Here is a 55,564-nt window from a genome sequence, read left to right as displayed (position 1 = left end):
AGACGCTGGTCAGGCTTTCCGACTATGAACTTTCCAGCACATCGGGGCATTTCCTGACCAAGGCGTCGACCGCGCGCCTGACCGGTGCCGAGCAGGATTTCCGGAAGTGGCTGCTGTCGCGCCTCTCCGGTTCGGCGCCGGCATGACTGGTTACGAGATTGGCCTGATCCGCTTCCAGTAGATCAGCGTGCCGGTCAGCCCGCCATGCGGCTTCAGGGCATAGTCCGGTATCTCGCCGGCCAGCGTGAAGCCCAGCCGCTCATAGAGGCCGGAAGCGCCCTCCTCTGTTGCCGTGTCCAGAACCAGCAGCGTGCGGCCTTTCTCCACCGCAAGGCTCTCGGCGGCCCGCATCAGGCGCGTTCCCACACCCCTGCCCCGGTGGTCGACTGATGTCATCAGTTTGGCGATCTCGGCCCGGTGCGGCTGGTTGGGCGGGCAGTCGAGCAGCAAGGTCACGGTGCCGACCAGGTTTTTGCCATCCCAGGCGCCAAGCACCGATCTTTCGCCCCTTGCCGCCGCGGCCAGCGATTTTTCCCAGAACGTCCTTGCCGCCTGCGGCGCCAACGGATGCATGAAGCTGACCGAACCGCCGGCCGCCACCGTTGCGACCAGCAATTCGGCCAGCATGTCCTGCGTCTCGGCAGCCGGGTTCAGGGTTGCGATCTCGATCGAGTTCATGTGCAGGATATCCTGTGATTGAGATAGAAGCGGGCGCATTGCTGTCAGTCCAGATGGCGCGCGCGGCGTCGCTTTCGCGCCGCCTTGATGGCGCTGATGCGGTCGGCGTCTTCGTGCCCGAGATGCCGCCCGCGCTCGAGGATCTCGAGCGTGTACTCCTCATAGGTCAGGCCAAGCCGCTCGGCTCTGTCCATGCGCAGCAGCATGACCTCGTGGCTCGGCGCCTTCCACGCCTTGGCATGGGCGGCCTGCCAGGCAAGAAAGATGTAGGGATCGCCCTTGCCCCATGGCGGGCTCTTGTACTCATCGAGAGGCGGCCCCCCATTATGGGAGCGCTTTGGTCTTCTTGCCATTGTGTCAGCCCCTGACCAGCGCGACGAGATAGTCGGCGCCGGGCTCGAGGGCATGGAAGGTGCAGTCCGACGGCGCCCCGAGCGCCAGGCAGTCGCCTGATACAAGCTTGTGCACCGCCTCACCTTCGATGAATTCGAGCCGCCCGGAAATCAGCCATATCTGCTGCTTGATGAAAGCGTAGGAGGCCGCCGGAAAGCTGACTTTGGCGCCCGCCGGCAGATGCACCTTGATCAGTTCCAGCGGCATATCGCCAGCCGGCGAAAGATGCCGCCTGACATAGCCGGTGTCGGGATCGCGCCACACCGGCTGGTCGGCCTCGCGCAATATCCCGCCGCCCTGCAATTCCGCGCGTGCGATCAAGGTCGACAGCGTCATGCCGAAGGCCGACGCGATGCGCACCAGAAGCGCCGCCGTCGGGCTGGTCTTGCCCCGCTCGATCGTGCTGAGCATCGCCTTCGAGACGCCGGAACGCTCCGCGAGTTCGGCCAGGGACCAGTCGCGCACGATCCTTTCGGCGTGTATCCTGCGGCCGATCGTCGAGGAAATGTCGTTCGCTATATCATCCATATGTCTATTATAGCGAAAAATAGACGCCGGAGAAGAGCCGCCTTGCGACAATTTCCACGAGCCCCTTAATGCTCTCTACACCATCCGACCTCATCGGGCCTTAACCCCATTCGGGTAGCATCGATGCTCCAGGGGAAATGGGGATTGGCCTGTCCATGTATGTCGAACGCGAAGCCTCCGTTGGAGAACCGACATCGCAGGAGCGCCGCGACGCAGAGCAGAACGACAAGCGCATCCTCGGCAATGTCGTGCAATGCGATGGCGCGCGCGCCACCATCAGCGCCTACGCGAACGACGCCGACGGCGCGGTGACCGGCCTGTGGACGGTCGGCAAGATGATTTCCATCAATCTCGGATCGACGCGAACCGTCGGCCTGGTCTACGCAATCGGCAAGTCGGACCGCGCGTGGAGCAATGAGGGCCAGAACGCCATCGAGGTCAGCATCGAGCTGATCGGCGAAGTCCGTGACGGAGCAGAGCCCGGCGCCAAACCGGTCTTCGACCGCGGCATCACCACCTATCCGCATATCGGCGCCGTTGCGCATCGCATCCGCACCCGCGACCTGCAGGCGGTCTATGACCTCGCGGGGCGTCATTCGATCACGATCGGCACGCTCGCGCAGGACGAGACGATCGCCGCCAACATCGCCATCGACGATACGCTGGCGCGTCACTTCGCCATTGTCGGCACCACCGGCGTCGGCAAATCCACCGCCGTCTCGCTGCTGCTGCGCAAGTCGATCGCGGCACGGCCGGATCTGCGCATCCTGATCCTCGACCCGCACAACGAGTTCGCTGCATCGCTGCCCGAATACTGCGTCAGGGTCGATTCCAAAACCCTGGATCTTCCGTTCTGGATGTTCACGCTGGAGGAATTCGCCGAGGTGCTGTTCCGGGGCCGCGAGACCGAGCCGGAAGAAATCGACGCCTTGCGCGACCTCATTCCGGCCGCCAAGAATCTCTACCGCAACCCGAATTCGGGCTCCTATATCAGGCGCGGCAGCGATGCGCTGACCGCCGATACTCCGGTGCCTTACCGCATCGCCGACCTGCTCAAGCAGATCGATGAGCGCATGGGCATGCTCGAAAGCAAGACCGATCGCCCGACGCTCAAATCGCTGAAGACGCGCATCGAATCGGCTGCGGCCGATCCACGCTACCGCTTCATGTTCAACTCGCGCCTGATCGAGGACACCATCCACGAGACGATCGGCAACATCTTCCGCGTGCCGCATCATGGCCGCCCGGTAACCTGCTTCGAGATGGCCGGCATGCCGTCGGAAGTGGTCAATTCCGTCTGCTCGGTGCTGGCGCGCCTGGCCTTCGATCTCGCTCTGTGGAGCGAGGGCAAGCTGCAGCTTCTGTTTTTGTGCGAAGAGGCGCACCGCTATATGCCGGCCGACCCGCGTCTCGGCTTCGCGCCGACCAGGCACGCGCTGTCGCGCATCGCCAAGGAAGGCCGCAAATATGGCTGCTATCTCGGCGTCGTCACCCAGCGCCCTGGCGAGCTCGACCCGACCATCCTGTCGCAATGCTCGACTTTTTTCGCCATGCGGCTTGCCAATGAGCAGGACCAGGCGATCATCCGCTCGGCGATTGCCGATTCTTCCGCCTCGACGCTTGCCTTCCTGTCCTCCATGGGCCAGCGCGAAGCCATCGCCTTCGGCGAAGGCGTGGCGACGACCATGCGGCTGAAGTTCGAAAAACTGCCGAGCCACCTGCTTCCTGGCACCGCCAAGCGCGAAGAAGCCGCCTCGTCGAAAGCCGGCGACGATGTCGATCTGGTGGCGATCGTGGAACGACTGCGCAACGTGCCGAAATCAACGCAGCAGGCGATGGCCTTCGCCGAGGTCGTCGATTCAGGCCGCCAGGCCGGCGATCCCGACTACCGCAAGCCACCCGCCGCACGCGCGCCATCGGACGACGATTTCGACATGCGCTACGGCCTAAAGCCCGCAACCTTCGGCCTGCGCCCGCAAAACGATTGAGTTTGGGCGTCACGCACATCGGCGGATGGGTCTGAGCACCCAAGTCAGGGCTTCCGATATCCATTGGAAAAGCCTGGGTAAATCCCGTCAGGGAATTCGTCAGGCTGAGTCGGGTGGTGCTGTTTTCGAGAACCGAAGCGGAGCGGACATTTGAGTCCGTGAGCATCGGAAGCGCAGAAAACGGCGCCAGACGGTCAGCCTCACGAATTCAGTGATGGGATTTAGGCGCAGACGCGGTTGCGGCCTTGCCTCTTCGCTTCGTAAAGCTGGCGGTCGGCGCGGCGATAGAACTCTTCCGCTGTTTCCTTGCGGTCCCAGACGGCGAGCCCGACGCTGGTGGTGATCTTGAGGCGGACATTGCCCGACAGCACCGACATGTTGGCGATCGCCTTGCGGATGCGCTCGGCAAACTTGCCCAGAAGCTCGGCGTCCATGTTGGGCGTGACCACGGCGAACTCCTCGCCGCCCAATCGCGCCACCACATCGTGGTAGCGCGTCATGTCCTTGAGACAGTTCGCGACGGCCTTGAGCACTTCGTCGCCGATGTCATGGCCGTGGGTGTCGTTGACCTGCTTGAAATGGTCGAGATCGAGGATCATCAGCCCGACGGGCTTTTCGATGCGCCGGAACTCCTCAAGATACTCCTTCAGCGCATCATCGAAATAGCGCCGGTTCTGCATGCCGGTCAGGCCGTCGGTCAACGCCGCATGCTCGAGTGTTTCCGAGCGCGCGCTGAGCGAGACCGTCATGGCGCGCAGCTTGCCTTCCTCCGTCGCCTGTTTGCGGATCAGCGGATAGATGAAGAAAATGCCGAAGAACAGCGCGGTGGCCAGGAGCACGCCGGTCGCGAACAAGAGCTTGTTGAGATAGATGACCTTGTCCAGACCCGAAGCCGTATGCAACTCGTCGGCGAAGGACTGCAGAAGTCCGTAAGCATGCAGCGTCACCAGGCCGGCGGCCAGGATCACGAATATAAAGACGAAAAATGCTGATTCCGCCTTGTGGAAACGCATCTGCTCCCCGTTGGAAAAGTGCCCACTGATCTTATGGCATGGGCGGGCTTACGGAGGGTTAATTCAGACAACCACAACGGGAACCTTTCCTTGCAGGTAAACTTTTCAGGTTGCATCGGAAGCAAGCGCTGAGATCGTGGTTTCCAGATCATCACCGGGGCGCAACCTCAGCCATTCCGGCCCCAATTGATGCCTGAACCAGGTGGTTTGCCGCTTGGAATATTGCCTGGTCGCGATCTTGGCGCGTTCGATTGCCTCGGGAAAGCCAATCTCTCCGGCCATCGCTGCCTGCAGTTCGCGAACGCCGATCGCTTTCATCGCCGGCAATTCGGGATCGAGGCCAAGTGCCGCAAGCCGCTTGACCTCGTCCAGCGCGCCCTTGTCCAGCATCTGGTCGAAGCGTTTGTCGATGCGAGCGACCAACGCCGCCCGATCCGGATCGATCACCAGGAAACGCGCGCTTTCCCGGTCGATGAGCGGCTGGCCGCGTTCCGCCTGCCATTCCAGGATCGAACGGCCAGACGCATCGAGAACCTCCAATGCCCGCACGACGCGCTGGCTGTCGGTTGGCTTGAACATCATGGCGGCCGCCGAATCCTCGCGCAGCAGCAGGCTGTGCAGCTTGACGGCGCCCTGCTCCTTCAACTCATAGCGCCAACGGTCGCGGACCCGCTGCGGAATGTCGGGCATTTCCGAAATGCCCTCGGCCAGCGCGCGGAAGTAGAGCCCGGTGCCGCCGACGAAAATCACTGGCCGTTCGAAGAATGTGCCGTCGTCGATCAGCTTCATCACGTCGCGCAGCCAGGCGCCGGTGGAATAGGCGGTGGCCGGTTGGACATGGCCATAAAGATAATGCGGTGCGCGGGCGAGGTCGGCCGCCTCCGGCCGGGCGGTCAGCACGTCGAGCACCGAATAGCCCTGCATGGAATCGGTGTTGACGATCACGCCACCCCTGTGCTCCGCCAGATCGAGCGCAAGCGCCGACTTGCCGCTGGCGGTCGGCCCGGCTATCAGGATCGCGTTCTTCACGCGGCCCTTGCCCGCCTGCCCGCCGGAATGTTCCATGCCGCTCGTCGCCACGCTTGTTTCCCGTCCCACTGAGCGCGCTTTGTCGCTGTCGCTTGCGAATATGGCCTCACGGTCGGTCGGCGCAAGCGCTGTTGTCTGGCTGGCTGAAGCTATTGCCTGCGATCTCGTCCTGCCTGAGGCAGCCGACGCCGCCGTTACGAGTGCCGTCTTGCGCAAGGCACTCGCCGGCGAGGCGGTCGACGTGATCGTCCAAGAGGCAGAAACCCGCCGCAAGAAAATCCTGATCGCCGACATGGATTCGACCATGATCGACCAGGAATGCATCGACGAGCTGGCCGACGAGATCGGCGTCAAGGATCATGTCGCGGCCATCACCGCGCGATCCATGAATGGTGAGATCGCCTTCGAACCGGCTTTGCGCGAGCGGGTGGCGTTGCTCAAGGGCCTCGACGCCGCCGTGGTCGATCGCATCGTCGCCAATCGCCTGACGCTGGCCGCGGGCGGCCGTGTTCTGGTCCGGACCATGCGCGCCAACGGCGCCTGGACGGCACTCGTGTCTGGCGGGTTCGAGGTCTTCACGACGCGCATCGCCGCCATGCTCGGCTTCCAGGAGAACCGTGCCAATCGCCTGCTCGAGCAGGATGGCCGCTTCACCGGCCTTGTCGGCGAGCCGATCCTCGGCCGCGCCGCCAAGGCGGACGCGCTGATCGAAATTTCAGCGCGCCTCGGCCTGACGCCCGCCGACGCCATCGCCGTCGGCGACGGCGCCAATGATCTCGACATGATCCGCCTGGCCGGTACCGGTGTCGCGCTCCACGCCAAGCCGACGGTGGCGGCACAGGCCAAGGTCCGCATCAATCATGGCGACCTGACCGCGCTGCTTTATGTGCAAGGCTACAGGCAGGAGGAGTTTGTGCAATGAAACCAATGCGTACCGAGCGCCTGATCCTGCGCAACTGGGAAGATCGCGACCGCGACCTGTTCCACCGCATCAACTCCGACGAACAGGTGATGGAGTTCTTTCCGTTCCGCCGCGACCGCGCCCAGGCGGATGCCAAGATGGACGAGTTGCGAGGCGTGACCGACCGCGACGGCTATGGCTTTGCCGCCGCCGAGATCATCGCCACCGGTGAATGCATCGGCTTTGTCGGCATCACCGGAACCGAGCATATGCCGTTCCTGCCGGCCGGCACCGTCGAGATCGGCTGGCGGCTGGCGCCTGAATTCTGGGGCAAAGGCTATGTCACTGAAGCCTCGGAAGCCTGGCTGGCCCACGACTTCGAAACCCTCGGCCTTGGCGAGATCGTGTCTTTCGCGGTCTATGACAACCACCGCTCTACGCCGTCATGCAACGCCTCGCCATGACCGCCGATCCGTCCGCCGACTTCGACCACCCCGGCATTCCCGACAGCCATCCCGCGCTCAAGCGACATGTGTTCTACCGGCTGACTGCCAAGAATTGGCGAAAGAAATGTCGCTGATCAATGTCGATCAGGCGGAAGCTCATCGCCAGGTTGCGGAGGTCCGGCAGCAACCCGCTCAAGCAGCTTTCCAAAATCGTCAGCGGACGCATCGCCTGTCCGACGACGCAGGAACTCGGCCGCTGTTTCCATTGCCCCAACTTTCTGCGCCACGGCCGAAGCGATCCACTGATTGAGCGACACGCCATCGGCCTTTGCCAAGCGCATGGCCGCCTCCTTGACCGAAAGCGGGAGTTTCAACGGATAAGTCGCTTTGCTCATGTTCGAAATCCTTCCAGGAACTCAGCCGGGCTTACGACTTGGACATCGAAACGGCCTGCCCCAGCCACAAAATCCCGGCGATTGTGAGTCACCAACGCATCCGCCCGACCGTTGATCGCCGCTTCCAGCACCATCTCATCCTTCGGATCGCTCAATTGCGGACGCCAGAGAAAGTGCAGTTCGACCGGCTCGGCCAAGGCCGCAAAGCCGGCCAACAGTCCATCTAAATCCGTAGTGGACAACCCGTGAATCGCCATTTGCTCGGGTCGGGACAGAACGGTTTCGTATTCAAGAAACAGCGCTGTCGTCACCAATGGGCAAACCCGCCGGTCCGCAACCAGTTGCAAGATAGCGAACGATGCACCATTCCTGCTTCGCAAACCTGCCGTCAGAACGTTTGTGTCCAGTACGATCCGCTTCACAAGGCAAAATAGTACATCCCATAGGATGTTACAATATGCCTGCGGGCTGCTGACTTCAGTCCATCCGGATCGTCACGAACCTGAGCTCACCGGTCTTCGAGGCCAGCATCAAGAGTGCATTCTTGCGCCCCTGTTCCTTCAAGGCGCCGATGCGATCCATGACGTCCTTGGGGGTGGCGACCGATTCCTGTGCGATCTCGGTGATCACCTCGCCGGGCTGGATGCCGCGTTCGGCGGCTGCCGAGTCCTTGGTGACGTCGGTGATGACGACGCCCGAAACATCGGCCGCAATGCTGAACCTCTTGCGTGTCTCGTCGTTCAGTTCGCCGACCGTCATGCCGAGCACCGAAGCAGTGGAAACGGCTGGAGCCTTGTCACCCTTGTCCTGGTCGGTGTTGCTGCCCTCCTCGCCGCTGGCGAGTTTTTCGCCATCCTCGAGCCGGCCGAGCGTTACTTTCACGGTCTGCTCGACACCCTTGCGCACGATGAGCACATCGACCGCCTTGCCAACCGGGCTTTCGGCGACGACGCGCGGCAGATCGCGCATCTCATGGATGTCCTTGCCGTCGAACTTGATGACGACATCGCCCGCCTGGATGGTGCCATTGTCGACCGGGCCGCCCTTGATCACGCCGGCGACCAGCGCGCCCTTGGCGGTCGCCATGCCGAGGCTTTCGGCGATGTCGTCGGTCACCGGCTGGATGCGCACGCCCAGCCAGCCGCGCCGCGTCTCGCCGAACTGGCGCAACTGGTCGACGACGCCGGACGCGAGCTGCGAGGGGATGGAGAAGCCGATGCCGATCGAACCGCCGGAAGGCGAAATGATCGCCGTGTTGATGCCGATGACTTCGCCGGCGCTGTTGAACAGCGGTCCGCCGGAATTGCCACGGTTGATCGCGGCATCGGTCTGGATGAAGTCGTCATAGGGGCCGGAATTGATGTCGCGGTTGCGGGCAGAGACGATGCCGACCGTCACCGTGCCGCCGAGGCCGAACGGATTGCCGATCGCCATTACCCAGTCGCCGACGCGCATCTTGGTGGAATCGCCGAACTTCACCGCCGTCAGCTTGTGGCCTTTCGGATCGACCTTGAGCACGGCGACATCGGTCTTGGTGTCGGTGCCGACCAGCGTCGCCTTCAAGGTGACACCATCGGAGAAATTGACCTCGATGTCATCGGCATCGGCAATGACATGGTTGTTGGTGACGACGATGCCTTGCTCGGCATCGATGACGAAGCCGGAGCCCAGCGACTGCACCTTCTGCGAGCCGTTGTCCTTGTCGCCGCCGCGGTTCTTGAAGAAATCGTCGAAGAAATCCTGGAAGGGCGACCCCTCGGGCAATTGCGGCATCGGCACGGCGCCCGGGCCTTCGGTGCCCTTGACCGTCTGCGAGGTCGATATGTTGACCACCGCGCCGAGCAGGCCTTGCGCCAGATCGGCGACCGAAGCGGGTCCATCGGCGGCAAATGTCGGCGTCACGAAGGACGGGACAGCGACGGCGCTGACAAGAAGTGCCGCCGCGCCGGCGATGAATGTCCGCCGAGCCGCGCACAGAATTGTATTGGATGTCATCGAGAAGCCTCCCGGTATCCTTGAAAAGAAAAGCGCTTCGACGAAAACGCCGCGTCACGCCATGTTGGCAAAAAATACGGCACGTTTGCGGCTATGACTATCGGCAGAGGATAAATCATCGCCGCCGTCATGCGCCCCGCACCAGCCAGACGATGCCGACGCCGATCACGATCGCCGCCAGCCCGGCGATCCGCAGCGCGTTCTCGGGCAGCGACAGCACTTCGGTGGCAAGTTTCCTGGCCAGGCCGGGAAAACCGCCATAGACCAGACCCTCTATGACAAGGACCAGGCCCATGGCGGCAAGAAAATCCTGCACCGGCCGCTACTGGCCGGTGCTGGGCTGTGCCGCCGGCGCGGCGGGTGCCGTCGCCGGAGCGTTTGGCGCAGGCGAAGCCGGCTTTGCCGGCCCCTCGCTGCCGTCGGGATTGCGGAAGAAACGGAAGAACTCCGAGTTCGGCGACAGCACCATCGTCGTTCCGGTGTTGTCCAGCGCCGTGCCATAGGCATTCATCGACCGGTAGAAGTCGAAGAAGGCCGGATCGCGCTGATAGGCTCCCGCGAAGGTGGCGCTGCGCTGGGCTTCGCCCTCGCCGCGCAGGATTTCCGACTCTTTTTGCGCTTCGGCGACAATCTCGACCACTTCGCGATCGGCGCGGGCCGTGATGCGCTGCGCCGCTTCGTTGCCGCGTGCCCTCAGCCGCGCAGCTTCCGCCAGGCGTTCCGCCTTCATGCGGTCGAAGGTCTGCTGCGAGACTTCGGCCGTGAGATCGGTGCGGCGGATACGGACATCCTCGATCTGCAGGCCGAGCGAGGTGGCGTCGGGCCTGAGCTGGTCGCGGACTTCGCGCATCATCACGCCGCGCTCTTCGGAGAGTGCTGCCTCGAAATCACGCAGACCATAGACACGGCGCAAGGCAGCGTCGAGACGCGTCCTGAGCCGGGCCTCGGCCAATTCGATCTGACCGGACACGGCGGAGCGGAAGACCCGCGGATCCGAGATGCGGTAGGCGATGAAGGCATCGACCTCATAGAACTTGCCGCCCGAGACCTGGACGCGGATGTTGTCGAGGTCGAAGCGCAGCACCCGGTTCTCGATCAGCTGCACCGTATCGGCGTCGAAGAACGAGAACGGCGCCTTGAAGTAGATGCCGGGTTCGCTCTTGACGTCGACGATCTCGCCGAACCTGAGCACCAGCGCCTGCTGACGCGCATTGACCACGAAGACCGACGAATAGAGCAGGAACAGGATAACCGCTGCTGCGACGACGATGATGGGAAGACGGTTGGCCATCACTGGTTACCTCCCGTAACGCCACTGGGCGCAGCGGGTGCCGGCGCTTTCGGCTGCAATGCCGGCAGCGGCAGATAGGGAACGACCCCTTGCCCGTTGCCCTGCTCGACGATGACCTTGCTCGAATCCTTCAGAACCTTCTCCATGGTTTCCAGGTAGAGGCGCTTGCGCGTTACATCGGGCGCCTTGGCATATTCGTCATAGACCGAGATGAAGCGCTGCGCCTCACCCTCGGCTTCCTGCACGACCCGGTTCTTGTAGGCGGCCGCGTCTTCGCGGATCTGTGCGGCCTCGCCGCGCGCCTGCCCGAGCTTCTGGTTGGAGTACTGGTTGGCCTGCTCGACGAACTTGTCCTCGTCCTGCTCGGCGCGCTGCACTTCGTCGAACGCATCGGCCACTTCACGTGGCGGTGCCGCATCCTCGATCGAGACGGCGTTGACGTTGAGACCGGCCTTGTAGCCGTCCAGCGTCGTCTGGATGATTTCACGCACCGAGGCGGCAATGCCCTGGCGGTCGTCGCGGAAGATGTCCTGCGCCGGCCGGCGGCCGACGGCTTCACGCATGGCGCTTTCGGCAACCTGCCGCAGCATGCCGTCGGGATCGGACACATCGAAGAGATACGCGCTCGGGTCGGAGACCTGATAGGCGACCGAGAACTGGACGTTGACGATGTTCTGGTCGCCGGTAAGCATCAGCCCGGACGTGTTGCCACTCGTCGCGCCGCCGCCGCCGATATCGACGAGCTGCTCGGAAATCTTGGCCGTCTCGACGGTTTCGAGCGGCCACCAATGGAAATGCAGGCCAGGCTGCGACAGTTCGGTCTTCGGCTTGCCGAAGCGCAATTCGACCGCGACCTCGTCGGGCTGCACGGTATAAACCGCCTTGAACGCCCACAGCACCACAAGTGCAGCCGCGATCAGGGCGAAGATAGCCGGGCTTGCGCCGCCGCCACCCGGCAGAGCGCGCCGCAGCCGGTCCTGGCCGCGGCGGATGATGTCTTCGAGATCGGGAGGCGAGCCCTGTGGGCCGCTGGGTCCCTTTGGACCCTGCCCCCAGGGTCCCTGATTGTTGCCGCCGCCACCCCATGGGCCGCCGCCACCGCCGCTTTTGTCGTTCCAGGGCATGAATGTCCTTTCGCTTGGAATTCCCTCAAGCGCCGGTATTACGGCGCAAAATCCAGTATTGTTCTTCTATAGGGACGCCACGAGGCGCTTTCAACGCGATGCGCTGCCGACTTCGTCCGATTTGTCCGGTCGCGACCCTTTGTCTTCCTTCAATGCCCCCTTCAATGCCCCTTTTTTCAGTCAATGTCTCTCTCGACGCCGCTCGTAAACCGAATAGCGCGTCGGGTGGCTGTCCTTTTCCCCGGCCGGGACGTCGTGCGAGCTGACAATACGCCAGGAATCAGGATCGATCGGCGGGAAATGTGCGTCGCCGTCGACCGCTGCCAGCACATGGGTGACATACAGCCGATCGGCCAGAAGCATGGCCTGGGCATAGATTTCGCCGCCACCGATGACGCACACCTCGTCCACATCGGCCATGCGGCGCCCGCGCACCGTCGCCAGTTGGACCGCGGCTTCGAGCGAATGTGCCACCTCTACGCCCTCGGCGCGCCAGGTCTTGTCGCGGGTGACGACGATGTTCAACCTGCCCGGTAGCGGCCGGCCGATGCCCTCATAGGTCTTGCGGCCCATGATGATGGGCTTGCCCATCGTATCGGCCTTAAAGCGCTTGAGATCGGTGGAGAGCCGCCACGGGAGCCCGCCGTCCCGCCCGATCACGCCGTTCTCGGCGATGGCAACGTAAATTGCGACATGCATCAATTGTCGTCCGTTGGCTCGAGGATCAGGATGTCGATGTCGCGCTCGGGGTAGAAATTATCCGCCGTCATCTCGAATGTCGTCGGTCCGGTCTTTTTGACATTGTCGCCGCAGAACGAGACCAGGGCTTTCGGATTGCCCTTGTCGATCGTCAGCTTGAACTTTCCGATTGTGCCGGTGGCCCAGTTGCCGCCGGTGGTCAGGATATAGGCGATGCGGTTCTCGACATATTTGGGGTAGCCGTCAGGGTCGTTCTTCGCCGCCTTGCGCACCGCACTCTCGAATGTGTCGTCCATGCAATAGCGGGCCTTGTAGGCCGCATACTGACCCTGGAATTTGCCGTCGTAGAAGAAGCTGACTGAAGACGTGCCGCCGACGCTCGGCTTGTAATGGTGGGAAACATGGACGTCCTTGTTGGCCGGAAAGGTCGAGCGCCACCAGTAGGTCGAACGCAATTGCCAGAACGGCGTGTAGACCTTGGTCGTCTCGGTGCCGTCGCTGCCGGTGTCCTCGATGATGATGCCGCGGTCGACCCAGTCATCGACAACCGCTTGCGGCAACTTGGCCAAGGCCGCCTTCGCCGCATCGCCGAATGGATAGAACGGCACGTTTTGCGCCTTCAGCTCTGCGCTGATGTCGATGCCTAGCGCCAACACCTTCTGCTCGAGCTGCGGCTTGACGGCGGCACCGTCGATCGTCACCTCGAAGCCGAGGAAATTGTCGCTCTGGTTTTCGGGAATCGCCGGGATTTCTTCGGGATTGCCCGATATTTCGGGCATCGGGAAGGCGACGATGGCCTCGACATCGCGATCGGTGTTGTTGTGGAAGACATAGTCGACCGTGACCTTTTCAGGCGAGATGAAAAGGTCCTCGCTTTGCATCGCCACGGCATCGCTGCGCGACAGGATCAGGCCGCCAGTGCCAAGTTCGGCAACCGAATCATTGGCAAATACGGGCGCAGCCGACAGGGCCAGCACGGCGGTCAGAACATATCGCAACATGGAAGCCCCCTCGGCTAGAATGCTTGCAGGACCCTAGCCGTTTCAATGTGGCGTTTCAAAGCCCTTCCGCATCCGCTAGCGCACCAAAAAGGGTCTGGAGCAAGCAGTCTGGACACCCAGCGCGATCTGGACACGCGCCAGCGCGGTCTGGACACGCGCCAGCGCGGTCTGGACACGCGCCAGCGCGGTCTGGACACGCGCCAGCGCGGTCTGGACACGCGCCAGCGCGGTCTGGACTAACGGGTTCCGATCGGGCAGGAGTTCGCCCATGCGCAAGCTTCTCGTCATCGGCATCGGCGCCGGCAATCCCGACCACATGACCGTTCAGGCCATATCAGGCCTGAACCAGGCGGATGTGCTGTTCATTCCCGACAAGGGCGCGAAAAAAAATGAACTGGCCGAACTGCGCCGCCGGATATGCGACCGCTTCGTCACCAACCCGAAATCACGCCGTGTCGAATTCGACGTGCCGTTGCGCGACCTGCCAATGGAAGATGGGCCAGTAGAAGATGGGCCGGCCCCCTCCTACCGCTCGACCGTCGATGACTGGCATGAAGCCATCGCCGCCATTTACGAAGGCCTGATCCGCGACGAGATTGCAGGCGACGGCTGCGGCGCCTTCCTGATCTGGGGCGATCCTTCGCTCTATGACAGCGCGTTACGCATCCTCGAGCGCGTGCGCCTGCGAGGCAATGTGGCGTTCGAGCTTGAGGTGATCCCCGGCATCACCGCCGTCCAGGCACTTGCCGCCAGCCACAAGATGGCGCTGAACCGCATCGGCGATTCCGTCCTCATCACCACAGGCCGCCGCCTGACCGAGGAAGGCATGCCGGACAATGCCGGCAGCGCGGTCGTGCTGCTGGACGGCAAATGCGCTTTCAACACGCTTGTAGACAAGGATGTCGTCATCCATTGGGGCGCCTATCTCGGAACGGAAGACGAGATCACTCTCTCCGGCAGGATCGGTGACATCGGCGCAGAGATCGAAAAGGTTCGAGAGGAAGCTCGTCGGCAGAAGGGCTGGATCATGGACAGCTATTTGCTGCGCAAGCCCGGTGAAGAGCAATAAGTCCTACTCCCCTACTCCCCTACTCCCCTACTCCCCTACTCCCCTACTCCCCTACTCCCTTCCCCCTCACCCAGCATCAATCTCCGCCTGCAATGCCTCCATATGCGTCGCTGCCGCCGAAGCCGCCGCCCGCTCGATGGCGCGAAAACGGCTGACCACCGCCAGGCCGACCGCCGTCAACTGTGCGCCGCCGCCCTTGCGGCCGCCGGTCTGTGCCGCCACCAGCGGCTTGCCGAATACCCGGTTCATGTCCTCGACCAGGTCCCAGGCGTGCTTGTAGGACATCTCCATGCCGCGCGCGGCGGCCGAAATGGAGCCGAAGGCGGCGATCTGTTCCAGGAGTTCGATCTTGCCCGGCCCGATGCGCCCGTCGGGGTCGAGATTTATCCGCAAGCTCAGCGACGGCATCATTACTCTCCGCGGTCCAACCTCATACTAGAAGCTCCCTGGCGAAACCGCTATTCCAAAAAGACATAGCGGGATCACCCATCCACCTCGGCGGGCAGGCCGGCGCCGGTGTTCGCCCGATCGAAGCTCACCGTCTTGATCACCGCGAAAACCTTGCCGCCAAGATGGAGCTTCAGCGCCTGCCGCGACTGTTCGGTGATGCGGGCAAGCACGGTTGCACCATTGCAGTCGATACCGACCTCGACCGCAGGCCCTTCGCCGGGGCTCATCGCGGTAATGGTTCCCGGCAGGATGTTGAGCGCGCTGAGACCCCTCGGCTTTTCGGTGGCGATCATCACATCGCGGGCGCGGATACGGATGCGCACCGGCGTACCTGTTTTCATCGCCAGCCGTGGCACCCGGAGCTCGCCCGCGGCCGAGCCGAGCACGGTCATGCCGAAAGGCTCGTCGTGATGCAGCACCTTGGTGTCCAGCACGGCGCCCCCCTCGCCGCGCTCCTCCGCCGGCAACAGGTCGAGCCTTTGCATCACCGCCCCGGTCGGCCCGCTGGCAATGACATTGCCCTGCGCCAGCATCACCACGTCGCTGGCCAGCCTCGCCACTTCGGCGACCGAATGACTGACATAGACGATCGGGATTTTCGTTTCGTCGCGCAGCCTTTCGACATAGGGCAGGATTTCGGCCTTGCGCGCTTCGTCGAGCGAGGCCAGCGGTTCGTCCATGAGCAGCAGTCTGGGGCTGGCAAGCAATGCCCGGCCGATCGCCACGCGCTGTTTCTCGCCGCCCGAGAGCTTTGCCGGCCGCCTGTTCATGAGCGGCCCGATGCCGAGCAGGTCGACGACGGCATCGATATCGGCGTAGCGCTCCGCCGGCGGCGTGAACCAGCGGCCGTAGCGCAGATTGCCGGCAACGCTCATATGCGGAAACAGCCGTGCGTCCTGGAACACCATGCCGATGCGGCGCTTGTGCTTCGGCACGAAAATGCCGGCACCGGTATCGACCAGCACACGGCCGTCGACTTCGATGCGTCCCTTGTCGGGCCGGATCAGCCCGGCAATCATGTCGATCAGCGTCGTCTTGCCCGACCCAGACGCGCCGAACAGCGCCGTCAGCCGCCCGGCGCTTTCGAAGCGGGCGTCGATGGCGAAACCACCCAGCCGATGACTGATGTCGACGAGAACGCTCATTCGATGTCCAGTCGCTGGCCGACACGCCGCGCCAGCACCTCCGAAGCCACCAGCGCGGCCATGGAGATGACGATGGAAATCAGCGTCAGGCGGAGCGCCCCTTCATCGCCACCCGGCACCTGCGTGAAGGTGTAGATCGCCGACGGCAATGTCTGCGTCTCATTGGGAATGTTGGAGACGAAGGTGATGGTGGCGCCGAACTCGCCCATCGCCTTGGCGAAGGCCAGGATGGCGCCGGCGATCAGCCCGGGCAGGATCAACGGCAGCGTGATGGTGGCAAACACCCACAGCGGATTGGCGCCGAGCGTTCCCGCCGCCGCTTCCATCTTGCGGTCCACCGCCTCGATCGACAACCGGATCGCCCGCACCATCAGTGGAAAGCCCATGACGCCGCAGGCCAGCGCCGCACCCGTCCAGCGGAAGGAGAAGACAATGCCGAAATGCTCTGCCAGGAAAGCGCCGGCCGGGCCCCGCCGGCCGAAGGTGAGCAGCAGCAGATAGCCGGTCACCACGGGCGGCAGGATCAGCGGCAGGTGCACCAACCCGTTGAGAACGGTCTTGCCCCAGAATTGTCCCCGGGCAAGCAGCAGCGCGATCAATATGCCCGGCGGCAGGCTGGCGAGCATCGCCACCGTTGCCACCTTGATGGACAGCCGGACCGCATTCCATTCGTCGGGAGTGAGGTCCAGCAGCCAGTTCATAGTGCCCCTTGGAACTCAGTTGCTCGGCGCGAGCACGGTAAATCCCTGATCCTTGAACAGCGCGGCCGCCTTGGCCGACTGCAGGCATTTCAGGAAAGCCGGCGTGTCCTTGTCCTTCGAATCGGCGGTCTGGGCAACCGGATAGATGATCGGCGGATGCGAATCCTCCGGGAAGGTGCCGACCACCTTGACGCCCCTTTCAGCATGCGCGTCGGTGGCATAGACAATGCCAAGGGCGGCTTCGCCCGTCGAAACCAGCTTCAGCGCCGCGCGCACGTTCTCGGCCTGCGCCACCTTGCCTTCGACCGAAGACCAGACGCCGAGCGATTCAAGTGCGGCCTTGCCGTATTTGCCGGCCGGCACCGCCTTGAAATCGCCCATGGCGAGCTTGCCGTCGCCGATCAGCTTGGCGAGGTCAAAGCCCTTCTCGATCCTGGTGTCGACCGCCGAGTCCTTCGGCGCCACCAGCACGATCTCATTGCCGAGCAGCTTCACTTCGGTGTCCGGCTTGGTCAGCTTCTTGTCGGAGAGATATCTCATCCAGTCGAGATCGGCCGAGATAAAGACGTCGGCAGGCGCCCCGCCCTCGATCTGTTTGGCCAGCGCCGAACTCGCGGCATAGGAGACAGTCGCCGCCTCGCCGACATCGGCCTCGCAGGCTTTGTTCACGGCGTCGAGCGCGTCCTTGAGGCTGGCCGCGGCAAACACCACCACCTTGTCTTCCGCATGTGCTGCCGGCACGACTGCCATCAGCGCCGCAGCGAAGCCACCAATGGCGATCGCCCTCGATCCAAAACCTTTGCGCAGCATGGGAACTCTCCTCGGTTTGAAAGCTAGTCAGCCCTAAGTCTCCGACCGATATATCCGCATGAATATAACAAGGGAAGGCCCGGCGCCCCATGAAAGCGTCCGTACGACACCAATTGTCCTGGAAAGACCGGCAAAGAAACCCTGGAAAGATCAGTGCCCGCAACATCCCCTCCGGGGAACGATCGCCGAGATCGTCAAGGAGCCACCACCTCGCATGTCATGATCGGCGTTGGCGGCGGCCATCGTCACCGCCTCGCTCACCAACGAGGCCGTCGCCGATCTCAAGCTCGAAAAGGGCAAGCAGGCCTATGCCGTGGTCAAGGCCTCGGACGTGATGGTAGGCATCGACTAGGGCCTGTCCTAATTTATTGGGCTTAGGCCGCAAGCCTATGGATCAAGGCATCTTCGACATAGATGCCATTGATGGTGTTGTGAGAAAATCGCACCTCACCTAGACCATCAACCCGCATGGCGATACCCAAGCCGGCGATGAGCCGGTCGTCCGCTGATGTGATCTTCACCTTGCTAAGATCTAAAATAGGCTCTTGTGGACGTGCCTTGCGCCAGTCAGCAGCAATGGTTGCCGCATCGAGATATTTTTTTTCGAGATCCTTTCGTGGGCCGCGATAGGCGATAATCATGCGCCAATTGTCGACGTCACTGTTGTACAACCATAGTGCAGCTGCAACTCCGAATCCCTTTTCATCAAGAGCACGAATTAGGTTGATGCCGGCGTCGATGTCGATCCTTACCAACGATCCTGAAGCCATCTGAATATTCCTTGCTCTTCGTCGACCATCGCGTTTCGCATGGCCGTCGCCTCGAACACATCTATCATATCGTAACGCGAAGCTTCATTCCAATCTGAGACCGCCGACCAATGGCTATCGAATACCGGCGACGCCGTCCGGCTTTCGGTAAGATCCACAGACAAGCCAGCCAACGCCACAAGCCGGTTGAGGTCATGGCTGTAAATGTCTTGGACGAATTTCTTATCAGGAATGGTATCTGGCTGAAAAAGCCGCGAAATTCGTGACTTGATGGCAATTTCCGCAGCGTACCCGAAAAGATAGTAAGCATTCGAATAGCGTTCGTTCTGAAACAAAAGTCTGCGTCTTGCAGCTTCGCATTGGCTATGGCTTGAAGCGCGGTCCGCTCTAGCGTCATACCGCTATCGGCGCCTTGATCGATGCATCGGCGACGTATTTTTCCAGCCGGAAATCCTCGAAGCGGAAGGCGAACAGGTCCTTCACCTCGGGGTTGATCCACATCGTCGGCAGCGCCCTCGGCGTGCGCCGCAGCTGTTCGCGCGCCTGCTCGAAATGGTTCGAGTAGAGATGCGCATCGCCAAGTGTGTGGACGAAATCGCCGGGTTTCAGCCCGGTGACCTGCGCCACCATCAGGGTCAGCAGGGCATAGGACGCGATGTTGAACGGCACGCCGAGAAAGATATCGGCCGACCGCTGGTAAAGCTGACAGGAAAGCCGCCCTTCCGAAACGTAGAACTGGAAAAGGCAGTGGCAGGGCGGCAGCGCCATCGCTTCCACCTCGGCTGGATTCCATGCCGAAACGATCAGCCGCCGCGATTGAGGATTTTTTCGTATCTCCTTGAGAAGATTCGCGATCTGGTCGATCGAGCCGCCATGGCCGTCCGGCCAGGAACGCCACTGCTTGCCGTAGACCGGGCCGAGATCGCCATTCTCGTCGGCCCATTCGTCCCAGATCGAAACGCCATGGTCGGTGAGGTATTTGATGTTGGTGTCGCCGGCCAGGAACCACAGCAGTTCATGGATGATCGACTTGAGATGCAGCTTCTTGGTGGTGGTGACGGGAAAGCCGCGCGCCAGGTCGAAACGCATCTGGTAGCCGAAGACGGAGCGGGTTCCGGTGCCGGTGCGGTCGCCGCGATCGGCGCCGTTGTCCAGCACGTGCTGCAGGAGGTCGAGATACTGGCGCATTGGTTCCGGCTCGATTCGGTTGTCCAGCCATCATAGCTTACGGACAGGCAATCGAACACCACAAAGCAGCGCAAGCCCTGCCCGAAGCCAGCCAGTCCCCAACAACATCAGGGCTGGCGCATGGACCGCGCCAGCCCTGCGAATTGAAGCGCGGTCGTCAGAGGGAGCCGAGCTTGCCCAGGTCCTTCGCGACGAGGTAGTAGAAAGTCACCCGGCTCTTGGTGTTGTCGGCAGCCATTGCCTTGCAAGTCTTCTCGATGGATGCATCGGCCTTCGCTGCATCGCTGATGCCGAGCTTCTTGGCGACCCAGTTGTCCCTGACACGCCCGAGTTCCTTCGGGTCGGTGCAGGATACCAGCGAGGAATCGCGGTTCCTGAGCGCGATACCCAGGTGCTTGACGATCTTTTCAACCGCATCAGCGCTGGCGCCGGCATCGTATTTCTTCACGTCTGCAAGATAGTCGGCCATCAAAATTCCCCTCGTCGGCGCCACGGATCCGATCGATGAGGGCTGTGGCGCGCTGCTGCAACATGTGCGCTAGGTCGGTAACTCCTCACCGGGGCAAAGCTTCGGTTGAGACCGCGCCCAAGTCAACCCTTTGGACTTGCGGTTTTGTCAGGGGGACAAAGTGCCATTCCGGCCTTCCATTTCTTGCGATGGCCCCCTATATTCAGTTTGTCGGCTTGACCGACTATGGCGATAAATGGGCGATGAAATAAGCCGTTCGGACCCGGGGGCGGTACCCGGCGCCTCCACCAAAAGCCGCTGCTGATGACAGAGCGGTTTCTGCTGGGGGCGAAATAGGATCGACGAAGGTGTAAAGATCGTACTTTTGCCCGGCATGGTACCACCGTCATCGGGCTAAACCTGTAGTTGCAAATGACAACTATGCGGAAGCACGTCTCGCCGCGTAAGCGGTGCGATAGCTTCAAATCAAGCCCTAGAGGTTCGCACTTCTAGGCGGGGTTCGGAGGTACCTGGCAACAGAAACCTCCACTTCTCCCCTCCTCAACATGGCTACGCACAACGGTAACACCCGCTGGCCGGTCCGTCCAACGGCTATGGGCCGCGAAGGCGCACCGCCGCGTGCCCGTCTCTATGGACAAACAAAACGATTCCGATCGATTCTTCGTGCTGACCGGTGGTCCCGGATCCGGCAAGACCACCCTGATCGAAGCCCTGCGCCACGCAGGCTTTGCCACCTCGGTGGAAGCCGGGCGCGGCATTATCCGCGACCAGTCCGCCATTGGCGGATCCGCTTTGCCCTGGCGTGATCGCGCCCTGTTCGCCGAGTTGATGCTGGCATGGGAGATGCGCTCGTATCAAATTGCGCGACAACAGACCGGGCGTCCTGTTTTTTTCGATCGCGGCGTTCCGGACACGATTGGGTACCTCAGGCTGAGCGGCCTGCCGCTACCCGAACACGCCAACGCCGCCGCCGGGCGCTTCCGCTATCATCAGCGCGTCTTCGTCGCCCCGCTTTGGCCGGAGATCTTCGCGCAGGATGAGGAGAGAAAGCAGACGCTTGAGGAGGCCGAGCGTACGCACCATGCGCTGGTCGGCGTCTACACGGAGTTGGGCTATGAACTCGTCCCGCTGCCTTTGGCGACGGTCGAGGAGCGGCTGCGCTTCATGCTGATCGAGGCAGGATTGGCATGAAAAGGCCGGGATGAACCCGGCCTTTTTCATTTGTTTTGGTTGCTTATTCCGCCGGTGCCTCGGCAACCTCGCGCGAGCGGCCGAGCGTGATCTTGGCCAGCGTGAAGGAAATCACCGCACACAGCGTGATCCCGGCCACCATCGGCAGCGGCGTACCGTCGAAGAACACGCCGGCGACACCCATGGCGAGTGCGCCGATGGCGAAATGCAGCGTGCCCATCAGCGCTGAAGCGGTGCCGGCAATCTCGCCATGTTCTTCCATGGCCAGCACCGAGGTGGTCGGAATGACTAGGCCGAGAAAGCCGTAGCCGACGAACAGCAGCGCCGCCATCATATCGAGCCGGTCGATGCCCGTCGCCATCACCGCGAACAGCACCACCATCGTCGTCGCATAGCCGGTCACCGCGACGCGCACCACGCGCCTCAGGCCGAAGCGCTCGGCCAGCAGCCCCGTCATCTGCGACATGCCGATGAAGGCCACCGCGTTGATCGAGAAGAACACGCTGTAGACCGAAGGCGACAGCCCGTAATGGTCGATCAGGATGAACGACGAACTCGACAGATAGACGAAGAAGCTGGCAATGCCGAAGCCGGCGATCGCCGTCAGACCGAGGAAGTTGCGATCACCCATCAGGAAGCGGTAGGCCGACAGCGCGGTGCCGAACGAGGACCCGGCGCGATCTTCCACCGGTCGCGTCTCCTTGAGCGAAGTCGCCAGAAGGATGGTGGCCAGCAGAGCCGCGCCCGTCACCGTCCAGAACACGGCGCGCCAGCCGAAATTCTCGATGATCACGCTGCCGGTCAGCGGCGCCAGGATCGGCGACACCGAAAACACCAGCATCAGCAAGGACATCAGCTTGGCGGCCTCATTACCGGTGTGCAGGTCGCGCACGATGGCGCGCGGAACGGCCATGCCGGCGCTGGCGCCAAGCCCTTGCAGGAAACGGAAAGCGATCAGCCATTCGATGGTCGGCGCCATTGCCGAACCGATGCCGCCAACCATGAACAGCGCAAGACCGCCATAAAGCGGCAGCTTGCGGCCGACCATGTCGGAAATCGGCCCGACGACGATCTGGCCAAACCCCATCGACAGGAAGAAGATCAACAGGCTCATTTGCACGGCAGCGGTGCTGGCATGCAGATCCGCGCCGATCGACGGCAGCGCGGGCAGATACATGTCGATGGCGAACGGGCCGATGGCGGACAACAAGCCGAGCACGACCGCGATGCGGAGGAATTTGGGACTCATGATAAAGGCTTCTTTCAAATCTGGTTGCCGCCGCTAGGCGACGTCTAACCTAGGACGTTCCATCCCGTGAGATTCCGACACCTCAAGAGCGAATTCTATTCGTCTCTCTCACGCGAAATCTCTTTATCTTGTGTCCACAAATTTAGACACTCTTGTCTAAATCGTCAATCACCTCTATATAGTTTTTTATGAAGCTGCACGTTTCTCCTGACATTTTCCCGCCACGCGGCCATGAGGCCAAGCGCCTCTCGATCGTCGATTCCGCGGCTGCCGTGTTTTGCCGCGAAGGTTTCGCCGGCGCCAACATCGATCTGATCGCGGCCGAAGCCGGCGTTTCGCGCCAGACGATCTACAACCATCATGGCGACAAGCAGAAACTGTTCGTCGCCGTGGTCCGCGACCTCACCGAACGCTGCAATGCCGGCATCTTCGCCACCATTGCCACCTTCCCCGACCAGCCCAAGGATCTCGAAGCCGATCTGATCGGCTTTGCCGTGCGCTTGAACCAGAATTGCATCTGCAACCGCGACGGAAAATTCCTGCGCAAGCTGATCCAGACCGAAGGCGAGCGCTATCCCGAACTGTTTGCCGAATGGCGCGAACAGGGACCGGGCAGAACATGGCCGGCAATCGCCGCCCGCTTGGCCCGCCTCGCCTATGGCGGCTATCTCACGATCGAGGACCCGGATGTGGCGGCACGCCAGTTCCTTGGCCTCGTCAATGCCGAACTGCAGACCACCTTCATGCTTGGCGGCTCGCCGCGCGAGGACGAGGTGCTGCAATCCGCGACCAATGGCGTGCGCACATTCCTGCGCGCCTTCGGCAAGCGCCGGTCCGCGGCATCGTCCGAAAAGCAAAGCGCGCTCGCCAGCGCCTGAGCGATCAAATCGCTGGCAATAGTCTTCGCTTCCGCGCGAGGGTGATCTATATGCGGTTTACGCCGCCCTCAAGCTTGATTACAGCTATGCGGACGATTCAACGGAACCCGACCGCCACATGGCCGACGACCACATCCGCTACGACATTCTGGCCCAGGAGGCGTTGCGCGGCGTCATGCGCAAGGTCCTGGCCGAGGTCGCGCGCACCGGCCTCCCCGGCAACCACCACTTCTTCATCACCTTCCTGACCGGCGCGCCGGGCGTACGCGTGTCTTCGCGGCTGCGCGAGCGCTATCCCGAGCAGATGACCATCGTCATCCAGTTCCAGTATTGGGACCTGAAGGTGACCGATACCGGCTTCGAGGTTGGCCTGTCCTTCTCCGATGTGCCGGAAAAGCTCGAAATCCCGTTTTCGGCCGTACGCGGCTTCTATGATCCGTCGGTCAATTTCGAACTCGAATTCGACGTCAAGACGGATGGCGCGGCAGCCGAGGAACCAGCCGCTCCAGCCTCGCCTGAGCCGTTGACCATCGTCTCCGAGAAAAAGCCGAAGGCGGAGAAGAAGGCAGCTGCCGCCGAGGCGGAGAAGAAGCCCGCAGCGGCGGACGCCAGCACCAAGGGCGCCGAAGTGGTCTCGCTCGACGCCTTCCGCAAGAAATAGGCCTGCGGTTCACGCCATGGCTGACATCGTCAATCTCCGCCAGGCTCGCAAGCAGAAGGCGCGGGACGAGAAAGTGCGCGTCGCCGAACAGAACCGGGCACTGTACGGTCGCTCCAAGGCAGAGAAGCAACGCGACCGCATAGTCGCCGACAAGACCGAAAACTTCGTCGCTGGGCACCGCCGCGAGCCATCCGGCGCCGAAGACGACCAGTGAGCTGTCACCAGTGAGCGCGGTCGAAAAGCGCTCGGTGACCATTCGTGGTCACCGCACCAGCTACTCGCTTGAAAAGCCCTTCTATGAGGACCTCGTCGCGATCGCGGCGACCAGAAAGCTGACCCTCGCTGCTCTTGTCGCCGAAGTCGACGAGACGCGGCCCCGCGACACCAACCTGTCCTCGGCGTTGAGACTCTATGTGCTGGAATGGGCGAAGCGAGGAGAGAGAATCTAAAGGCTTTCGACCGCGTCGTCCTTTTTCCTGTGTCTGGTGCCGAAGCCAAGCAAGGTCGAACGCTCGCGCTCCTCGGCCTGTTTCCTGGACCGCACGCGCATCAAATCCTTCCAGCCGACATAGCCCACCAGTTGCAAGCCCTCACGGGTGACGACGGGCAGATGAGAGACGTTGGCCATCAGCAGTTTGTCGGAGAGGCCTTCGAGATATTCATCCGGATAGGCCAGCGTCACCTTGCTGCCGGCCAGCAACGCGCCAAGCGTGGTGGTGCGGTGCGTGCCGGCGCGTCTCCAGCGCAATATAGCCGGCGGATCGATGAGGCCCAGCACATGCCCGTTCTCATCCACCACCGGAAAACTCGGATGCCGTGTTTCCGGCGCGGTCAGGAACGCTGCCGCGCCATGCAGCGTCATCGTCGCCGGCACGCTTTCGACCTGTGACGTCATCACCTCGCGCACTCTGGTCAGGGCGAAAGGGTCGACGCGGTATTCGCGAACCAGATGATGTCCCCTTCTGGCGATCTTTTCGGTCAGGATCGACCGCTTCATCAGAAGCACGGTGACGGCGTGCGCGGCGGCGCAGGCAGCAATCAGCGGCACCAGCATATGTGTGTTGCCGGTCAGTTCGACGGCGAAGAACGTGGCGGTCAGCGGCGCACGCATTGTGCCGCCCATCGTGGCGGCCATCGCCAGCAGCGCCCAGAAACCCAGATCCGCGGCAGGCAGAACGCCGGCGAGCACAGCGCCCATGGCCCCGCCCATGATCAACAGCGGCGCCAACACACCTCCCGACGTTCCCGAGCCGAGCGCTACCGACCAGATGATCGCCTTGACCACCAGCAGCAGAAGGGCCGCCGTCGCGACGGTGCGGCCGTCCAGCATGTCGGTGATGTTGTCATAGCCGACACCGAGCGCGTGCGGCTCGATCAGCCCGCCTATGCCGACCACAAGGCCGCCAAGCATCGGCCACCACATCCAGTGAATCGGCAGCTTCTGAAAACCGTCCTCGCAGGCATAGACCATCTGCGTCAGCAGCCCCGACAGAAGTCCTGCACAAACGCCGATCGCCACCCAGCCGGCAAGGCCGACAAAGGACACCTCCATGCCGCCCTGAAACGGAAAGATCGGTCCGGGCAGATGCAGCATGGTGCGCTCCACCTCGGCGATAACAGCCGCGACCGCCACCGGGATGAAGCTGCGCGGGGTCCATTCGAAAAGCAACAGTTCGACCGCCAGCATGATGGCGGCGATCGGGGTTCCGAACACCGTGGTCATGCCCGCCGCAGCACCGGCTACCAGCAGCGTCTTGCGTTCGTTGTCGCTGACCGGCAGCATCTGCGCGATCAGCGAACCGATCGCGCCGCCGGTCATGATGATCGGGCCCTCGGCGCCGAACGGTCCGCCGGAGCCGATCGAGATCGCCGACGACAGCGGCTTCAGGATCGCCACCTTGGCGTCGAGTCTGGAACGCCCGAGCAGGATGGCCTCTATGGCTTCGGGAATGCCGTGACCGCGGATCTTCTCGCTGCCGAAGCGCGCCATCAGGCCGATGATCAGCGCACCGATCACAGGGACGATGACGGAGGCATAGCCCAGCGGCGTGTCCTCGAGCTTCAGATCGGCGAGCGTGAACTGGCCAAAATAGGCGATGTTGGTGGCCAGCCGGATCAGCTTCAAAAGCGCGATGCCGGCAACCAGTCCAGCTGTCGCCACCACCACGGCAATGGCGGCGACGAACAGCACCCTGGCATCCGTGGTGAAATCGCGCAGATGCTCCGGGTTCGAGTGAGGGGTCTTCATGGCAGTTTGCTTCCTGGCGGCGCGCCGTATGTCTGAGATGCGGCACGGTCGAAGCGGCCAGCCGGGCTTGTTGGTGGATATGTATCGTAACACGATATAAATATTCAAGCCGGTTTCGCCCGAAATCCGTTTGAGCTTTCGCCGGAAAACGAACACATGTCTGATATGTCGCAGCCACAAAAATCACGCCCCGCCATCAGCCAAGCCGATTACCAGCGGCTATCGGAGTTTCGCTACCTGATCCGCCGCTTCCTCGAATTCAGCCAGGTCCAGGCGGAAGACGCCGGCCTGACCCCGCGCCAGCATCAGGCGCTGCTTGCGATCAAGGGATTCCCCGGCGGCGGCCCGGTGACGGTTGGCGATCTCGCGGAACGCCTGCGTATCCGCCACCACAGCGCCGTCGAACTGGTCAACCGCCTCGGCGAGGCGGGGCTGGTCACAAGGGATCAGGACAAGGACGACCACCGTCGCGTGCTGCTGCAACTGACCGAGCGCGCCGACGATTGTCTGGCCGAGCTGTCGGCGGCGCATCTCGACGAGCTGTCACGCATCGAACCGATGCTGCGGCGGCTGCTCGATCGGGACCATGCGTGACGTTCCGGGGGTTGCACGGGATCGGGTCGAACTATTTTGCCGGCAGCCCGAATCCTTTTGGTTCGCCGCAACGTCTCGGAAATGAGCGGCCCGCAGGGCGCAAGGCAACAAAGAGGAATGACCACGATGAAACGCCATTTGATACGATACAAGACGAAACCGGAACGGGCCGACGAGAACGAACGGCTGGTCAAGGCCGTGTTCCAGGAGTTGCGGGAAAAATCGCCGGACGGCGTTCGCTACATGACGTGGCGGTCCGACGACGGGACCTTTGTGCATCTGGTCGAGACGGAAACCGAAGCCCATGCCGACATCATCACCGGGCTGACGGCATTCGAGGCCTTTCAGAATGGCATCAGGGATCGCTTGATCGAGCGTCCGCAACGCGAGGAAATGACTGTGGTGGGCAGCTACCGTATGCTCGACCAGTAATGGCGATCAGAGGCGCATGAACATTCCCGGCCAGATCCGCGAGCCTTTTGATCGCCTGTTTGGTGAGATGCGCCCCAAGCTGCACGGCTACTGCGCCCGCATGACGGGCTCGGTCATCGACGGTGAGGACGTGCTGCAGGAAGCCCTGACCAAGGCGTTCGAGGCGCTGCCCAACGCCGGCCCGATCGCCAATCCGGAGGGCTGGCTGTTTCGCATTGCCCACAATGCTGCGCTCGACTTTCTGCGCCGGCGAGCCCGTGAAAGGGACTTTTCCGATGCGGACCCGGACATGATCGTCGACCCTGCAAACCCCACCGTCGATCGCCAGACAGCGGCGGCCGGCCTGCATACCTTCATGCGCCTTCCCGTCGCGCAGCGAAGTAGCGTCATCATGATGGACGTTCTGGGCTATTCGTTGCAGGAAATCAGCGCCACGCTCGACACCAGCATTCCCGCGGTCAAGGCGGCGCTCCATCGTGGTCGCCACCGGCTGCGCGATCTTGCGGACGAACCGGACGACCGTCCTGTTCCGAGACTGAGTGCGGCGGAGCGTCTGCTGCTCAATGCTTACATCGATCGCTTCAATGCCCGCGACTTCGACGCGGTGCGCGACATGCTGGCGGATGAAGTCCGGCTGGAGCTGGTGGCCAGGACACGGCTCAATGGCCGCAAGGAAGTGGGTACCTATTTCGGCAACTATTCCCGGGTGCAGGATTGGCGTTTCGTGCCGGGCTTCGTCGAAGACAGGCCAGCAGTGCTCGTCCGTGACAGCGATGATCCGGCGGCGCGGCCTTCCTATTTCATCCTGCTGGCCTGGCAGGACAGCAAACTATTGACCATCCGGGATTTTCGCCACGCCCGCTATGCGGCAGAGAGCGCGCAACTGCTCGTCCTCTGAATCTGCGGATCGCCGGTCAGGAAGGCGTTTGGCCTACTGCAGCGACTTCAGCAGATTGTCGATCGTGAACGGATTGGACTTCGGCTTGGTCGGCGGCGGATTGTCGTTGGCCTGCGGCAGCGGCGCACGCTCCACCTTCGGTTCCTGTTGCGCGGCCTTGCGTTCGGCCTCCAGCCTTGCCTTTTCCTGCGCCGCGATGCGCACCGCCTCTTCCGCCTTCTGCCGATCCTGCTCGGCCTGTGCCTTGGCCGCCTCGTCGGCGGCCTGCTTTTCGGCAGCCGCCTTTGCGTCCGCTTCGGCCTTTGCGTCCGCCTCAGCCTTGGCCTGCGCGTCCGCTTCCGCCTTTGCCTTGGCGTCCGCCTCAGCTTTCAGCCGCGCCGCTTCCTGCTGCTTGCGCAGTTCTTCGGCCGCCTTGTCGCGAGCATCCTGCAGCGCCGCGTAGTAGCGCACCTCGCGCCGCAGCCGTTGCTTCTCGAGCAGTGCCGCCTGCATCGCCTCGACGCGCTGCTGCTCCTTCTCCAGCGCGCGCTGGGTCAGGAACTGTGCCAGCGGCTCGCTGTCGAATTCTCGTTTCACCGCGCCGAACGGCCCCTCGGCGGTGAAGTTCACGACCGGCTCGGAGCCCACCAGCGCCTCGTCGCCCGGCCGATAGGTGATTGCCCCCTTGGCGGAAACCATGGCTGTGTTGAGGTCCGCCATGATATCGGCCGACAAGGTCGCCGCCGGATTCTCCAGGCTGATCGGCGGCGCCCGCAGCGTCCCGCCGGCAACCGTGAAGGCGACGTCGGTATCCTTGGCGGCAAGGCTGCCATCGGCGGCGATATCAGGTGCAAAACCAGCAGTCTTGGCGACATCGATGTCGCGCCCGATCGCATCCGCCTTGGCGAGGAACGCACCGAACGCATCTGGATTGACACCAGCAACTTTGACGCCCTTCAACGCCGCCGTACCGGAGCCCGACAAGGCGGCCACCATCCCTTCGACCGATTTGCCGCTGCTTGACAGTGCCGTCGAGAAATCGCCGATGCCGCTGATGCCGGCATCCGGCAGCACGGTCGCCAGATCGGCGCCCGCCAGTTTCATCTGGCCAGAGAACAGGCCGGTGCCGTCATTGTTCTTCAGTTCGAACAGGCCGGTGAGCGCCCCGCCCAGCAATTTCGCCTTCAAATCCGAAACGCGGATGCCTTCCTGGTCCAGCTTGAGCGAAAAGGCGGCATCATACGCGGTGGCGAACCGACCGGCGGCGAGCGCTGCCGTCGTCAGGTCTAGGTCGGCGGTGAACGGCAGGTTGGATTTCTGGCTGAACGGTGTCGCCGGCCACACGCCACCCTTACCTGCCCCTTCCTTGTCGGCCCCTTCCTTGTCGGCAAGAAAGGCGGAATCGCCGAACAGCGCCACCGCCATCGGATCGAGGTCGAGTTCGTCGAGCGCCAGCGCCCCGGCCAGATGCGGCACGCCGTCCTTTACATCGATATTGACGTCGCCGGACACCGCCGCTTCGTTGATGGCGCCGCTGAGTTCGTCCAGCACCAGCAGACCGTTGCCATAGTCGCCCTGCGCGGCGAGCGACGTCGACATGCCCGCCCCCATGCCGGGCAGACCGATGCCTGACGTCATCAGCCATGGCTCGATGTCGGCGGCATCGAGGCTGAGCTTGCCCTTGGCGGCGAAGCCCTGCGGCGTATCGGCGATCGTGCCTTCGAAACCAGCCTTGAAGTCGTTGCCGGCAAGGCTGAAATTCGTCGCCAGGCCGCCACCCAGCGTTCCCTTGGCCTGAATGTCGGTGCTTGCCTCGCCCAGCATGCCGAGCGGCAGCGCCGGCAGGCCGTAGAGCGCCAGCAGCGCGGTGGCGTCAGGGTTCTTGGCGTTGAAGGTCAGCGCCACCGGCGCTTCCAGAAGCTTGCCCACCGCCCCCTTCCCCGACAGCGACGCGGAAAAGGCCGAGCCGCCCGCCTTGCCTTGCCCGCTCACCGCCAGCCCCGTGGTGCCGTCGCCATTGTCGGCCGCACTCGCCACCAGGTCGATGCGCGCATCCTGGAACAGCTCGGGGTAGGCGGCGGCACGGCTCGCCAGTCCCTTGAGCACGGCACTGTCGGGATAGTGCTGGGCGGCGACGTCGACCAGCGGCTTCAGGTCGACGGCAACCACCGACGCATCGAGCTTGCCGGTCGGGCTCGCCGGGAAATCCTTGATCCTGCCGGTGGCGCTGATCGAGGCGCCGGCCAGCCCGCCCACCGACAGCCGGTCGATTTCGAGCAGCCCGTCGCGCAGCCTGAGCGCCGTGTCGACGGTATCCGCGGTCAACCCGCCAGCGTTGACCGGCCCTGCCTTGATCTGGAAATCGAGGTCGCGGTCGGCAAAGCGATTGGCGCCCTTGTCGCTGACGAAGATCGAGGCGAAGGCCGCCAGCCCGTCGACATCGAGGTCGCCCCCTTCGAGACGCATCAGCACTGAGGGCTTGGCATCGTCGGGCTGGCTGGAATCGATGCGGCCGGAAAACCTCGCCTTACCCAGGATCAATTCGAGATCGCTGAAGGCCTGGCGCTTCTGCGAGAGGTCGACCTTGGCCTTGAAGCCGGCGGCAGGCAGACGGCGGATCGCCTCGTCGACATCCTTCGACAGCCAGGCGGCAAAGCCGGAGGGTTGCGCCACGGCCAGCAGCAGCGAGCCGTTGAAGCCGAAATGACCCTCCAAATTGAGCACGAGCATGCCATCGGCTTCCAGCGTGGTGCGGCCGGGCAAGGTCGCGGCAAGCGATTTCACCGACCAGCCGCCATCGACCGGCTCGGCGGAAAGATGCACGTCGCGCACCGTGGTGTCGCCGGCCACCACCGCCGGCAGCTTGACCTCGACGGTGCCGGGGATAGTCGGCTTCGGCATATCGAGCAGCGCCTGCTCAAACGCCGCGATGCGCTGGTCCAGCGTCAGGCCGGCGCCGGCCTCGGCGCCCACCGCCTCGTCGAACTGCACCTGCGCGCCATTGGCCTCGATGGCGAAACTCGGTTTCAGCCCGAGATCGACAGAAGCCTTGCCATCGGCGGTGTAGGGGTTGTCGAGCGGCCCGGTCTCGAAGCGGAATTCGTCGACGCCCAACTTCTGGTGGTCGAGCGAAAACTTGCCGTTCAGCCGAAAGCCCGGATCGGGCTTGCCGGCGGAAACCTTCACCGTCTCACCGTCGGTGCTGCGCAGCTCGGCGCTGTTCTTGTCCGCACCGGAGATTTTGAATTGGCCGGAATAGACGGCAGCGCCATTGACAATGCCAGCATTGCCGTCGGCTTCGATGACCAGCGGATAGGCGTCCGGATCGGCCTTCAGCCGCAGCCGCATCTGCCCGTTGCCTTCAGCCTTGCCGGTGGACGCGGTGACCGCGGTGCGCAACCCGTCCAGCCGCAGCGTGCCGTCCATGCGCCATGGCCCGGCCAGCGATTTGGCCGAGATAGTTGAATTGATCTCGGAAAACAGATGGCTGCGCCCGCCGGCGGCATGGCGCAGTTCGATCTGCCCTTCCGTCACCGTCAGCTTCTCGATCGAGATCTGGTTGAGGTCGAAGGGCGAGGACGGCCGCATCGCCCAGTCGACCGTGCCATTGTTGGCGATGTCGATGGTCGCTTTCGGCCGCACCAGCCGCATGTCGAAGATCAGCACTTCGCCACGTAGGAAGGGCGTCAGTTCCGCATCCATCGAAAACGTCTCGACGGTCATGGCCGGCTGGCCATTGGGGCCGCCGGCGACAGCGACATTCGAGAAGGTCACCGAGGGGAACGGCAACAACCTTGCCGTGGCGTCGCCCTGCACAGTCACCTTGCGGCCGAGAATGGCGCTCGCCTCGCGCTCGAATTGGGCGCGGTAGCCTGTCCAGTCGACAAAATACGGCACCACCAGCGCCGCACATAGCACCAGCACGAACAGGCCACCAAAGATCACGAACAGGCGTGCGAGCATCAGCTCCGAATGGGTTGATTGAAATTCTGCCGCACTCTACCCGCATCCGCGTGTCGATAAAGAGGCAATTCATCCAGTGTTGCGCGATGTCTCATCCGCAGTTGCGTGATCTCGGGCGATCTGAAACAAATCCCGGCGAAGCGGAGAATTCGGATGTCTGGGAAGAACTGGGATCGCGTGCCGATCGACGCGCAAAGCGTCGACGCTCCGCTGTCGCTTTCGGCGGTCTTTCTTGTCGTCACCGTCGCCGGCGAGCAGACCGCGCTCGCCAAGGTGGCCTCCGTACTTGGCGGGCTCGACGATCTCGTCAAAACCGTCGGGTTCCGCGATCTTTCCGGGCGGCTTTCGTGCATTGCCGGCATCGGCCGCGATCTCTGGGATCGTCTTTCTCCAGATCGGCGGCCGCTGGAACTGAAACCGTTTGCGCCGATCAAGGGATCCGTTCATTCGGCGCCCTCGACCGCTGGCGATCTTCTCTTCCACATCCGCTCCGAACGCCCCGACATGTGCTTCGAGTTCGAGCGCATTCTGCTCGACAATCTCGGCGACGGCGTGAGCGTCGTCGACGAGGTTTCCGGCTTTCGCTATTTCGATGCGCGCGACCTGCTCGGCTTCATCGACGGCACCGCCAACCCGACCGGCCTCGATTTGCCCGCCTCTGCGCTCGTCGGCGATGAAGACGCCGACTCGCTGGCGGCAGCTATGTCGTCGTCCAGAAATATCTGCACGACATGCAGGCCTGGGCGCGCATTCCGACGCCCGAGCAGGAAGCGATCATCGGCCGCACCAAGATCGACAACATCGAAATCGACGATGACGACGCGCCGCGCAAATCACACAAGTCGCTGGCCACCATCGAGGATGCCGATGGCAACGAGTACGACATATTGCGCGACAACATGCCGTTCGGCAGGCCCGGACAAAACGAGTTCGGGACCTACTTCATCGGCTATTCCAGATATCTTTGGGTCATCGAAAAAATGCTGCAGCGCATGTATATCGGCGACCCGCCGGGCGCCTACGACCGCCTGCTCGATTTCTCGACGCCGCAGACCGGCACAACGTTCTTCGCGCCAACCCGCCCCATGCTGCAGGCGCTTGTCGAGGGCGCGCAGGAGAAGCTTCCCGCCGCCCGGTAAAGAACGGCTGACGGCCTCTATCGGCGAAGATCAGCGTGCGTCGCGCTTCGCTTGTGCCACCTTGCCCGCCTTGCGCTGCCGGCCGAGTTCCGCCGGCCGGACCAGCTTCGGCGCCCGCTTGCTAGCCACGGCGCGCATGCCCTTGTGAGCCGTCCGCGAATTGAGCGCGGGACCGTCCGCCGACGCATTTTGCTTCATGGCCAGCGCCTTGCGCGCATTCCCAACCAGCGAAACGCGAGCCGCCAGTTGGCGCCGCCGTTCGGCCTCGCCATTCAGCCGCCGCATGGCCATGGCCAGCACCGCAAGCTTCAGCTGCGAGCCGCCATCTGTCTTTGAGGCGGCAGCCCCTTTCGGCGCGCCCTTCCCGCGTATTTCGCGGCGACGGCGATGCGCTTCGGTCTGTGCCTTATCGCGCCGCTCCCGCAACAGCTTGACCAGACCGGCAAGATCGGCGTCGGAAAGCTCCTGGACCGCCGGATGGTGCGATTTCTCCACCAGTTCCTGTTCGTCCGCTCAGCGCACGCGCCTCTTCCTTGCGTGAAATCGCCATGACGCTTCTCCTCCGCTGGCACGCCTGTCTGTTTCAGGCCTCGCTGCTCGGCGAAGTCTCGGCCCGAATGGTGGCATGGTCAAGAGGAGCCGCCTGCGGCCTTGCGCTGGAGGACTCGCCTAGTCCCCCGGCAAAATCTTGCCCGGGTTCATGATATCGAGCGGATCGAGCGCCTGCTTGATCGTGCGCATGATGTCGACGCCGTGGCCGAGTTCATGGCGCAGGAAGCCGATCTTGCCCTGGCCTATGCCGTGCTCGCCGGTGCAGGTGCCGTCCATGGCGATCGCCCGCATGTTGAGCCGCGAGACGAACTTTTCCGACAGCGCGATCTCCTTGGGATCGTTGACATCCATCAGCACCAGCACGTGAAAATTGCCGTCGCCGGCGTGGCCGACGATCGGCGCGATCAGACCCATCTCGGCAATGTCGGCTTCGGTTTGCATGACGCATTCGGCAAAGCGCGAGATCGGCACGCAGACATCGGTCGACAGCCCCTTGGCACCTGGCCGTAGCGTCAGCGACGACCAGTAGGCGTCATGCCTGGCCTTCCACAGTTTGGTGCGCTCCTCGGCGACGCTGGTCCACAGGAACGGCCCGCCGCCATTCTCTTCCGCGATCATGCCAAAGGTCTCGGCCTGTTCGGCAACGCCGGCATCGCTGCCGTGAAACTCCACGAACAGGCACGGGCTTTCGGGATAGTCGAGCTTCGAATAGTTCTTCATCGCCCGCATCTGCAGCGCGTTGACCAGTTCGATGCGCGCCACCGGGATGCCCATCTGGATCGTCGCGATGACCGCGTTGCAGGCCGCCTCGACGCTCGGAAACGGGCAGACGCCGCCAGAGATCGCCTGCGGGATGCCTTGCAGCTTCAAGGTCAGCGAGGTGATGATGCCGAGCGTGCCTTCCGAGCCGACCAGCAGCCGCGTCAGATCATAGCCGGCCGAGCTCTTTTTCGCGCGCTTGCCGGTCGTCACCGTCTCGCCGTCGGCCATCACGGCGGTCAGCGACAGCACGTTCTCGCGCATCGTGCCGTAGCGCACGGCATTGGTGCCGGACGCCCGCGTCGCCGCCATGCCGCCGAGCGAGGCATTGGCGCCCGGATCGATCGGAAAGAACAGGCCGGTGTCGCGCAGATGCCGATTAAGGTCCTCGCGGGTGACGCCGGGTTCGACCGTACAGTCGAGGTCCTGCGGATTGACCGCCAGGATGCGGTTCATGCGCGACGTGTCGACCGATACGCCGCCGCCCGGTGCGTTGGTGTGACCCTCCAGCGAGGAGCCGACGCCGAAGGCGATCACCGGCACGCGGTGCGCGGCACAGGCCCGCACGATCTCCTGCACCTCGGCGGCCGTCTCGGGAAACGCGACGCCGTCCGGCGCCTGCGTCGGAATATAGGTGGTGGTGTGGGCATGCTGCGAGCGGGTCGCCTGGCCGGTCTGGAATCGCTCGCCAAGCTGCTGCTTGAGGATGCCTAGCACGGCGGCGATGCCCTCCTCGTTGCGTTCGACCGGGTTGAGGTCGCTCAGAGCCATGAATTCCTCCGCGAATGGACCAGCGTCCACGCTTGTTATGCGTCTATGGATGCGTAGTCTCCGGAGCCACGCTCTGTCCAGCACCAGAACAAGGAAGTTTCGATGCCCATCCCCACTCCCTTCGTCTCAAAACCCATGGACATCGAGAAGGACTGGATCGACTACAACGGCCATCTCAACATGGCCTATTACAACGTGCTGTTCGACAGCTGCTCGGACGACGCCTTCGAGGCAATGGGCATGGGACCGAACTATGCCAGGGATCGTCGCCTCACCATCTACACGGCCGAAGTCCATGTCTGCTACGTGCAGGAGCTGCATCTCGAGCATAAGGTCACGGTCTCTTTCCAACTCATCGACCACGACGACAAGCGGCTGCGGGCCTATCAGGAAATCCGCCATGTCGACGGCTGGCTGGCCGCGACTTCCGAATCGCTTTCGCTGCATGTCGACATGTCCGGGCCGAAGGTGGCGCCCTTCCCCACCGATGTGCTGGCCAGGGTCGAAGCCATGCGCGCCGCCCATTCGGCACTGCCGATGCCGGAACGGGCCGGCCGCTCGATCGGCATCAAACGCAAATAGGGGGAAGCCGACACGTCTCGTCCCGGCTTCAAAGCCACACCGGCAATCTAAAATCGCGGAACTCTCCCATCCACCGACGCCGGCGCTTGAAGCAGCTCCGCGCCCGCGTTAACCTTACCAAGGTTTTAACGGGAACAAGCCATTTGAGCCGTTGCGCGACTCAGCGGGTCGGTCGAAAACGATCCGCATCGAGGTAGCGACACGGGCGGCGCGGCGCCGGTTCGAGGAAAGTGCATGAAAACCGACATCAAGGTCGAGGTGGACAGGCTGGCTGCCGATCCGCGCATCACCGACTATGATTTCTGGCGCTCGCTCAAGAACGTCAACAACGAGATCTTCCACATCGCCAACAACAACGAGCCGATCCCGTTCGACATGATCCGCTGGCGCGCCATCCTGAAGCAGGCGCGCATGAAGCGCGGCCACGCATAGGTCCTCTCCCTGTACGTCAAGCCTGGCGCCTCAATGCCGCCAGGGCCGAGCGCGCCACCACCGGCGACGACTGGATGATCGCCGTATTGGTCATCGCGTAGGGAATGATGCGGTCGATCACCCGCTCGAGGTCGGCCACCGAGCCGACATGCGCCAGCGCGACGAAACAATCCTCTCCGGTCACGCGATCGCATTGCACGATCTCCGGCAGTTCGCGGATGATCTCGGCCACGACGGCCAGTTGCCCCGGCACCGGCCGGATGCGCAGCCATGCCGACAGCGGCAGGCCGAGTGCCGCCGGGTTGATCCTGACCGAATAGGCCTCGATGACGCCACTTTCCTGCAGCCGCTTGATGCGCTCTGCCACGCTCGGCGCCGACAGGCCAACCGAGCGTGCCAGCTCCGCCGTGCTGGTGCGCGCGTCCTTCTCCAGCAGACGCAGGATCTTCATATCCGCGACATCGAGGTCGGCACTTTCAGTTCGAAGGCGCTTCATAGGAAATTCCTTGCTTCCGAGAGAACTCTCGCCAGACGAGCCCATCATCACTCATATAAACCGGCAAATATGCCTGCGATACTGATCCGATGGATGATCAAACGCAAGCTCTTACAGCAGACCCTGCCCCCGGCAATCCCACCCTCGGCAGGCTGACGGAAAAACTGCCGCCGCATGTCTGGTTCGGCGTCAGCGCCGTCTTCCACTATCTCGGGCCGGCGTTCGCCGTCCTGCTTTTCCCGCATGTCGGCGTGCTCGGCATGGCGTGGCTGCGCATCGCCACGGCAGCACTCATCTTCGTACCCCTGACCCGTCCATGGCGAAGCTTCGCCCGCGCCGATCGCTCGACAAGGCTGCTGTTGCTGGCCTTCGGCGCCTGTCTGGCGGTGATGAACTGTTCGTTCTACCTGGCGCTCGACCGCCTGCCGATCTCGCTGGTGGCGGCGATCGAATTCGTCGGCACCATCGGGGTCGCGGTGGTCGGCCTCAGGAGCTCGCGCAATCTTGCCGCCCTTGCCGTCGCGGTGACCGGCACCTTGCTGCTCATCGACGTCAGATGGTCCGATGATCCCATCGGGCTGTTCTGGGCCTTCCTCAACGGCGCGCTGTTTGTCGGCTACATCGTGCTCGGCCACCGCGTCGCCGCTTCGGGCGCAGGCAGCGGCATTGCCGGCCTGGGTGCCGCCATGGCGATCGCTTTCGTGGTCGTGCTGCCGATCGGCTTCACCGATGCGCTGCCGGCCTTTTTCTCGCCGCCGCTGCTGCTCGCCGCCATCGGCGTCGGCATCTGCTCGTCGGTTATCCCCTACATCTGCGACCAGCTCGCCATGTCGCGGCTGCCACGCGCGAGCTTCGCGCTGATGCTGTCGCTGCTGCCCGTCACCGCGACGCTGATCGGCGTCGTCGTGCTGCGCCAGATTCCAAGTTTTGCCGATTGCCTCGGCATTGCGCTGGTGGTCGCCGGCGTCGCCTTCCACAAGCCGGCGAACACGGATTAGACGGGTGCCCCTATGCCAGTTTCTGCTTGAGGAAGGCGATCGTTCTGCCCCAGGCCAGGTCGGCCGCCTTCTTGTCGTAGCGCGCTGCCGACGTGTCGTTGTTGAAGGCATGGTTGGCGCCTTCATAGACATAGACCGTGTATTCGACATGCGCCGCGTCGAGTTCCTTCTTGAAGGCGTCGATGCCGGCATTGATGCGCTCGTCCAGTCCGCCATAGTGCAGCAGCAAGGCCGCCTTGATCTTGGACATATCGGCGGCCTTCGGCTGCATGCCGTAATAGGCAACGCCGGCACTGAGATCGGGGGCGTTGATGGCCAGCATGTTGACCGTGCCGCCACCCCAGCAGAAGCCGATGGCGCCGACCTTGCCGTTGCCGTCCTTGTCGCTCTTGAGGAAAGCGACGGTCGCAACACCGTCGGCGATGGTCTGCGCCGGATCGAGCTTGGCGAACATGTCGCGCGCCTTGTCTTCATCGGTTGGCGTTCCGCCGAGCGGCGACAGAAAATCCGGCGCCAGCGCCACGAACCCCTCCAGCGCCACGCGTCGCGTCACATCGCGGATATGCGGGTTGAGCCCCCTGTTCTCGTGCACGACGATCACCGTGCCGAGCTTGCCCGCCTTGTCCACCGGCTTGACCAGATAGCCCTTCATTTCGCCGCTGCCGCCGGGATAGCTGATGTCCTCGCCCTTCACCCGCGGATCGTTGTCGGCGACAACAGCCGCTTGCGCCGAATTTGCCGCCAGAAGCGGGGCGATCGCGGCGGCCGCCGCACCCGATCCGGCAAGCCGGGTCAACTGCTCCATGAACCGGCGGCGATCGAGCGTCAGATGCGTATATTCGTCATAGGCGTCGATCATCGCCTGGGTGATGGCCGGCTTGGCGTCGGGTTTCGTCATGGATCGGGTCCTCTGCTTCGGGCTTTAATTGCCAGCTACATAGGGACCAAGCCGGCATGGTCCAGTCGAGCACTCATCGCGGCCGCCGATTGCCTCAGGGCGTAGGCCGCTGGCCGCGTCCCGGCAGTAAAGCCGGTGCCATGCACGGCCGTGTCATCACTTTTTGGTCATTGGCGACAAATCCTGCTGGCGCTGCCACAATCGTGAGGGAAGGTGGCTATCGACGGTATCTTGACCGCGTGCCTACACGTCAAACCCAGAAGGAAGCGATGACCATGACCATGCCTTCCCCGATCCTCGCCAGCGCGCTCGTCCTTGCGGCGGCCGTCGCTTTGGCCCTGTGCTCGATGGTTCTGAACGCAGGCAGACGATCGTTGATCAGGGTCCGCGCTGAGCGGAACCGCAACACGAAAAACCAGGGTTGAGGTGACGCTATGAACGTCCAGGACATCGTCAACACCGTTTCGCAGAAGGCCGGCCTCGACCAGGCGACGACGGAGAAAGTCGTCGGCACCATTTTCTCGGTGCTCGAACACGAGGCGGAAGGCACAAGCGCCTCGGCGTTCTTCGCCAAGATCCCCGGCGCCGACGACCTCGCCCATCAATATGACGTCATGGCCGCCGCTCCGGCCGGCGGTGGCGGTTTTCTGTCGTCGTTGCAGGGCGGGCTTGGCGGCGTTCTCGGCGAGAAGGCCGGCGCGCTGATCAACGGCATCGCCGCGCTCAAAGCATCCGGGCTCGATATGGCGCAAATCCAGAAGGCCGGCGCGACGCTGATCCAGCAGGCCGAAGCCGCCGCCGGCCCCGACCTGACCAACAAGGTGCTCGGCTCGGTGCCCAGCCTGAAGGGTCATCTGGGGATCGGCTGATCGAGAACGGGCCGATCGGAAGATTTGCCGCCCCTCATCGCCCAGTCGGGCACTTTTCCCCGTCACTATACGGGGAATAGATACCGGCACAGACGAGGGGCGGCGCGACCTCTGAAAGATCGCGTTACCCCTTCGGCAGCGCGTAGGCCATCACATAGTCCCCAGGCTTGGTGCCGACCGAACCGTGGCCGCCGGCAACGATGACCACGAACTGGCGGCCGTCGGCCACCGTATAGGTCATCGGCGTCGATTGCCCGCCAGCCGGCAGCCGCGCCTGCCACAGCTGCTTGCCCGATGTCAGGTCGTAGGCGCGCAGATAGTCGTCGACCGCGGCCCCGAGGAAGGCGACGCCGCCAGCCGTGATCATCGGCCCGCCGATGCCCGGCACCCCGACTTTCAGCGGCAGCGGCAGCGGCGTCATGTCGTAGACGGTGCCGTTGCGGTGCTTGTAGGCGATCTTGCCGGTCCTGAGATCGGCGCCGGCGACATAGCCCCAGGGCGGCGCCTGGCAAGGAATGCCGAGCGGCGACAGGAACGGTCCCATCACCACCGCATAGGGCGCGCCCTCGTTGCGGTTCAGCCCCTGCTCGCTGCCGCGCCCTTCGTCCGGCGGCGGCACCTGATCGCGCGGGATCAACTGCGATTTGAACGCCAAGTAGGTCGGCATGCCGAACAGCACCTGCCGGACCGGATCGACGGCGACGCCGCCCCAGTTGAAGGTGCCGAAGTTGCCGGGGTAGATCAGCGAGCCCTGGACGGAAGGCGGCGTATAGCGACCCTCATAGCGCAGGCCCTGGAATTCGATCCGGCAGGCCAACTGGTCGAACATGGTTAGGCCCCACATGTCGGCGCCGGTCAGCGGCTTCGGCATGAAGGTGAGATCGGAGACCGGCTGCGTCGGTGATGTGTGGTCGCCTTCGATCGCGCCGCCGGGCGCCGGCACTTCGTTGACCGCAATGACCGGCTCGCCGGTGCGGCGGTCGAGCACATAGAGATCGCCCTGCTTGGTCGGTCCGACCAGCGCCGGCACCACCGTGCCGTCGGGTTTGCTGATGTCGATCAGGCTCGGCTGCGCCGGTACGTCCATGTCCCAGAGATCGTGGTGCACGGTCTGCCGCACCCATCGCACCTGACCGGTGTTGAGGTCGAGCGCGGTGATCGACGACGAGAACTTCTCGACATTGGCACTGCGCCCGGCGCCGAGCTGGTCCGGCGTCTGGTTGCCGAGCGGCACGTAGAGCAGGCCGAGCTTCTCGTCGGCGCTCGGCGTCGACCACATGTTGGGCGAGTTGGCGGTATAGGTCTGGCCGGCCGGCAGCGGCGTCGTCTGGTCCGGATTGCCGGAATCCCAGTTCCACACCAGCGCGCCGGTGGCAGCGTCGTAGGCGCGGATGACACCGGACGGCTCCTGCGTCGAATAATTGTCGTTGACCGCGCCGCCGACAATGATCTTGCCGCCTGATATCAGCGGCGCCGAGGTCGAGTAATAATAGCCCGACTTCGGATAGGGCATGTTGGTCAGAAGGTTCAGCGTGCCGCCCTCGGCGAAAGCCGGGCAGACCTGCCCGTTGGCGGCGTCGAGCGCGATCAGCCGCGCGTCCGAGGTCGGCAGGTAGACGCGGGTCGCACAGGGCTGCCCGGCGGCGCCGGCGGCATCGGCGTAATAGGCCACGCCGCGGCAGGTCTGGTGCTGGCGGTCCTTGTCGAGCTTGACCTTGGGATCGAAGCGCCATTTCTCCTTGCCGCTCGCGGCATCGATGGCGATGGCGAAATTGTGCGGCGTGCAGATGTAGAGCGTGTCGCCGATCTTCAGCGGCGTCACCTGATAGGTGGTCTCGCCGACATCGTCTGGACCCTTCACGTCGCCGGTCTGGTAGGTCCACGCCGGCTGCAGCTTGGCGACATTGTCAGGCGTGATCTGGTCGAGCGGCGAATAGCGCTGGCCGAACTGCGTGCGGCCGTAATAGTGCCACTCGCCGGCCGGCACATCATTGCCGAGATTGGCGTTGGCGACCACCTTGTCGGTGCCGAGTTCACCGGCAATGTCCTTCGGGTCCGATGTCATCGAATAACCGGCGACGGCCAGCGAGGCCAGCACGGCAAGGATCAGCGGTGCGCGCCCGTCAGGGCCGGCAAGACCCCGCCTCGCCCACGGCGTCAGCAGCCACAAAGCGAGAAGCACGATGATGCCGCCGCGCGGCCCGAGTTCCCACCAATCGAAGCCGGTTTCCCAGACCGCCCAGGCCAGCGTGCCGAGCACGATCACCGCGTAGAGCCACAGTGCGGTGGACCTGCGCCGGTAGAGCAGCCAGGCGGCGATCAGGAAGGCAAGGCCGGCAATGACATAGTACCAGCTGCCGCCCAGCATCGCCAGGCGGATGCCGCCGCCGCCGAGTGCCAGGCCGATGAGGAAAAGGATGAGGGAGGTGATGGTGACAGCCAAGATGATACTCCTTCGACTGTTGCGCTTCGCGGCGCTGCCATGGCAACCCGGCATTGCGTCGCTGCCCGAAGCACAACTTTCTCCTGACGGTCCCGCCTGTCAAGCACGGGCCTCAAGCGCAAGCGGTAATGGTCCATCGCAATTGGGATAACATCGACCGCAGTGGGAGCGCGGGGCAGCAATCGGGCACTTTAGCGGAACAAAACGTAGACAGTTCTGGTCTTTCCCCACCGAATCACTACATTCGGGGCAATGTCCGGCTTTTCCGAAGACATGCCCTTTTTCGACGAACCCAATGCGCGGCCCACGGCCCCGTCGGGCATCGCCGCGCGCGCCATGGCTGCCCGCAGCGGCCACAACAACGCGCCCGACTATCTCAAGGGGCTGAACCCCGAGCAACGGCTGGCGGTGGAAACCACCGAAGGCCCGGTTCTGGTGCTGGCCGGAGCCGGCACCGGCAAGACCCGCGTGCTCACCACGCGCATCGCTCACATCCTCGCCACCGGCAAGGCGTTCCCGTCGCAGATCCTCGCGGTGACCTTTACCAACAAGGCCGCGCGCGAGATGAAGATCCGCATCGGCGTGCTGATCGGCGAAGGCAATGTCGAGGGCATGCCATGGCTCGGCACCTTCCACTCGATTGGCGTCAAGCTGCTTCGCCGCCATGCCGAACTCGCCGGTTTGCGCTCCGACTTCACCATCCTCGACACCGACGACGTCGTGCGGCTGATCAAGCAGCTGATCCAGGCCGAAGGGCTCGACGACAAGCGCTGGCCGGCCAAGCAGTTCGCCCAGATGATCGACGGCTGGAAGAACAAGGGGCAAGGCCCCGCCGACATCGCCGAGGGCGATGCGCGCGCCTTCGCCAACGGCAAGGGCCGCGAACTCTACAAGGCCTATCAGGAACGGCTGAAGACGCTGAACGCCTGCGATTTCGGCGACCTGCTCTGCCACCCGATCCGCATTTTCCGCGCCAATCCGGACGTGCTCAAGGAATACCATAAGCGCTTCAAATACATCCTCGTCGACGAGTACCAGGACACCAACACCGCCCAGTACATGTGGCTGCGGCTCCTGGCGCAAAGGCCGGATGCCGGGCGCAAGCCTTCGGCGACTAATCTCCAATCGGCCGAAGGCCGCAAGGACGACCGTCCGTCCGAGCCGTTGCGAGGCCCCCGCGGAGGGCCCGCGCCGGCAGGCGCGGAACAGCCCGTGAGCGTGAATATATGCTGCGTCGGCGACGACGACCAATCCATCTATGGCTGGCGCGGCGCCGAGATCGACAACATCCTGCGCTTCGACAAGGATTTTCCCGGCGCCACCATCATCCGGCTGGAGCGCAACTACCGCTCGACCGCGCACATCCTTGGCGCGGCCTCCCACCTCATCGCCCACAATGAGGGCCGCTTCGGCAAGACGCTGTTCACCGACCGCAACGAGCCGGAGGACGGCAAGGTGCATGTCCACGCCGCTTGGGATTCCGAGGAGGAAGCCCGCGCCGTCGGCGAGACGATCGAGACCTACCAGCGGCAAAAGCACAATCTCAACGACATGGCGATCCTGGTCCGCGCCTCCTTCCAGATGCGCGAGTTCGAGGACCGCTTCGTCACGCTCGGCCTCAACTACCGCGTCATCGGCGGCCCCCGCTTCTACGAGCGCATGGAAATCCGCGATGCGCTCGCCTTCTTCCGCGTCGTCGCCCAAGGCGCCGACGACCTAGCCTTCGAGCGCATCGTCAATGTGCCCAAGCGCGGCCTTGGTGAAGCCACCATCCGCCAGATCCACGACACGGCGCGCGCGCTGCGCATCCCGATGCTGGAAGCCGCCGCCAAGCTCGCCGAAAGCGACGAGTTGAAACCGAAGCCGCGCGCGGCACTGCGCGAGGTCGCGGCCAATTTCGAGCGCTGGCAGAAGGCGCTGGAAACCACGCCGCATACCGAACTCGCCGAGACCATTCTCGAAGAGAGCGGCTACACCGACATGTGGAAGAACGACCGCTCGGTCGAAGCGCCCGGCCGGCTGGAGAACCTGAAAGAGCTGATCCGCTCGATGGAGGAGTACGAATCGCTGCGCTCCTTCCTCGAGCATGTCGCACTCGTCATGGACGCCGAGCAGAACGCCGGGCTCGACGCCGTCTCGATCATGACGCTGCATTCGGCCAAGGGCCTCGAATTCGAGACCGTCTTCCTGCCCGGCTGGGAGGAAGGCCTGTTCCCGCATCAGCGCGCGCTCGATGAAGGCGGCCGCTCCGGGCTGGAGGAAGAGCGCCGCCTTGCCTATGTCGGCCTGACCCGCGCCAAGAAGAACCTGCATCTGTGGTTCGTCTCCAACCGCCGCATCCATGGCCTGTGGCAGTCGACCATCCCGTCGCGTTTCCTCGAAGAATTGCCGAATGCCCATGTCGAGGTCGCCGAAAGCGGCAACTCCTACGGCGGCTACGGCAATTCCTACGGTGGCGGTTCCTTTGCCTCCGGCCGCGGCGGCCAGGGCACAGGACGGCAGAACCCCTATGGCGCCTCGCGCTTCGACAATGTCGGCGCCGACAGCGAAAAATCCGGCGCCTTCTCCAACACCTATGCGACGCCGGGCTGGCAGCGCGCCCAGGCCAACCGCACCGAGGCGACCGACCGCAACTGGGGCTCGCGCTCCGGCCACCAGGTCGAGCGCATCGGCTATGGCGAAACCGACTCCGGCTACGGCGCCGGCCGCACCTCGGTCAAAGGCCGCACCATCGACGGCGAACTGGTCGCCAAATCCGTCTCCGACACGCCATCCGCCTTCAACGTCGGCGACCGCGTCTTCCACCAGAAATTCGGCAACGGCAACATTTCCGCGATCGAAGGCAACAAGCTGACCATCGACTTCGACAAGGCCGGCCAGAAGCGCGTGCTGGACGGGTTCGTCGCGGCGGTGTGAAGATGGCGCTTTCCCGGCGGAAGCCCCACCTTCGTCATCCACGGGCGAAGCAAGGAGCGTAGCGACGCGGCGCAGACCCGAGGATCCATGCCGGGACTCAAACGCGTCACCACGGTGCAGAATTCTGCTCCGCTGCATTCCTGGGCGAAGGTCGCGGCATGGATCCTCGGGTCTTCGCGACGGAGCTGCGCTCCTGCTTCGCCCGTGGATGACGAAGTGATTGATGTCTCCGCAATCGTCAAGGCATGCGGTCCGCCAACGAAACAGCCCTCACCGATACCTTGCCTGGTTCCACTTATGCCCGAGCAGCGACAGGATGATGATCAGGCCGTTGAAGAACTGGACGTAGAAACCGCTGAGGCCCGCCGCGACGACGCCGGTCTGGATGAACGACACGGTGACGGCGCCGATGGCGCCGCCGACCACGGTGCCGATGCCGCCCCAGGTCGGCGTGCCGCCGACGAACACCGAGGCCAGAACCGGCAGGAGATAGCCGTCGCCGGCGGTCGGCCACCAGGTGAAGTTGATCATCACCGAGAAGGTGCCGGCGAGCGCCGCACCGATGCCGACGAAGACGAACACTTTCACCCGCACGCGCTTGACGTCGATGCCCATCTGCTGGGCGCTGTCGGGATTGTCGCCCACCACCCTCACCTGCGCGCCGAAGCGATGGCGGTTGTAGAGCATCGCCGACAGTACGACGAAGCCGATGGCCCAGAAGATCTGCACCGGAATGCCCAGGAGCTGGCTTGAGAAGATCGTGTAGGCCCAGCTGTCGCTGAGGCTGGTCAGCGCCATCGACTTGCCTTCGTTGATGATCTGGATCAGGCCGCGCAGCAGGAAATTCATGCCGAGCGTGGCGATCAGCGACGACAGCCCGCCATAGACCACCAGCGAGCCTACCAGGAAGCCTAGCAGCATGCCGGTGACGAGTGCCGCGGCGATGCCGAGAAACGGATCGTAGCCGGCCTGCACGACCAGCGCGAAGACCCATGAGGCAAAACCCATCGTCGCCGGAAACGACAGGTCGATCTCGCCGCAGGTGACGACGAACACCAGCGGCACCACCACGAACAGCGCCACCGGCAGCGTCGTCAGCACCGAGCGGTAGAGATACCAGGTGGTGAAGACGGTCGGGTTCGCGATCATGAACACCGCCATCATGACGATGAACACGGCGAGCGTGCCGAGCGCGGCACGGTTGTCGAGGATGAAGCCGCGCATCCAGTGATCGGATGGGTGTTTCCACTCTTTCTGGGCACTGGGGCGGGGAATGCCGGCGGACGGCTCGTGCAGATCGGGCTCCATGGTCTTGCTCATCGTGCTCTCTGCTCCGCGTCGCCGGCATCGTGCAGCCCGGCCAATCCGCCGGGATGCGCGACCTCTTCCATGAAGTTGATGAGATCTTCGGCCGACTTGACCTCGCTGCGGTCGGTCGTCAGTGCGACCTTGCCGCGGTCGAGCACGACGAAGCGGTCGGCGATGTCGAAGACATGATGGATGTTGTGGCCGATGAACAGGATCGAGCGGCCGCTCGCCCGCACCTGGCGCACGAAATGGAACACCTTGGCGGTTTCGGTCAGCGACAACGCCGTCGTCGGCTCGTCGAGGACGATCAACTCCGCCTGCTTGTAGATGGCGCGGGCGATCGCCACGCCCTGGCGTTCGCCGCCCGAAAGCTGGCCGACGATCGACTGCGGCGTGAACACTTTCGAGGTGAAGCCGATCTCGCGCATCAGCCGGCTCGCTTCCTCGATCTCCTTGTTGACCCTGAGAAAGCCCATGAAGCCGGTCAGTTCGCGGCCCATGAAGATGTTGCGAACGATGGTCTGCTGCACGGCCAGCGCCCGGTCCTGGAACACCGTCTCGATGCCGGCCTCGCGGGAACGCGCGGCGCTCCACCCGGTCACCGGCTTGCCGCGCACGAGGATTTCGCCGCTGGTCGGCTTGACCACGCCCGAGAGGATCTTGATCAGCGTCGACTTGCCGGCGCCATTGTCGCCGAGCAGGCCGACGACCTCGCCGCGGTCGACGCTGAGGTTGACCCCGCCCAGTGCATAGACCTGGCCATAGGATTTGCTGATGTCGCGCAGTTCGATGAGGCGCTCTGCCATCGGATCCTCGCTTTGATTGTCTCTTGCCGGCTTCGTCGCCAGCGGTCCCGCCGGCCGGGCCTGCCAGCCCGGCGGGCGGCTTGGGAGGTCAGCGCAGCGCCTGCTTGGCGAGCTCGGCGACGATCTCGTAATTTTCGGGCGTGACGAAGCCGGCGCCGGTGTCGACATTCACCGGCGCCAGCCCCAGCACCACCTGCTGGCAGAGGCTGAGGATCGGCAAATAGCCCTGCAGGAACGGCTGCTGGTCGGCGGTCAATTGCACCCAGCCGCCCTTAAAACCCTCGACGATCTGCGGGCTGGTGTCGAAGCCGAAGTTGAAGATCTCGCCCGCCTTGCGTCCGGCCGCCTGCATGTAGGTCGAGACATTGCCGAGCATCTGCCCGCCGGGATAGCCGACCGCCTTGACGTCGGGATTGTTGAGCAGTGCCGCGGTGATCACCGGAATGGCCAGATTGGGATCGGACGCCCATTCGCCGCTCGGCGGTGAGGACAACTGGATGACCTCGACGCCGGCCTCCTTGAGCGCCGCCACCGTGCCGCGCTCGCGCGCGCCGCGACTTTCGTTTTCGAACGGGCCGATCATGATCGCCTTGTCGCCGGCCTTCAGCTTGCCGAGCTTGAACGCCTCGGCGCCGAGCGCGCGGCCCTGCTGTTCCTGCTGGGCGCCGACATAGCCGCCGCCAAATGCCGCCATCACCTTCGGCACCGGCACGTTCTGATACATCATCTTGATGCCGTCCTTGTGCGCCTGTTCGGCGAGCGGCATGATCGACGCGTCGCCCGGATGGCCCATCATGGCGATGCCGTTGGGCTTGACCGCGACGGCCTCGCGCAGTTGCTGCACCATCTTTTCGATGTCCCACTGGGAGAAGATGTAGTCGACCTTCGGCCCGAGATCGGCCTCTGCCTGCTTGGCGCCATTGTAGACGATGGTGCCGAAAGCGTCGCCCTCGGCGCCGCCGACGAAGAAGCGGATGTGGACATCCTTGCACCATTTGGCGTCGAGCGCCTGCGCGGGCAAGGTGGAGACCGCAGCGGCAAGCACCGTGGCGGCGGCCACGACGGTCGAGCGCAGAACTGTCCTTCTCATCGTCATGCTCATGCACTTATCCTCCCTTTTTGTCCTCGCAAGCGAGGGGTTTCGACATTCGCTTCGGCAATGCGCGCTGCAGACATCCCGGCCGGCTCCTCCCGCCGGCCGATCACATCGGGTTCGGCAGGTAGCTGGCGCCTCCCCGGCATTGCTTCAGATATTCCAGCGCCCGCACCTGCCCGGTGATCTCGAGATCGTCGCGATAGACCGGGTCGTGCCAGCCTTCGATATCGATGGCACCCTTGTACCCGGCCAGCCGCAATTCGCTGATCACCCGCGTCCAGTCGCTGTCGCCGAAGCCTGGCGTGCGCATCTGCACGAACGGCAAACGGCCGAACACGCCATGCTCGCGGATGACATCCCAGCGCACCGTCGCGTCCTTGCCGTGCACATGGAAGATGCGCGGCGCCCATTTGCGGATCTGCGGCATCGGATCGATCAGATAGACGAGCTGGTGGCAGGGCTCCCATTCGAGGCCCAGATTGTCGTCGGGCACTTCGTTGAACATCAGCTCCCAGGCGTCCGGATTGTGGGCAATGTTCCAGTCGCCGGCGGCCCAGTTGCCGTCCATGGCGCAGTTCTCGAACGCGATGCGCACGCCCTTGTCGGCGGCACGCTTGGCCAACGGTCCCCAGACCTCCTTGAAGCGCGGCAGGCTGTCCGTCAGCTTCTTGCCGCGCAGGCGGCCGGTGAAGCCGCTGACCATCGAAGTGCCGAACAGATGCGCGTTGTCGATCACCGTCTCCCAGGCCTTGAGCACGCCGCGATCGACCTCGCCGTCTTCCAGCGGATTGCCGAACACGCCGAGCGAGGACACGATGACGTCGGCATCGCCGATCGCCTCGCAGATCTGGCCGGCGAGAAGCGGCAGGTCCTTGCCGCCAAGCGTTTGCCAGAAGAAGGGCTGGATGCTCTCGAAGCCGTGCGGCAGGATCTGTTTGACGTAAGCCGCCGGGTCGTCGAGATTGGCCCGCACCATGGTGCCGATCCGGATGTCGAGAAGCGGGTTCGGCGTCATTGTGCGTCCTCTGCGATTGTCACGCGGCGGCCGGTCTCGGCGCTTTCGATGGCGCCGAAAACCATGGCCAGGCTCTTGATGTTGTCGGCGCCGCGCGTTTCCGGCTCGGTGCCGGTCTCGATGGCGTGCACGAAATCCTGGAGAATGCCGAGATGGCCGCCGACGCGATCGGACGCATCGAGCGGCGGCACCGCGATCGGCTGGGTTTTGTCGAACATTCCGTCGCGGCCCGGCATCACTGCTTCTGCCCTCAGCTCGTCATTGCCGTCCCAGAGGAGGCTGCCGCGCTCGGCGACGATGCGCCATGTACTTTCCCAACTGGTGCGGAAGCCGGCGGCGCACCAGCTGCCGGCATAGGTGAAGATCTTGCCGCGGCCGAGATCGAAGACGGCGCTGGCCGACGATCCCTGCCGGTACCAGGAATTGGCCGGCTCCCATTCCTGGCAATAGACATTGGCCGGCTCGCCGGCGACCATGTAGCGGGCGGCGTCGAAGGTGTGGATCGCCATGTCGAGCAGCAGCACATGCGCCATCTCCTCGCGAAAGCCGCCGAAATGCGGCGCGACGAAGAAGTCGGCGTGGATGCTGGTCGGCGTACCAATGGCGCCGGAATCCAGGAATCTGCGGATGCGCCTGACATTGGCGACATAGCGGCGGTTCTGCACGACGGCGTGAATGCACCCGGCGCGGCGCGCGGCCTCGACGATGGCGCGCGCATTTTCCGGACTGTCGGCGAGCGGCTTTTCCGTCAGCAGATGGCAATTGTGGGCAAAAGCGGAAAAAGCGACTTCGCGCCGGGCGGCTGGAACCACCACGTCGAACACCGCTTGCGGTTTGGTCTGGTCGAGCACGGCGTCGAGATTGCTGCCGATGAAGGCATTGGTGAGATCGTATTCGCGCGCCCTCGCCCGTGCCCTCTCGGCTTCGATATCCACGAGGCCGACAAGGGTGAGCCCGCGGATCTGCCTGATGGCATCGAGCCAGGCCTTGCTCATCGCTCCGCAGCCGACCAGGACGACATCGATCATCCAGCGCTCCTCCTCCGCTCGGTCCCTCCAGACCGATCGTCACGGCATCCACGGCAGGACCGTAAACGTTTTTCCGTAAACGTTTACGAGAACACACCCGAAGGCGTAGAATGTCAATTGGCCGTTGGCGAAAATCGTCCTGTCGCCTTGGCCTGAGCGGCTACCGGTGCTAGCCAAGCAAGGGGAGTACAGTCACTTGGCATCCAGCATTCACGACCTTGCCCGTCACTTGAACATATCGATCGGCACGGTGTCGCGAGCGCTGAACGGTCGCGCCGATGTAAATGCCGACACGCGCCAGCGCGTGCTCGAGGCGGCCAGGACGCTCAACTATTCGCCGAACCAGTCCGGCCGCAGCCTGAGGCAAGGCGCCACCCATTCGATCGCCTTCATGCTGCAGCCGCATCCCGGTGACCAGCAATATGGTGAGCCGTTCTTCATTCCATTCCTGATCGGGCTGCAGGCCAGGCTTGCCGAAAGCGGGCTCGACCTGACCGTGGTCATGGGGGCGCCAGGCGACTACCAGCAGGAGCGCCTGCGCCGTGTCGTCGAAACGCGCCGCGCCGACGCGGTGCTGCTGGCCTGGACGCGGCGCGAGGACGAGCGCATCGACTATCTCACGCAAGCCGGCTTTCCCTTCGCCACGCTCGGCCGCAGTCGCTCCGGGGCCAAGTCCTATCCTTCCCTCGACCTCGATTTCGAGAAGGCCGGCGCCGACGCCGTCGACCGCCTGGTGGCGCGCGGCCACCGCCGCATCGCCGCCGTCCGTCCGTCGCTCGACCTCAACTTCGGCTATTTGTTCCTGGCCGGCTACCGCAAGGCCCTAAAGCGGCACGGCATCGAGATCGACCCCGAGCTGATCGCCTCCGGCTTCATCAACGAGGCCGGCGGCTACGAGGTGACGCCTCAGGTGATGCGCTCCAAGGCCCCGCCAACCGCCATCATCTTCAACAATGATGCAATGGCGCTGGGCGGCTGCAAGGCGCTGGCCGAGATGGGCATCAGGCCGGGCCACGACATGGCGGTGACCGTCATCGTCGACACGCCGCTCTGCCGCTATTTTTCCCCGGCTCTGACCGCCTTCCGCCCGGCGCTGGAGCCAATGGGACAACGCCTCGCCGAAATGCTGCTGGCGTCGCTTCCCGCCTTCGCCGGCCCGGAAGGTCCACGGATCATGCGCGAGGTCTGGCCGCTGGACCTGGTGGCGCGCGACAGTGATTGATGGTGGCAGCAGGACCGCCGATGTCGTCGTCCCCTCAAACAGCACACCGGTGCGCAGTGCACCGGCCGCAACCTTGAATGCGCGGGAGGCGCTGCAGGTTCCGGATCGCGCCACAATGAGGGCGATCAGCGAGAGCAAGTCTCAAGATACCGGCGCCGCTCCGCCCTCTGCCGTGCGCCGCGCGATAAACTCATCCAGCACGCCGGCGGTGGCGGCAGCCGTTGCCGGCGGCGCGAAATCGGAAAGCACCCGCCTCCAGACACCGGTGGCGCGCTCGCTCGCCGTCTTCGAGCCGCTCTGCGTCCAGTTGCCGAAATTCGACCAGTCGGCCACCAGCGGTTCGTAGAAGGCGGTGCGGTAGCGCGCCATGGTGTGGCCGGCCGAGAAGAAGTGGCCGCCCGGCTGCACCTCGGCGATCGCTTCGAAACCGATGGAATCGCTGTCGCCAGGCGTCGGGGCACAGAGCTCGGCCACTGTCTGCAAAGCCTCGATGTCGGTGACCAGCTTTTCGAAGGAAACGCTTAAGCCCCCCTCCAGCCAGCCGGCGGCATGGATGCACATCGTCGCCCCGGCCAGCACCGAACCCCACAGCGCGAACTGCGTCTCGTGCGCGGCCTGCGCGTCGGAGATGTTGGCCGCACTGCCGCCGCCGGACCGCCACGGCAGCCCGGTGAAGCGCGCCAGCTGACCGGCGCCCAGCGTCGCCTTGACATGCTCGGGCGTACCGAAGGCTGGCGCGCCGGATTTCATGTCGACATTGGAGGAGAACGAACCATAGACGACCGGCGCACCCGGCCGCACGATCTGCGCTAGCGTCAGCCCGGCCAGCGCTTCGGCGTGCTGCAGCGTCAACGCGCCGGCCACCGTGATCGGCGCCATGGCGCCTGCCAGGCAGAACGGCGTGATGACGGAGATTTGGCCCGCGCGGGCCAAATCGATGATGCCTTGCGCCATCGGGATGTCGAGCTGGCGCGGCGAGTTGGTGTTGATGACGGTGTAGCAATATGCATTTGCCAGAAACTCGTCCTGCGACAGGCCGCGCGCCAGCCGCAGCATCTCGAACCCGTCCTCGACCTGCGGCGTACCGCGCGCGAAGACGAATGGAAACTTGTCCGACAGCGTCAGCTGCGCGCGGTTGACGGCATAGTGCCGAAAGCGGTTGTCGACATCCTGCGGTTCGATGCAGGGCCCCAGCATATGCAGCACGTCGAAATGCTGCACCAGCCGCATGAGATCCTCGAAATCCGCCAGTGTTCCCGGCCGCCGGCCGCGCTCGAGATCGGTGACGTTCGGTGCTCCGCTCCCGGCCAGGAACGCCATCGAGCCAAGTTCGAGCGTCAAATCGCGCGCGCGGGAACCGGCATGGGCGTGGATCGAGTTCGGCGCCGAGGCCAGTGCCGCCGTCACCATGTCGCGACCGATGCGCACCATGTCGGTGTCCGGATCGACCAGGGCGCCGGCATTGGCGAAAAGCTCACGCGCCTGCGGCAGCAGCACCTTGATGCCGAGCTCTTCCAGCACGCGCAACGCCGTGTCATGGATGGCGGCGACCTGATCATCCGAGAAGATCGGCTGCGGCAGGAACGGATTCTTCAGCGAATGGTAATTGGGCCGGCGGCTGCTTTCGCTGCCTGCCTCGCCCGTGCGTCCACGCCGGCGCTCGCGCCTGCTGTCCCGTGCCGCGTCATCGACCATGGTGTATTCTCCTCATTGCCGCATCGCCTTGCCCTCGGGATCGTAGGGCGAGGCCGCGATGACGCGTGCCGGCCGCTCGACGCCTACAATGTGCACCGAAAGCGCCGTCCCCTCCTCGGCAAAATCGTCGTCCACCAACGCCAGTGCGACGCTCTTGCCGATCGTGTAACCAAATCCGCCCGAGGTGACGAAACCGACGCGCCGACTGTCATGCCAGACTGGCTCGAAACCGCTGGCATCGGCATCAATAGCGTCGATCTCCAGCGTCACGATCCGCTGCGAGGCACCGGCGTCGCGCTCCTTCAACGCCGCTTCGCGGCCGATGAAGTCGCTCTTGCCGAAAGCGATGAACCGGTCGAGACCGGTCTGGCCCGGCGTGTAGCCTTGCGTGAATTCGCGCGACCAGATGCCAAAGCTCTTCTCCAGCCGCAGCGCATTGAGCGCATAGTAGCCGATTTCGGCAAGGCCCAGATCCTCGCCAGCGCCCAGCAGCGTGTCGCGCAGAGTGGCATGCATGGTCACGGGGCAACTGATTTCGAAGCCGAGTTCGCCTGATATCGACAGCCGCGCAACACGTGCCTGCACCATGCCGATATCAAATGCGCCGCAGGCCATGAACGGCAGCGCTGCGCCGGAAACATCCTGATGCGTCGTTCGCTCCAGTATTTTGCGCGCGTTCGGCCCCGTCAGCAGAAAGCCGCTCATCGTGTCGGAGAGGTCGTCGACGGTGACGCCTTCAGCCGCATGGCTCTCGAACCAGCGCATGTGGAATTCCCGGAGATAGTAGGAGCCCATCAGCCAATAGCTGCCGCCGCCCCAGTTGAAGACGGTGAGGTCGCCCTTCAGCCGTCCGTCATGACCGAGCATCGGCGCCAGGCCGGCCCGCCCCGGCTTCGGCAGCCTGCAGGCGAGCAGCCGGTCGAGCCAGGCTTCCGCACTTGGCCCCGCCACCGCATAGCGCGAATAGGCCGAGATATCGACGAGACCGGCGGCGCGCCGCACCTGCAGCGCCTCGTCGCCGACGATGTCGAAGGCGTTGGAGCGCCGCAGCGTCGTGTTCTCGGCAAATCCCATCGGCGCGAAATAGGCCGGGATTTCCAGCCCCCACGACGCTGTCCATTCGCATCCCGCGGCCGTCATGCCGTCATAGGCGCCGGGGCGTTTCAGCGGCCGGCCGGCGGGCAGCCGCTCATTGGGAAAGGTCATGACGAAGCGGCGCGAATAGAACTGGCGTGTCGTCTGCTTGAGATATTCCCGGTTGGCGGCGAAGGCGCCGTAGCGGGCGATGTCCATGCCAAAGATGTCGGCCTGCGGTTCGCCGAAAATCATCCATTCGGCCAGCGACTTGCCGACGCCGCCGCCCTGGCTGAAACCGGCCATGACGCCGCAGGCGACCCAGTAATTCTTCAGCCCGCGCACCGGCCCGACAATCGGATTGCCGTCCGGCGTGAAGGTGAAGGCGCCGTTGACCCATTTGCGGATGCCGGCCGTCGCCAAGCAAGGGAAGCGCTCATGCGCCTTGGCGAGTTCCGGGCTGATGCGATCGATGTCTTCCGGGATCAGTTCGATGCCGTAGTCCCATGGCGCGCCATCCATGTTCCAGTGCTTCGGGTTCTGCTCGTAAACGCCCAGCAGCACGCCCTTGCGCTCCTGCCGGAGATACGAAAAGCCGTCGAGATCGACGGCGATGCCGATTTCCTTGTCCAGCGCCGCGATCTCGGGAATGTCCTCAGTGATGAAATAATGGTGCTCCATCGGCGTCACCGGCAGGTCGACGCCGGCCATGCGACCGAGCTGCTTTGCCCACAGCCCGCCGGCATTGACGACATGCTCGGCGATGATGGTGCCCTGCTCCGTGACGACATCCCAGCGACCGTCGGCGCGCGGCTTCAACTCGACCACCCGGTTGCGCAGTATGATGTCGGCGCCGCGCTTTTTTGCAGCGCCGGCATAGGCGTGCGTCGTACCGTACGGGTCGAGATGGCCTTCGTTGGAATCATGCAGACCGCCAAGCACGCCGGAGACGTCGACGATCGGGCAGATCGCCTTGATCTCGTCGGGCGTGACGAGGCGCGCGGTCTCGATGCCAACCGACTGGAACACCGCCCAAGCCGATTTCAGCCACTCCCAGCGCGCGGGATCGCTGGCGATGTTGACGCCGCCCGTCATGTGCAGGCCGATATCCCAGCCGGATTCGGCCTCGATCTCCCGGTAGAGATTGATGGTGTAGTCCTGCAGCGCCGCCACGTTGGGATCCGCGTTGAGCGCATGGAAGCCTGCCGCCGCGTGCCACGTCGAACCGGCCGTCAGTTCGGCGCGCTCGATCAGCGCCACATCGCTCCAGCCGAACCGCGTCAAATGGT

At 63.7% G+C, this 55,564-nt stretch carries 54 protein-coding genes, 1 other RNA gene and 4 pseudogenes (2 of these 59 only partly in view); 22 read left to right on the top strand and 37 right to left on the bottom strand.

Annotated features, from left to right (window positions below; translation table 11 throughout):
- Positions 1-146, top strand: the 3' portion of a protein-coding gene (locus tag NKK51_RS06650) for a LysR family transcriptional regulator (protein ID WP_352551879.1). It extends 739 nt beyond the left edge of the window; the window shows 146 of its 885 coding nt (coding positions 740-885); its start codon lies beyond the left edge, outside the window; its stop codon occupies positions 144-146.
- 4 nt (positions 147-150) lie between these two features.
- Here the strand turns inward: NKK51_RS06650 and NKK51_RS06645 are convergent, their stop codons facing one another.
- From NKK51_RS06645 to NKK51_RS06635, 3 genes are read right to left on the bottom strand one after another with little or no spacing between them, the layout of a single operon-like run.
- Positions 151-678 (bottom strand): GNAT family N-acetyltransferase, encoded by a 528-nt coding sequence (locus NKK51_RS06645; RefSeq protein ID WP_352551877.1) that lies wholly within the window; start codon positions 676-678, stop codon positions 151-153.
- Between the two features lie 44 nt (positions 679-722).
- The gene (locus NKK51_RS06640; protein ID WP_352551875.1) at positions 723-1,031 is read right to left on the bottom strand and encodes a hypothetical protein; all 309 of its coding nucleotides are present in this window, start codon (positions 1,029-1,031) and stop codon (positions 723-725) included.
- Between the two features lie 4 nt (positions 1,032-1,035).
- On the bottom strand, positions 1,036-1,599 hold the full coding sequence (locus NKK51_RS06635; RefSeq protein WP_127293128.1) for an XRE family transcriptional regulator: 564 nt from the start codon (positions 1,597-1,599) through the stop codon (positions 1,036-1,038).
- Between the two features lie 155 nt (positions 1,600-1,754).
- Between NKK51_RS06635 and NKK51_RS06630 the strand changes: the two genes are divergently transcribed.
- On the top strand, positions 1,755-3,587 hold the full coding sequence (locus NKK51_RS06630; RefSeq protein ID WP_023813065.1) for an ATP-binding protein: 1,833 nt from the start codon (positions 1,755-1,757) through the stop codon (positions 3,585-3,587).
- Positions 3,588-3,808: 221 nt separating this feature from the next.
- Here NKK51_RS06630 and NKK51_RS06625 read toward each other — a convergent pair whose 3' ends face one another.
- Together NKK51_RS06625 and miaA are read right to left on the bottom strand one after the other, a co-directional pair.
- The gene (locus tag NKK51_RS06625) at positions 3,809-4,600 is read right to left on the bottom strand and encodes a GGDEF domain-containing protein (protein ID WP_023813066.1); all 792 of its coding nucleotides are present in this window, start codon (positions 4,598-4,600) and stop codon (positions 3,809-3,811) included.
- A 105-nt stretch (positions 4,601-4,705) separates the two neighbouring features.
- The gene (gene miaA / locus NKK51_RS06620) at positions 4,706-5,665 is read right to left on the bottom strand and encodes a tRNA (adenosine(37)-N6)-dimethylallyltransferase MiaA (RefSeq protein ID WP_031213588.1); all 960 of its coding nucleotides are present in this window, start codon (positions 5,663-5,665) and stop codon (positions 4,706-4,708) included.
- On the opposite strand from miaA, the gene serB reads away from it, so the two are divergent.
- Complete coding sequence (gene serB, locus NKK51_RS06615; protein WP_023813068.1) at positions 5,664-6,551, top strand: phosphoserine phosphatase SerB; 888 nt, start codon at positions 5,664-5,666, stop codon at positions 6,549-6,551. The two genes, miaA and serB, sit on opposite strands and share 2 nt — an antisense overlap.
- Positions 6,548-7,110, top strand: a pseudogene (locus NKK51_RS06610) (GNAT family N-acetyltransferase). The gene serB and the pseudogene NKK51_RS06610 overlap by 4 nt, the downstream one beginning before the upstream one ends.
- On the opposite strand, the gene NKK51_RS06605 reads toward NKK51_RS06610, so the two are convergent.
- From NKK51_RS06605 to NKK51_RS06565, 9 genes are all read right to left on the bottom strand, one after another.
- Positions 7,111-7,371 (bottom strand): hypothetical protein, encoded by a 261-nt coding sequence (locus NKK51_RS06605; protein WP_023813069.1) that lies wholly within the window; start codon positions 7,369-7,371, stop codon positions 7,111-7,113. It lies immediately after the preceding pseudogene.
- Positions 7,368-7,793, bottom strand: a complete 426-nt coding sequence (locus tag NKK51_RS06600; protein WP_023813070.1) for a putative toxin-antitoxin system toxin component, PIN family — start codon at positions 7,791-7,793, stop codon at positions 7,368-7,370. Before NKK51_RS06600 ends, NKK51_RS06605 begins: the two co-directional genes overlap by 4 nt.
- A gap of 55 nt (positions 7,794-7,848) precedes the next feature.
- On the bottom strand, positions 7,849-9,366 hold the full coding sequence (locus NKK51_RS06595; protein ID WP_352551872.1) for a DegQ family serine endoprotease: 1,518 nt from the start codon (positions 9,364-9,366) through the stop codon (positions 7,849-7,851).
- 127 nt (positions 9,367-9,493) lie between these two features.
- Positions 9,494-9,682 carry a DUF2065 domain-containing protein gene (locus NKK51_RS06590; protein ID WP_023813072.1) on the bottom strand — a complete coding sequence of 63 codons (189 nt, stop codon included), beginning with the start codon at positions 9,680-9,682 and terminating at the stop codon, positions 9,494-9,496.
- A gap of 6 nt (positions 9,683-9,688) precedes the next feature.
- Positions 9,689-10,657: a protease modulator HflC gene (gene hflC / locus NKK51_RS06585; RefSeq protein ID WP_023813073.1), complete on the bottom strand. Its 969-nt coding sequence runs from the start codon at positions 10,655-10,657 to the stop codon at positions 9,689-9,691.
- On the bottom strand, positions 10,657-11,781 hold the full coding sequence (gene hflK, locus NKK51_RS06580) for an FtsH protease activity modulator HflK (protein WP_023813074.1): 1,125 nt from the start codon (positions 11,779-11,781) through the stop codon (positions 10,657-10,659). Before hflK ends, hflC begins: the two co-directional genes overlap by 1 nt.
- A 180-nt stretch (positions 11,782-11,961) precedes the next feature.
- Positions 11,962-12,480, bottom strand: coding sequence for a dihydrofolate reductase (locus NKK51_RS06575; RefSeq protein WP_352551870.1), 519 nt, complete (start codon positions 12,478-12,480; stop codon positions 11,962-11,964).
- Positions 12,480-13,481 carry a DUF4424 domain-containing protein gene (locus tag NKK51_RS06570; protein WP_352551868.1) on the bottom strand — a complete coding sequence of 334 codons (1,002 nt, stop codon included), beginning with the start codon at positions 13,479-13,481 and terminating at the stop codon, positions 12,480-12,482. Before NKK51_RS06570 ends, NKK51_RS06575 begins: the two co-directional genes overlap by 1 nt.
- Positions 13,482-13,556: 75 nt before the next feature.
- Positions 13,557-13,751 carry a hypothetical protein gene (locus NKK51_RS06565; protein WP_352551867.1) on the bottom strand — a complete coding sequence of 65 codons (195 nt, stop codon included), beginning with the start codon at positions 13,749-13,751 and terminating at the stop codon, positions 13,557-13,559.
- On the opposite strand from NKK51_RS06565, the gene cobF reads away from it, so the two are divergent.
- Positions 13,750-14,550: a precorrin-6A synthase (deacetylating) gene (gene cobF, locus NKK51_RS06560; protein WP_352551866.1), complete on the top strand. Its 801-nt coding sequence runs from the start codon at positions 13,750-13,752 to the stop codon at positions 14,548-14,550. The two genes, NKK51_RS06565 and cobF, sit on opposite strands and share 2 nt — an antisense overlap.
- Before the next feature lie 66 nt (positions 14,551-14,616).
- Here cobF and NKK51_RS06555 read toward each other — a convergent pair whose 3' ends face one another.
- The 4 genes from NKK51_RS06555 to modA all read right to left on the bottom strand — a co-directional run bounded on the left by NKK51_RS06555 (position 14,617) and on the right by modA (position 17,656).
- Entirely contained in the window at positions 14,617-14,958 is a 342-nt protein-coding gene (locus NKK51_RS06555; RefSeq protein ID WP_256751177.1) for a winged helix-turn-helix domain-containing protein, read from the bottom strand.
- 74 nt (positions 14,959-15,032) lie between these two features.
- Complete coding sequence (gene modC, locus NKK51_RS06550; protein ID WP_352551865.1) at positions 15,033-16,145, bottom strand: molybdenum ABC transporter ATP-binding protein; 1,113 nt, start codon at positions 16,143-16,145, stop codon at positions 15,033-15,035.
- Positions 16,142-16,846: a molybdate ABC transporter permease subunit gene (modB, locus tag NKK51_RS06545; RefSeq protein WP_352551863.1), complete on the bottom strand. Its 705-nt coding sequence runs from the start codon at positions 16,844-16,846 to the stop codon at positions 16,142-16,144. The genes modC and modB overlap by 4 nt, the downstream gene beginning before the upstream one ends.
- Positions 16,847-16,861: 15 nt before the next feature.
- Entirely contained in the window at positions 16,862-17,656 is a 795-nt protein-coding gene (gene modA / locus NKK51_RS06540; RefSeq protein ID WP_352551862.1) for a molybdate ABC transporter substrate-binding protein, read from the bottom strand.
- Between the two features lie 149 nt (positions 17,657-17,805).
- Here modA and NKK51_RS06535 point away from each other — a divergent pair.
- Positions 17,806-18,008 (top strand): annotated as a pseudogene (locus NKK51_RS06535) (TOBE domain-containing protein).
- Between the two features lie 22 nt (positions 18,009-18,030).
- Here the strand turns inward: NKK51_RS06535 and NKK51_RS06530 are convergent.
- The 4 genes from NKK51_RS06530 to NKK51_RS06515 all read right to left on the bottom strand — a co-directional run bounded on the left by NKK51_RS06530 (position 18,031) and on the right by NKK51_RS06515 (position 20,083).
- A complete protein-coding gene (locus tag NKK51_RS06530; protein WP_155930600.1) occupies positions 18,031-18,426 on the bottom strand; it encodes a hypothetical protein in 396 nt (131 codons plus the stop codon).
- Positions 18,405-18,761 carry a hypothetical protein gene (locus NKK51_RS06525; protein ID WP_352551860.1) on the bottom strand — a complete coding sequence of 119 codons (357 nt, stop codon included), beginning with the start codon at positions 18,759-18,761 and terminating at the stop codon, positions 18,405-18,407. Before NKK51_RS06525 ends, NKK51_RS06530 begins: the two co-directional genes overlap by 22 nt.
- Before the next feature lie 58 nt (positions 18,762-18,819).
- Positions 18,820-19,614 (bottom strand): thymidylate synthase, encoded by a 795-nt coding sequence (locus tag NKK51_RS06520; protein ID WP_023813085.1) that lies wholly within the window; start codon positions 19,612-19,614, stop codon positions 18,820-18,822.
- Between the two features lie 157 nt (positions 19,615-19,771).
- Positions 19,772-20,083, bottom strand: coding sequence for a DUF2853 family protein (locus NKK51_RS06515; RefSeq protein WP_023813086.1), 312 nt, complete (start codon positions 20,081-20,083; stop codon positions 19,772-19,774).
- Positions 20,084-20,253: 170 nt separating this feature from the next.
- On the opposite strand from NKK51_RS06515, the gene ssrA reads away from it, so the two are divergent.
- Both ssrA and NKK51_RS06505 read left to right on the top strand, forming a co-directional pair.
- Positions 20,254-20,613, top strand: a transfer-messenger RNA (tmRNA) gene (gene ssrA, locus NKK51_RS06510).
- A 100-nt stretch (positions 20,614-20,713) separates the two neighbouring features.
- Complete coding sequence (locus tag NKK51_RS06505; protein ID WP_352551857.1) at positions 20,714-21,274, top strand: AAA family ATPase; 561 nt, start codon at positions 20,714-20,716, stop codon at positions 21,272-21,274.
- A gap of 43 nt (positions 21,275-21,317) precedes the next feature.
- Here NKK51_RS06505 and NKK51_RS06500 read toward each other — a convergent pair whose 3' ends face one another.
- Positions 21,318-22,523: a multidrug effflux MFS transporter gene (locus NKK51_RS06500; RefSeq protein WP_352551855.1), complete on the bottom strand. Its 1,206-nt coding sequence runs from the start codon at positions 22,521-22,523 to the stop codon at positions 21,318-21,320.
- 188 nt (positions 22,524-22,711) lie between these two features.
- On the opposite strand from NKK51_RS06500, the gene NKK51_RS06495 reads away from it, so the two are divergent.
- The 4 genes from NKK51_RS06495 to NKK51_RS06480 all read left to right on the top strand — a co-directional run bounded on the left by NKK51_RS06495 (position 22,712) and on the right by NKK51_RS06480 (position 24,511).
- A complete protein-coding gene (locus tag NKK51_RS06495; RefSeq protein ID WP_128306088.1) occupies positions 22,712-23,401 on the top strand; it encodes a TetR/AcrR family transcriptional regulator in 690 nt (229 codons plus the stop codon).
- Positions 23,402-23,519: 118 nt separating this feature from the next.
- Entirely contained in the window at positions 23,520-24,062 is a 543-nt protein-coding gene (locus tag NKK51_RS06490) for an SspB family protein (RefSeq protein WP_128306087.1), read from the top strand.
- Between the two features lie 16 nt (positions 24,063-24,078).
- Positions 24,079-24,276 carry a DUF4169 family protein gene (locus NKK51_RS06485; protein ID WP_352551853.1) on the top strand — a complete coding sequence of 66 codons (198 nt, stop codon included), beginning with the start codon at positions 24,079-24,081 and terminating at the stop codon, positions 24,274-24,276.
- A 10-nt stretch (positions 24,277-24,286) separates the two neighbouring features.
- Positions 24,287-24,511: a ribbon-helix-helix domain-containing protein gene (locus NKK51_RS06480; RefSeq protein ID WP_352551851.1), complete on the top strand. Its 225-nt coding sequence runs from the start codon at positions 24,287-24,289 to the stop codon at positions 24,509-24,511.
- Here the strand turns inward: NKK51_RS06480 and NKK51_RS06475 are convergent.
- Entirely contained in the window at positions 24,508-26,310 is a 1,803-nt protein-coding gene (locus tag NKK51_RS06475) for a chloride channel protein (protein WP_352551849.1), read from the bottom strand. The genes NKK51_RS06480 and NKK51_RS06475 overlap by 4 nt on opposite strands.
- 156 nt (positions 26,311-26,466) lie before the next feature.
- Between NKK51_RS06475 and NKK51_RS06470 the strand changes: the two genes are divergently transcribed.
- The 3 genes from NKK51_RS06470 to NKK51_RS06460 all read left to right on the top strand — a co-directional run bounded on the left by NKK51_RS06470 (position 26,467) and on the right by NKK51_RS06460 (position 28,234).
- On the top strand, positions 26,467-26,904 hold the full coding sequence (locus tag NKK51_RS06470; RefSeq protein WP_352551848.1) for a MarR family winged helix-turn-helix transcriptional regulator: 438 nt from the start codon (positions 26,467-26,469) through the stop codon (positions 26,902-26,904).
- A gap of 126 nt (positions 26,905-27,030) precedes the next feature.
- A complete protein-coding gene (locus NKK51_RS06465) occupies positions 27,031-27,336 on the top strand; it encodes a hypothetical protein (protein WP_352551846.1) in 306 nt (101 codons plus the stop codon).
- A 16-nt stretch (positions 27,337-27,352) separates the two neighbouring features.
- Entirely contained in the window at positions 27,353-28,234 is an 882-nt protein-coding gene (locus NKK51_RS06460; RefSeq protein WP_352551844.1) for a sigma-70 family RNA polymerase sigma factor, read from the top strand.
- Positions 28,235-28,267: 33 nt separating this feature from the next.
- Here the strand turns inward: NKK51_RS06460 and NKK51_RS06455 are convergent, their stop codons facing one another.
- Positions 28,268-32,176 (bottom strand): AsmA family protein, encoded by a 3,909-nt coding sequence (locus NKK51_RS06455; RefSeq protein WP_352551843.1) that lies wholly within the window; start codon positions 32,174-32,176, stop codon positions 28,268-28,270.
- Positions 32,177-32,329: 153 nt separating this feature from the next.
- Between NKK51_RS06455 and NKK51_RS06450 the strand changes: the two are divergent.
- Positions 32,330-33,315, top strand: a pseudogene (locus NKK51_RS06450) (Dyp-type peroxidase).
- 30 nt (positions 33,316-33,345) lie between these two features.
- Here the strand turns inward: NKK51_RS06450 and NKK51_RS06445 are convergent.
- Together NKK51_RS06445 and NKK51_RS06440 are read right to left on the bottom strand one after the other, a co-directional pair.
- Positions 33,346-33,865: pseudogene (locus NKK51_RS06445) on the bottom strand (hypothetical protein).
- Positions 33,866-33,984: 119 nt separating this feature from the next.
- Positions 33,985-35,397: an FAD-binding oxidoreductase gene (locus NKK51_RS06440; protein WP_352551841.1), complete on the bottom strand. Its 1,413-nt coding sequence runs from the start codon at positions 35,395-35,397 to the stop codon at positions 33,985-33,987.
- Between the two features lie 102 nt (positions 35,398-35,499).
- On the opposite strand from NKK51_RS06440, the gene NKK51_RS06435 reads away from it, so the two are divergent.
- Together NKK51_RS06435 and NKK51_RS06430 are read left to right on the top strand one after the other, a co-directional pair.
- Positions 35,500-35,979 (top strand): thioesterase family protein, encoded by a 480-nt coding sequence (locus NKK51_RS06435; protein WP_352551839.1) that lies wholly within the window; start codon positions 35,500-35,502, stop codon positions 35,977-35,979.
- A 234-nt stretch (positions 35,980-36,213) separates the two neighbouring features.
- Positions 36,214-36,411, top strand: a complete 198-nt coding sequence (locus NKK51_RS06430; protein WP_013531006.1) for a hypothetical protein — start codon at positions 36,214-36,216, stop codon at positions 36,409-36,411.
- 16 nt (positions 36,412-36,427) lie between these two features.
- Here the strand turns inward: NKK51_RS06430 and NKK51_RS06425 are convergent, their stop codons facing one another.
- A complete protein-coding gene (locus NKK51_RS06425) occupies positions 36,428-36,907 on the bottom strand; it encodes an Lrp/AsnC family transcriptional regulator (RefSeq protein WP_352551837.1) in 480 nt (159 codons plus the stop codon).
- An 89-nt stretch (positions 36,908-36,996) separates the two neighbouring features.
- Here NKK51_RS06425 and NKK51_RS06420 point away from each other — a divergent pair, with 89 nt between their 5' ends.
- A complete protein-coding gene (locus NKK51_RS06420; protein ID WP_352551835.1) occupies positions 36,997-37,905 on the top strand; it encodes an EamA family transporter in 909 nt (302 codons plus the stop codon).
- Positions 37,906-37,915: 10 nt separating this feature from the next.
- Here the strand turns inward: NKK51_RS06420 and NKK51_RS06415 are convergent, their stop codons facing one another.
- Complete coding sequence (locus NKK51_RS06415) at positions 37,916-38,803, bottom strand: dienelactone hydrolase family protein (protein WP_023813104.1); 888 nt, start codon at positions 38,801-38,803, stop codon at positions 37,916-37,918.
- A gap of 434 nt (positions 38,804-39,237) precedes the next feature.
- On the opposite strand from NKK51_RS06415, the gene NKK51_RS06410 reads away from it, so the two are divergent.
- A complete protein-coding gene (locus tag NKK51_RS06410; RefSeq protein ID WP_352551833.1) occupies positions 39,238-39,672 on the top strand; it encodes a hypothetical protein in 435 nt (144 codons plus the stop codon).
- A 124-nt stretch (positions 39,673-39,796) separates the two neighbouring features.
- Here the strand turns inward: NKK51_RS06410 and NKK51_RS06405 are convergent, their stop codons facing one another.
- Positions 39,797-42,115 carry a glucose/quinate/shikimate family membrane-bound PQQ-dependent dehydrogenase gene (locus tag NKK51_RS06405; RefSeq protein ID WP_352551831.1) on the bottom strand — a complete coding sequence of 773 codons (2,319 nt, stop codon included), beginning with the start codon at positions 42,113-42,115 and terminating at the stop codon, positions 39,797-39,799.
- 252 nt (positions 42,116-42,367) lie between these two features.
- Here NKK51_RS06405 and NKK51_RS06400 point away from each other — a divergent pair, with 252 nt between their 5' ends.
- Positions 42,368-45,031 carry an ATP-dependent helicase gene (locus NKK51_RS06400; RefSeq protein WP_352551829.1) on the top strand — a complete coding sequence of 888 codons (2,664 nt, stop codon included), beginning with the start codon at positions 42,368-42,370 and terminating at the stop codon, positions 45,029-45,031.
- 270 nt (positions 45,032-45,301) lie between these two features.
- On the opposite strand, the gene NKK51_RS06395 is transcribed toward NKK51_RS06400, so the two are convergent.
- From NKK51_RS06395 to NKK51_RS06375, 5 genes are all read right to left on the bottom strand, one after another.
- Positions 45,302-46,351: an ABC transporter permease gene (locus tag NKK51_RS06395; protein WP_127293063.1), complete on the bottom strand. Its 1,050-nt coding sequence runs from the start codon at positions 46,349-46,351 to the stop codon at positions 45,302-45,304.
- Complete coding sequence (locus tag NKK51_RS06390) at positions 46,348-47,145, bottom strand: ATP-binding cassette domain-containing protein (RefSeq protein ID WP_013530993.1); 798 nt, start codon at positions 47,143-47,145, stop codon at positions 46,348-46,350. Before NKK51_RS06390 ends, NKK51_RS06395 begins: the two co-directional genes overlap by 4 nt.
- A gap of 88 nt (positions 47,146-47,233) precedes the next feature.
- Complete coding sequence (locus NKK51_RS06385) at positions 47,234-48,247, bottom strand: substrate-binding domain-containing protein (RefSeq protein WP_352551827.1); 1,014 nt, start codon at positions 48,245-48,247, stop codon at positions 47,234-47,236.
- A gap of 100 nt (positions 48,248-48,347) precedes the next feature.
- Entirely contained in the window at positions 48,348-49,256 is a 909-nt protein-coding gene (locus NKK51_RS06380) for a sugar phosphate isomerase/epimerase family protein (protein ID WP_352551825.1), read from the bottom strand.
- On the bottom strand, positions 49,253-50,284 hold the full coding sequence (locus tag NKK51_RS06375; protein WP_352551823.1) for a Gfo/Idh/MocA family protein: 1,032 nt from the start codon (positions 50,282-50,284) through the stop codon (positions 49,253-49,255). Before NKK51_RS06375 ends, NKK51_RS06380 begins: the two co-directional genes overlap by 4 nt.
- Before the next feature lie 196 nt (positions 50,285-50,480).
- Here NKK51_RS06375 and NKK51_RS06370 point away from each other — a divergent pair, with 196 nt between their 5' ends.
- A complete protein-coding gene (locus NKK51_RS06370) occupies positions 50,481-51,506 on the top strand; it encodes a LacI family DNA-binding transcriptional regulator (protein WP_352551822.1) in 1,026 nt (341 codons plus the stop codon).
- A 141-nt stretch (positions 51,507-51,647) separates the two neighbouring features.
- Here the strand turns inward: NKK51_RS06370 and NKK51_RS06365 are convergent, their stop codons facing one another.
- Positions 51,648-53,201: a trimethylamine methyltransferase family protein gene (locus NKK51_RS06365; protein WP_352551820.1), complete on the bottom strand. Its 1,554-nt coding sequence runs from the start codon at positions 53,199-53,201 to the stop codon at positions 51,648-51,650.
- A 12-nt stretch (positions 53,202-53,213) separates the two neighbouring features.
- Positions 53,214-55,564, bottom strand: the 3' portion of a protein-coding gene (locus NKK51_RS06360; RefSeq protein WP_352442253.1) for a GcvT family protein. The gene runs 61 nt beyond the window's last position; only the last 2,351 of its 2,412 coding nucleotides appear in the window; the start codon falls outside the window, past its right edge; its stop codon occupies positions 53,214-53,216.

The organism is Mesorhizobium sp. M0011 (assembly GCF_040324155.1).
GTDB lineage: Bacteria > Pseudomonadota > Alphaproteobacteria > Rhizobiales > Rhizobiaceae > Mesorhizobium.
This window is presented reverse-complemented; position numbering and strand designations above follow the sequence as displayed.

Bases quoted from the DNA above. Each gene is read 5' to 3' on its own strand.
- NKK51_RS06635 (WP_127293128.1), bottom strand. From the start codon at position 1,599: ATGGATGATATAGCGAACGACATTTCCTCGACGATCGGCCGCAGGATA.
- serB (WP_023813068.1), top strand. From the start codon at position 5,664: ATGCCGCTCGTCGCCACGCTTGTTTCCCGTCCCACTGAGCGCGCTTTG.
- NKK51_RS06395 (WP_127293063.1), bottom strand. From the start codon at position 46,351: ATGAGCAAGACCATGGAGCCCGATCTGCACGAGCCGTCCGCCGGCATT.
- NKK51_RS06630 (WP_023813065.1), top strand. From the start codon at position 1,755: ATGTATGTCGAACGCGAAGCCTCCGTTGGAGAACCGACATCGCAGGAG.
- NKK51_RS06375 (WP_352551823.1), bottom strand. From the start codon at position 50,284: ATGATCGATGTCGTCCTGGTCGGCTGCGGAGCGATGAGCAAGGCCTGG.
- NKK51_RS06640 (WP_352551875.1), bottom strand. From the start codon at position 1,031: ATGGCAAGAAGACCAAAGCGCTCCCATAATGGGGGGCCGCCTCTCGAT.
- NKK51_RS06425 (WP_352551837.1), bottom strand. From the start codon at position 36,907: ATGAAGCGCCTTCGAACTGAAAGTGCCGACCTCGATGTCGCGGATATG.
- NKK51_RS06555 (WP_256751177.1), bottom strand. From the start codon at position 14,958: ATGCCGTCGCTGAGCTTGCGGATAAATCTCGACCCCGACGGGCGCATC.
- NKK51_RS06430 (WP_013531006.1), top strand. From the start codon at position 36,214: ATGAAAACCGACATCAAGGTCGAGGTGGACAGGCTGGCTGCCGATCCG.
- NKK51_RS06500 (WP_352551855.1), bottom strand. From the start codon at position 22,523: ATGAGTCCCAAATTCCTCCGCATCGCGGTCGTGCTCGGCTTGTTGTCC.
- hflC (WP_023813073.1), bottom strand. From the start codon at position 10,657: ATGGCCAACCGTCTTCCCATCATCGTCGTCGCAGCAGCGGTTATCCTG.
- NKK51_RS06565 (WP_352551867.1), bottom strand. From the start codon at position 13,751: ATGGGCGAACTCCTGCCCGATCGGAACCCGTTAGTCCAGACCGCGCTG.
- NKK51_RS06390 (WP_013530993.1), bottom strand. From the start codon at position 47,145: ATGGCAGAGCGCCTCATCGAACTGCGCGACATCAGCAAATCCTATGGC.
- modC (WP_352551865.1), bottom strand. From the start codon at position 16,145: ATGAGCGTTCTCGTCGACATCAGTCATCGGCTGGGTGGTTTCGCCATC.
- NKK51_RS06515 (WP_023813086.1), bottom strand. From the start codon at position 20,083: ATGGCCGACTATCTTGCAGACGTGAAGAAATACGATGCCGGCGCCAGC.
- NKK51_RS06485 (WP_352551853.1), top strand. From the start codon at position 24,079: ATGGCTGACATCGTCAATCTCCGCCAGGCTCGCAAGCAGAAGGCGCGG.
- NKK51_RS06645 (WP_352551877.1), bottom strand. From the start codon at position 678: ATGAACTCGATCGAGATCGCAACCCTGAACCCGGCTGCCGAGACGCAG.
- NKK51_RS06490 (WP_128306087.1), top strand. From the start codon at position 23,520: ATGGCCGACGACCACATCCGCTACGACATTCTGGCCCAGGAGGCGTTG.
- NKK51_RS06495 (WP_128306088.1), top strand. From the start codon at position 22,712: ATGAAGCTGCACGTTTCTCCTGACATTTTCCCGCCACGCGGCCATGAG.
- NKK51_RS06465 (WP_352551846.1), top strand. From the start codon at position 27,031: ATGAAACGCCATTTGATACGATACAAGACGAAACCGGAACGGGCCGAC.
- NKK51_RS06455 (WP_352551843.1), bottom strand. From the start codon at position 32,176: ATGCTCGCACGCCTGTTCGTGATCTTTGGTGGCCTGTTCGTGCTGGTG.
- NKK51_RS06505 (WP_352551857.1), top strand. From the start codon at position 20,714: ATGGACAAACAAAACGATTCCGATCGATTCTTCGTGCTGACCGGTGGT.
- NKK51_RS06530 (WP_155930600.1), bottom strand. From the start codon at position 18,426: ATGGCTTCAGGATCGTTGGTAAGGATCGACATCGACGCCGGCATCAAC.
- miaA (WP_031213588.1), bottom strand. From the start codon at position 5,665: ATGGAACATTCCGGCGGGCAGGCGGGCAAGGGCCGCGTGAAGAACGCG.
- cobF (WP_352551866.1), top strand. From the start codon at position 13,750: ATGCGCAAGCTTCTCGTCATCGGCATCGGCGCCGGCAATCCCGACCAC.
- NKK51_RS06520 (WP_023813085.1), bottom strand. From the start codon at position 19,614: ATGCGCCAGTATCTCGACCTCCTGCAGCACGTGCTGGACAACGGCGCC.
- NKK51_RS06410 (WP_352551833.1), top strand. From the start codon at position 39,238: ATGAACGTCCAGGACATCGTCAACACCGTTTCGCAGAAGGCCGGCCTC.
- NKK51_RS06420 (WP_352551835.1), top strand. From the start codon at position 36,997: ATGGATGATCAAACGCAAGCTCTTACAGCAGACCCTGCCCCCGGCAAT.
- NKK51_RS06440 (WP_352551841.1), bottom strand. From the start codon at position 35,397: ATGGCTCTGAGCGACCTCAACCCGGTCGAACGCAACGAGGAGGGCATC.
- NKK51_RS06575 (WP_352551870.1), bottom strand. From the start codon at position 12,480: ATGCATGTCGCAATTTACGTTGCCATCGCCGAGAACGGCGTGATCGGG.
- NKK51_RS06415 (WP_023813104.1), bottom strand. From the start codon at position 38,803: ATGACGAAACCCGACGCCAAGCCGGCCATCACCCAGGCGATGATCGAC.
- hflK (WP_023813074.1), bottom strand. From the start codon at position 11,781: ATGCCCTGGAACGACAAAAGCGGCGGTGGCGGCGGCCCATGGGGTGGC.
- NKK51_RS06625 (WP_023813066.1), bottom strand. From the start codon at position 4,600: ATGCGTTTCCACAAGGCGGAATCAGCATTTTTCGTCTTTATATTCGTG.
- NKK51_RS06475 (WP_352551849.1), bottom strand. From the start codon at position 26,310: ATGAAGACCCCTCACTCGAACCCGGAGCATCTGCGCGATTTCACCACG.
- NKK51_RS06385 (WP_352551827.1), bottom strand. From the start codon at position 48,247: ATGAGCATGACGATGAGAAGGACAGTTCTGCGCTCGACCGTCGTGGCC.
- NKK51_RS06400 (WP_352551829.1), top strand. From the start codon at position 42,368: ATGTCCGGCTTTTCCGAAGACATGCCCTTTTTCGACGAACCCAATGCG.
- modA (WP_352551862.1), bottom strand. From the start codon at position 17,656: ATGCTGCGCAAAGGTTTTGGATCGAGGGCGATCGCCATTGGTGGCTTC.
- NKK51_RS06435 (WP_352551839.1), top strand. From the start codon at position 35,500: ATGCCCATCCCCACTCCCTTCGTCTCAAAACCCATGGACATCGAGAAG.
- NKK51_RS06365 (WP_352551820.1), bottom strand. From the start codon at position 53,201: ATGGTCGATGACGCGGCACGGGACAGCAGGCGCGAGCGCCGGCGTGGA.
- NKK51_RS06595 (WP_352551872.1), bottom strand. From the start codon at position 9,366: ATGACATCCAATACAATTCTGTGCGCGGCTCGGCGGACATTCATCGCC.
- NKK51_RS06460 (WP_352551844.1), top strand. From the start codon at position 27,353: ATGAACATTCCCGGCCAGATCCGCGAGCCTTTTGATCGCCTGTTTGGT.
- modB (WP_352551863.1), bottom strand. From the start codon at position 16,846: ATGAACTGGCTGCTGGACCTCACTCCCGACGAATGGAATGCGGTCCGG.
- NKK51_RS06605 (WP_023813069.1), bottom strand. From the start codon at position 7,371: ATGAGCAAAGCGACTTATCCGTTGAAACTCCCGCTTTCGGTCAAGGAG.
- NKK51_RS06570 (WP_352551868.1), bottom strand. From the start codon at position 13,481: ATGTTGCGATATGTTCTGACCGCCGTGCTGGCCCTGTCGGCTGCGCCC.
- NKK51_RS06380 (WP_352551825.1), bottom strand. From the start codon at position 49,256: ATGACGCCGAACCCGCTTCTCGACATCCGGATCGGCACCATGGTGCGG.
- NKK51_RS06470 (WP_352551848.1), top strand. From the start codon at position 26,467: ATGTCTGATATGTCGCAGCCACAAAAATCACGCCCCGCCATCAGCCAA.